The 57671-nt window shown below is 70.5% G+C and carries 46 protein-coding genes and 1 pseudogene (1 of these 47 running past the window's edge); 33 read left to right on the forward strand and 14 right to left on the reverse strand.

Translation table 11 applies throughout. The features are described from left to right. The 8 genes and pseudogenes from CKO33_RS06240 to CKO33_RS06275 form a co-directional block, all read left to right on the forward strand. Window positions 1-338: pseudogene (locus CKO33_RS06240) on the forward strand (hypothetical protein); the annotation flags it as partial. Continuing rightward, window positions 335-922: a DUF4390 domain-containing protein gene (locus CKO33_RS06245; RefSeq protein WP_242472506.1), complete on the forward strand. Its 588-nt coding sequence runs from the start codon at window positions 335-337 to the stop codon at window positions 920-922. The pseudogene CKO33_RS06240 and the gene CKO33_RS06245, both read left to right, overlap by 4 nt. Continuing rightward, window positions 907-3093 carry an ATP-binding protein gene (locus CKO33_RS06250; RefSeq protein ID WP_200180414.1) on the forward strand — a complete coding sequence of 729 codons (2187 nt, stop codon included), beginning with the start codon at window positions 907-909 and terminating at the stop codon, window positions 3091-3093. Before CKO33_RS06245 ends, CKO33_RS06250 begins: the two co-directional genes overlap by 16 nt. Continuing rightward, window positions 3090-4475: a sigma-54-dependent transcriptional regulator gene (locus CKO33_RS06255; RefSeq protein WP_200180415.1), complete on the forward strand. Its 1386-nt coding sequence runs from the start codon at window positions 3090-3092 to the stop codon at window positions 4473-4475. Before CKO33_RS06250 ends, CKO33_RS06255 begins: the two co-directional genes overlap by 4 nt. Continuing rightward, complete coding sequence (gene trkA / locus CKO33_RS06260) at window positions 4472-5845, forward strand: Trk system potassium transporter TrkA (protein WP_200180417.1); 1374 nt, start codon at window positions 4472-4474, stop codon at window positions 5843-5845. Before CKO33_RS06255 ends, trkA begins: the two co-directional genes overlap by 4 nt. Window positions 5846-5891: 46 nt before the next feature. Beyond that, window positions 5892-7304, forward strand: coding sequence for a TrkH family potassium uptake protein (locus tag CKO33_RS06265; protein ID WP_200180555.1), 1413 nt, complete (start codon window positions 5892-5894; stop codon window positions 7302-7304). An 89-nt stretch (window positions 7305-7393) separates the two neighbouring features. Next, entirely contained in the window at window positions 7394-7735 is a 342-nt protein-coding gene (locus CKO33_RS06270) for a tetratricopeptide repeat protein (RefSeq protein ID WP_090485472.1), read from the forward strand. Continuing rightward, entirely contained in the window at window positions 7728-8678 is a 951-nt protein-coding gene (locus tag CKO33_RS06275) for an LpxL/LpxP family acyltransferase (protein WP_200180419.1), read from the forward strand. Before CKO33_RS06270 ends, CKO33_RS06275 begins: the two co-directional genes overlap by 8 nt. An 18-nt stretch (window positions 8679-8696) precedes the next feature. Here CKO33_RS06275 and nadA read toward each other — a convergent pair whose 3' ends face one another. Further along, entirely contained in the window at window positions 8697-9776 is a 1080-nt protein-coding gene (gene nadA / locus CKO33_RS06280) for a quinolinate synthase NadA (protein WP_200180421.1), read from the reverse strand. Window positions 9777-10060: 284 nt separating this feature from the next. Here nadA and CKO33_RS06285 point away from each other — a divergent pair, with 284 nt between their 5' ends. The 3 genes from CKO33_RS06285 (at window position 10061) to CKO33_RS06295 (ending at window position 14361) form a co-directional block, all read left to right on the forward strand. Next, window positions 10061-11890: an AMP-dependent synthetase/ligase gene (locus tag CKO33_RS06285; protein ID WP_200180423.1), complete on the forward strand. Its 1830-nt coding sequence runs from the start codon at window positions 10061-10063 to the stop codon at window positions 11888-11890. A gap of 107 nt (window positions 11891-11997) precedes the next feature. After that, window positions 11998-13356: an OmpP1/FadL family transporter gene (locus CKO33_RS06290; RefSeq protein WP_200180431.1), complete on the forward strand. Its 1359-nt coding sequence runs from the start codon at window positions 11998-12000 to the stop codon at window positions 13354-13356. Between the two features lie 3 nt (window positions 13357-13359). Beyond that, window positions 13360-14361, forward strand: coding sequence for a YhdH/YhfP family quinone oxidoreductase (locus CKO33_RS06295; protein ID WP_200180433.1), 1002 nt, complete (start codon window positions 13360-13362; stop codon window positions 14359-14361). A gap of 21 nt (window positions 14362-14382) precedes the next feature. On the opposite strand, the gene CKO33_RS06300 is transcribed toward CKO33_RS06295, so the two are convergent. Next, complete coding sequence (locus CKO33_RS06300) at window positions 14383-14778, reverse strand: hypothetical protein (protein WP_200180435.1); 396 nt, start codon at window positions 14776-14778, stop codon at window positions 14383-14385. A 155-nt stretch (window positions 14779-14933) separates the two neighbouring features. Here CKO33_RS06300 and CKO33_RS06305 point away from each other — a divergent pair, with 155 nt between their 5' ends. Beyond that, window positions 14934-16133, forward strand: a complete 1200-nt coding sequence (locus CKO33_RS06305) for an efflux RND transporter periplasmic adaptor subunit (protein WP_200180437.1) — start codon at window positions 14934-14936, stop codon at window positions 16131-16133. Continuing rightward, a complete protein-coding gene (locus CKO33_RS06310) occupies window positions 16130-19168 on the forward strand; it encodes an efflux RND transporter permease subunit (protein ID WP_200180439.1) in 3039 nt (1012 codons plus the stop codon). Before CKO33_RS06305 ends, CKO33_RS06310 begins: the two co-directional genes overlap by 4 nt. A gap of 18 nt (window positions 19169-19186) precedes the next feature. On the opposite strand, the gene CKO33_RS06315 is transcribed toward CKO33_RS06310, so the two are convergent. After that, complete coding sequence (locus CKO33_RS06315) at window positions 19187-21868, reverse strand: bifunctional acetate--CoA ligase family protein/GNAT family N-acetyltransferase (RefSeq protein WP_200180441.1); 2682 nt, start codon at window positions 21866-21868, stop codon at window positions 19187-19189. A 203-nt stretch (window positions 21869-22071) separates the two neighbouring features. Between CKO33_RS06315 and CKO33_RS06320 the strand changes: the two genes are divergently transcribed. Continuing rightward, window positions 22072-23010 (forward strand): histone deacetylase family protein, encoded by a 939-nt coding sequence (locus CKO33_RS06320; RefSeq protein ID WP_200180443.1) that lies wholly within the window; start codon window positions 22072-22074, stop codon window positions 23008-23010. Window positions 23011-23019: 9 nt separating this feature from the next. On the opposite strand, the gene CKO33_RS06325 is transcribed toward CKO33_RS06320, so the two are convergent. Further along, entirely contained in the window at window positions 23020-24762 is a 1743-nt protein-coding gene (locus CKO33_RS06325; protein ID WP_200180445.1) for a sensor domain-containing diguanylate cyclase, read from the reverse strand. Beyond that, a complete protein-coding gene (locus tag CKO33_RS13825; RefSeq protein ID WP_200180452.1) occupies window positions 24656-26740 on the reverse strand; it encodes a PAS domain-containing hybrid sensor histidine kinase/response regulator in 2085 nt (694 codons plus the stop codon). Before CKO33_RS13825 ends, CKO33_RS06325 begins: the two co-directional genes overlap by 107 nt. Before the next feature lie 281 nt (window positions 26741-27021). On the opposite strand from CKO33_RS13825, the gene CKO33_RS06335 reads away from it, so the two are divergent. From CKO33_RS06335 to cobJ, 3 genes are read left to right on the forward strand one after another with little or no spacing between them, the layout of a single operon-like run. Beyond that, window positions 27022-27654: a precorrin-8X methylmutase gene (locus CKO33_RS06335; RefSeq protein ID WP_200180454.1), complete on the forward strand. Its 633-nt coding sequence runs from the start codon at window positions 27022-27024 to the stop codon at window positions 27652-27654. Then, window positions 27651-28385 carry a precorrin-2 C(20)-methyltransferase gene (locus CKO33_RS06340; RefSeq protein WP_200180455.1) on the forward strand — a complete coding sequence of 245 codons (735 nt, stop codon included), beginning with the start codon at window positions 27651-27653 and terminating at the stop codon, window positions 28383-28385. Before CKO33_RS06335 ends, CKO33_RS06340 begins: the two co-directional genes overlap by 4 nt. Beyond that, entirely contained in the window at window positions 28382-29143 is a 762-nt protein-coding gene (gene cobJ / locus CKO33_RS06345; RefSeq protein WP_200180457.1) for a precorrin-3B C(17)-methyltransferase, read from the forward strand. Before CKO33_RS06340 ends, cobJ begins: the two co-directional genes overlap by 4 nt. Here the strand turns inward: cobJ and CKO33_RS06350 are convergent. Next, window positions 29140-29910: a cobalt-precorrin-6A reductase gene (locus tag CKO33_RS06350; protein ID WP_200180458.1), complete on the reverse strand. Its 771-nt coding sequence runs from the start codon at window positions 29908-29910 to the stop codon at window positions 29140-29142. The genes cobJ and CKO33_RS06350 overlap by 4 nt on opposite strands. Before the next feature lie 78 nt (window positions 29911-29988). Here CKO33_RS06350 and cbiE point away from each other — a divergent pair, with 78 nt between their 5' ends. Next, window positions 29989-31224, forward strand: a complete 1236-nt coding sequence (cbiE, locus tag CKO33_RS06355; protein ID WP_338081742.1) for a precorrin-6y C5,15-methyltransferase (decarboxylating) subunit CbiE — start codon at window positions 29989-29991, stop codon at window positions 31222-31224. Between the two features lie 304 nt (window positions 31225-31528). After that, window positions 31529-32311 carry a precorrin-4 C(11)-methyltransferase gene (gene cobM, locus CKO33_RS06360; RefSeq protein WP_200180462.1) on the forward strand — a complete coding sequence of 261 codons (783 nt, stop codon included), beginning with the start codon at window positions 31529-31531 and terminating at the stop codon, window positions 32309-32311. Window positions 32312-32327: 16 nt separating this feature from the next. On the opposite strand, the gene CKO33_RS06365 is transcribed toward cobM, so the two are convergent. Continuing rightward, window positions 32328-33434, reverse strand: coding sequence for a cobalt-precorrin-5B (C(1))-methyltransferase (locus CKO33_RS06365; protein ID WP_200180464.1), 1107 nt, complete (start codon window positions 33432-33434; stop codon window positions 32328-32330). Window positions 33435-33455: 21 nt separating this feature from the next. Here CKO33_RS06365 and cobA point away from each other — a divergent pair, with 21 nt between their 5' ends. The 7 genes from cobA to nfi all read left to right on the forward strand — a co-directional run bounded on the left by cobA (window position 33456) and on the right by nfi (window position 39827). Continuing rightward, window positions 33456-34319 (forward strand): uroporphyrinogen-III C-methyltransferase, encoded by an 864-nt coding sequence (gene cobA, locus CKO33_RS06370; protein ID WP_200180466.1) that lies wholly within the window; start codon window positions 33456-33458, stop codon window positions 34317-34319. 45 nt (window positions 34320-34364) lie between these two features. Next, on the forward strand, window positions 34365-34871 hold the full coding sequence (gene greB / locus CKO33_RS06375) for a transcription elongation factor GreB (RefSeq protein WP_200180473.1): 507 nt from the start codon (window positions 34365-34367) through the stop codon (window positions 34869-34871). Window positions 34872-34965: 94 nt separating this feature from the next. Next, a complete protein-coding gene (gene lptM, locus CKO33_RS06380; protein WP_200180475.1) occupies window positions 34966-35103 on the forward strand; it encodes an LPS translocon maturation chaperone LptM in 138 nt (45 codons plus the stop codon). Window positions 35104-35141: 38 nt separating this feature from the next. Then, on the forward strand, window positions 35142-36392 hold the full coding sequence (gene lysA / locus CKO33_RS06385; protein ID WP_200180477.1) for a diaminopimelate decarboxylase: 1251 nt from the start codon (window positions 35142-35144) through the stop codon (window positions 36390-36392). A gap of 65 nt (window positions 36393-36457) precedes the next feature. Next, entirely contained in the window at window positions 36458-36841 is a 384-nt protein-coding gene (locus tag CKO33_RS06390) for a RidA family protein (protein WP_200180479.1), read from the forward strand. A gap of 234 nt (window positions 36842-37075) precedes the next feature. Then, the gene (gene recG / locus CKO33_RS06395; RefSeq protein WP_200180481.1) at window positions 37076-39136 is read left to right on the forward strand and encodes an ATP-dependent DNA helicase RecG; all 2061 of its coding nucleotides are present in this window, start codon (window positions 37076-37078) and stop codon (window positions 39134-39136) included. Next, complete coding sequence (nfi, locus tag CKO33_RS06400; RefSeq protein ID WP_200180483.1) at window positions 39120-39827, forward strand: deoxyribonuclease V; 708 nt, start codon at window positions 39120-39122, stop codon at window positions 39825-39827. Before recG ends, nfi begins: the two co-directional genes overlap by 17 nt. On the opposite strand, the gene CKO33_RS06405 is transcribed toward nfi, so the two are convergent. Further along, window positions 39815-40471 (reverse strand): hypothetical protein, encoded by a 657-nt coding sequence (locus CKO33_RS06405; RefSeq protein WP_200180485.1) that lies wholly within the window; start codon window positions 40469-40471, stop codon window positions 39815-39817. The two genes, nfi and CKO33_RS06405, sit on opposite strands and share 13 nt — an antisense overlap. A gap of 256 nt (window positions 40472-40727) precedes the next feature. Between CKO33_RS06405 and CKO33_RS06410 the strand changes: the two genes are divergently transcribed. From CKO33_RS06410 to msrA, 6 genes are all read left to right on the forward strand, one after another. Next, on the forward strand, window positions 40728-41174 hold the full coding sequence (locus tag CKO33_RS06410) for a DoxX family protein (RefSeq protein ID WP_200180487.1): 447 nt from the start codon (window positions 40728-40730) through the stop codon (window positions 41172-41174). Window positions 41175-41278: 104 nt separating this feature from the next. Next, complete coding sequence (locus CKO33_RS06415) at window positions 41279-42277, forward strand: CHAD domain-containing protein (protein WP_200180488.1); 999 nt, start codon at window positions 41279-41281, stop codon at window positions 42275-42277. A gap of 196 nt (window positions 42278-42473) precedes the next feature. Further along, window positions 42474-43469 carry a TAXI family TRAP transporter solute-binding subunit gene (locus tag CKO33_RS06420; RefSeq protein WP_200180490.1) on the forward strand — a complete coding sequence of 332 codons (996 nt, stop codon included), beginning with the start codon at window positions 42474-42476 and terminating at the stop codon, window positions 43467-43469. A 116-nt stretch (window positions 43470-43585) separates the two neighbouring features. After that, window positions 43586-45760, forward strand: a complete 2175-nt coding sequence (locus tag CKO33_RS06425) for a TRAP transporter permease (protein WP_200180492.1) — start codon at window positions 43586-43588, stop codon at window positions 45758-45760. 39 nt (window positions 45761-45799) lie between these two features. Beyond that, a complete protein-coding gene (locus CKO33_RS06430) occupies window positions 45800-46315 on the forward strand; it encodes a hypothetical protein (protein ID WP_200180494.1) in 516 nt (171 codons plus the stop codon). A gap of 97 nt (window positions 46316-46412) precedes the next feature. Next, window positions 46413-47045 carry a peptide-methionine (S)-S-oxide reductase MsrA gene (msrA, locus tag CKO33_RS06435; RefSeq protein ID WP_200180495.1) on the forward strand — a complete coding sequence of 211 codons (633 nt, stop codon included), beginning with the start codon at window positions 46413-46415 and terminating at the stop codon, window positions 47043-47045. A 245-nt stretch (window positions 47046-47290) separates the two neighbouring features. On the opposite strand, the gene CKO33_RS06440 is transcribed toward msrA, so the two are convergent. From CKO33_RS06440 to CKO33_RS06465, 6 genes are all read right to left on the reverse strand, one after another. After that, the gene (locus tag CKO33_RS06440) at window positions 47291-48526 is read right to left on the reverse strand and encodes a TIGR02679 family protein (protein WP_200180497.1); all 1236 of its coding nucleotides are present in this window, start codon (window positions 48524-48526) and stop codon (window positions 47291-47293) included. Further along, window positions 48523-52653, reverse strand: coding sequence for a TIGR02680 family protein (locus CKO33_RS06445; RefSeq protein ID WP_200180499.1), 4131 nt, complete (start codon window positions 52651-52653; stop codon window positions 48523-48525). Before CKO33_RS06445 ends, CKO33_RS06440 begins: the two co-directional genes overlap by 4 nt. Next, complete coding sequence (locus tag CKO33_RS06450) at window positions 52650-53906, reverse strand: TIGR02678 family protein (protein ID WP_200180501.1); 1257 nt, start codon at window positions 53904-53906, stop codon at window positions 52650-52652. Before CKO33_RS06450 ends, CKO33_RS06445 begins: the two co-directional genes overlap by 4 nt. Beyond that, a complete protein-coding gene (locus tag CKO33_RS06455) occupies window positions 53906-55450 on the reverse strand; it encodes a TIGR02677 family protein (protein ID WP_200180503.1) in 1545 nt (514 codons plus the stop codon). Before CKO33_RS06455 ends, CKO33_RS06450 begins: the two co-directional genes overlap by 1 nt. After that, window positions 55431-56249, reverse strand: a complete 819-nt coding sequence (locus CKO33_RS06460) for a gamma-glutamyl-gamma-aminobutyrate hydrolase family protein (protein WP_200180557.1) — start codon at window positions 56247-56249, stop codon at window positions 55431-55433. Before CKO33_RS06460 ends, CKO33_RS06455 begins: the two co-directional genes overlap by 20 nt. Before the next feature lie 73 nt (window positions 56250-56322). After that, window positions 56323-57318: an amidoligase family protein gene (locus CKO33_RS06465; RefSeq protein ID WP_200180505.1), complete on the reverse strand. Its 996-nt coding sequence runs from the start codon at window positions 57316-57318 to the stop codon at window positions 56323-56325. Window positions 57319-57425: 107 nt separating this feature from the next. On the opposite strand from CKO33_RS06465, the gene dapF reads away from it, so the two are divergent. Continuing rightward, window positions 57426-57671 carry the start of a diaminopimelate epimerase gene (dapF, locus tag CKO33_RS06470; protein ID WP_200180507.1) on the forward strand. It continues 591 nt past the right edge of the window, so 246 of the gene's 837 nt are visible here — the first part of the coding sequence; its start codon is at window positions 57426-57428; the stop codon falls past the right edge of the window.

Here is a 57671-nt window from a genome sequence, read left to right on the forward strand (position 1 = left end):
AGTCCTTGGGTCTTGAGCATGAGGATCATCCTCCGATGATCCCAAACCCCGACCGCCTTCAGGCTCACTTCACGCTGGAATCACGTCCCTCCTTCAGGCTCATGTGTCGTTGGACAAGGCTCCTGCTGGCGCCGGGGGGTATCCTGCTGTATGCCACCTGCTCCCTGCTGCCGGAAGAGAACGACGTGACCGTGCTGCGATTTCTGGAAGACGAGCCGTCGGCATCGGAGGACCCCATCCAGGCCCCCTGGGGCGTGCCCCGGCAGGCGGGGCGGCAGGTACCGGCGGGGTCTGGTGGCATGGACGGCTTCTACTACGCCCGGCTGATCAAGCGTTGAGGGGGAAGGTCTTCCAAGGGGGACTGCGCTGCGGGGCGCTGGTGCTGCTGGCCTGCCTGCTGCTTTTCCCCCCTATGGCCGCTGTGGCCGACGAGGTCCCGCCCTTTCGCGTTCTCTGGGCGGACACCCAGCGCGCCGAGGGGATCTACCTGCTGGATGCGCGTATCGATTACCGCCTGGCACCGAACCTGCGCGAGGCCCTGCACAACGGGGTGCGCCTGACCTTCGAGATGCGTGTGGAGATCACCCGCGGGCGGGACTGGCTGTGGGACGAGACCGTGGCCGGGCTCACCCAGGGCTACCGCCTGCGCTACCATGCCCTCAGCCGCCTCTACCTGCTCACCTCCCTCAACACGGGGGTGCAGCGCAGCTTCCACCGCCTGGAATCGGCCCTGGCCCGGATGGGACAGGTGGATGGGCTGCCGCTGCTGGATGCCGCCCTCCTGGAGGCGGACACGGACTACCGCGTGCGGTTGCGCACCGAGCTGCAGGTGGACGCCCTGCCGCTGCCGCTGCGTCTGCGGGGCTACCTGCTGCCCGACTGGAAACCCGAAAGCGACTGGTACACATGGCCGCTGGACTGAGACGCCTGCCCCTGGGGCTGCTGTCCATGGGGTTCATCTTCCTGGCGTTGCTGGCCTCCCTCTGGGTCATGAGCGACGCCGCCCAGAACTCGGAGCGCTTCGAGCGCCTCTACATCTGGCTGCTGCTGTTCAACTCCCTGGCCCTGGTGCTGCTGGCCGGGGTCATCGGCCACCACCTTCTGCGGGTGACCCGGCGCGCCCTGCGCATGGAACCCGGCTCGCGCCTCACCCTCAAGCTGGTGGTGCTGTTCGTGGGGCTCTCCCTGGTGCCGGTGATCGTCGTCTACTACTTCTCCATCACCTTCCTGGAGCAGGGGATCGACAGCTGGTTCGACGTGCGCGTGGAGAAGGCCCTGGAGGACGCCCTGGAGCTGTCGCGCATCTCCCTGGATCTGCGGGTGCGGCAGTACACCCGGGAGACCCGCTCCATGGCGCGGCAGCTGGAGGAAGTCTCCGAGACCCTGGCGGCGCTGCGGTTGCAGGACCTGCGCGAGGACAGCGACGCCATGGAACTGACCCTGTTCGGCGCCAACAACCGCATCATCGCCTTCTCCGGCGGGGAGGCGGTGCGGCAGTTGCCCCTGCTGCCGGAGGGGGAGGTGCTCATGACCCTGTCCCAGGGCAACGACTACGCCGCCCTGGAGCCGGTCCACGGCAGCGGCCTGCACATCCGCGTGGTGACCTCCGTGCCCAGCCGCACCCCAGCAGGGGACGGGCGCATCCTCCAGGCCCTGTATCCGGTGGCGCCGCGCATGGGCACCTTGGCCGACAGCGTCCAGGACGCCTTCTCCGAGTACAAGGCCTTCGCCTACCTGCGGGCGCCGCTGAAGCAGAGCTTCTCCATCACCCTCTCCCTGGCCCTGCTGGTGTCGGTGCTCACCGCCATCTGGGCCGCCATCCTCGCCGCCGGCCGCCTGGTGGCCCCCATCCAGGAGCTGGCCCAGGGCACCCGCGCCGTGGCGGCGGGGGAATACCACAAGAAGCTGCCGGTGAGCCGCAACGACGAACTGGGCTTCCTGGTGCGTTCCTTCAACGCCATGACCGCCACCCTGGCGGCCACCCGGGACGAGGTGGAGCGCAGCCGTCGCCTGGCGGAAAGTCAGCGCATGTATCTGGAGACGGTGCTGCAGAACCTCTCCTCCGGGGTCATCGCCCTGGATCGCCGCCTGGCCCTGCGCACCGTCAACGCCGCCGCCTCGCGCATCCTGGAGGTGGATCTGGAACGCCACCTGGGGCACGCCCTGGAACAGATCGCCGCCGAGTCCCCCGTGGCCGCCCGCTTCCGCGAGGCCCTGGCACCCCACTTCGAGGAGCGCCCGGAACCCTGGAGCGAGCAGGTGACCGCCTTTGGCGCCAACGGCCGCAAGGTGCTCATGTGCCGCGGGGTCTGGCTCACCCATGGCGGCGGCCTGCGCGGCGGCCCGGTGGTGGTCTTCGACGACATCACCGCCCTGCTGCAGGCGCAGCGGGACGCCGCCTGGGCGGAGGTGGCCCGGCGGCTGGCCCACGAGATCAAGAACCCCCTCACCCCCATCCAGCTCTCCGCCGAGCGCCTGGACCGCAAGCTGCGCCCCCACCTGGGCCCGGAGGAATGCCATGTGCTGGAACGGGCCACGCGCACCATCGTGCAGCAGGTGGAGGCCCTCAAGACCATGGTGAACGCCTTCAGCCACTACGCCCGCCCGCCGGCCCTGAACCCGGAGCGCCTGGACCTGAACCAGCTGGTGGAGGAGGTGGCCGGTCTCTATGACCAGCCCGGACAGGCGGCCGTCCTGGAGCTGGATCTGGGGGCGGACCTGCCGCCCCTGCGGGCCGATGCCGGGCGCCTGCGCCAGGTGCTGCACAACCTGATCAAGAACGCCCTGGAGGCCCTGGAGGGACGCGGGGACGCCCACCTCACCCTCGTCACCCGCCGCCTGGAGGAGGCCGCCCGGCAGATGCTGGAGATCCGGGTGATGGACAACGGCCGTGGCCTGGACGAGGAGATGATGGCGCGCATGTTCGAGCCCTATGTGACCGGCAAGCACAAGGGCACCGGCCTGGGTCTGGCCATCGTCAAGAAGATCATCGAGGAACACAATGGCAGGGTCTGGGCCGGCAACCGGCCGGAGGGCGGGGCCGTCATCGGCATCCATCTTCCGCTGTGCGGCGGTGACCGGGAGGCGACATGAAAGACAGTGACATCCTGGTGGTGGACGACGAGCCCGACATCCGCAGCCTGGTGCGGGACATCCTGGAGGATGAGGGCTACCGCGTCTCGGTGGCGGGCACCGTGGAGGAGGCCCGCATCCAGCGCCGGCGGCGGCGCTTCGATCTGGTGCTGCTGGACATCTGGATGCCCGACGGCGACGGCATCGGCCTGCTCAAGGAATGGCTCGAGGCCGGGGGGCAACCCAGCCCGGTGATCATGATGTCCGGCCACGGCACCGTGGAGAGCGCCGTGGAGGCCACCCGCCTGGGGGCCTACGACTTCCTGGAGAAGCCCCTGTCCCTGGCCAAACTCACCCTCACCGTGGAGCGGGCCCTGGAGGCGGACCGCCTGGCGCGGGAGAACCGGGGCCTGCGCCGGCGCCTGAACCCGGACGCCCCGCCGGTGGGGGACAGCGCCGCCATGGTGGACCTGCGCGCCCGGGTGGAGCGCATCGCCCGCCACGACACCGGCGTGCTCCTCAGCGGCGAACCGGGGGTGGGCAAGCGCACCCTGGCCCGCTACCTGCATGCCTGCAGCCCCCGGGCCGGCCGGCCCTTTGTGGAGGTCCCCCTGGGGGCCATGGATGCGGAGGAGGCGGCGCTGGAACTCTTCGGCCACGAACAGGGCCACCGCGTGCGCTACGGCCTGCTGGAACAGGCGGGCGGGGGCACGCTGTTCCTGGACGAGGTGGCGGAGATGGATCCCCACACCCAGGGGCGGCTGCTCACCGCCCTGGAGACGGGGCGCATGACCCGCGCCGGGGGCACCGATGCCATCGCCGTGGATGTGCGCGTGGTGGCGGCCACCCGGGAGGACCTGGCGCAGCGCGTGGCGGCGGGCCGCTTCCGCCAGGACCTGTACTACCGGCTCAACGGCGTGCCCCTGCACGTGCCCCCGCTGCGGGCGCGCATCGATGACCTGCCCGCGCTGCTGGCCCACCACGTGGAGGCCCTGCACCAACAGGAGGGACTGCCCCGGCGCCACTTCGGCCCCGGGGCCTGCGCGCGCCTGGCGCGCCACCCCTGGCCGGGGAACGTGCGCGAGCTGCGCAACCTGGTGCAGCGGCTGCTGATCCTGGGCAACGACGGGCAGGTGGAGGCCGCGGAGGTGGACGCCGCCCTGGCCAGCCACCCGGTGGTGCAGGGGGAGGCGGCCCCCCCTGCGCCGGCGGAGGCCACGGATCTGTCCCTGCCCCTGCGCGAGGCCCGGGAGCGTTTCGAACGGGACTACCTGCTGCGCCAGATGGCGGCGGTGGACGGCCACATGACGCAGCTGTCCGCCCGCGTGGGACTTGAACGCACCCATCTGTATCGTAAACTGCGCGCCCTGGGCATCGAGCCGAAAAGGTCCCGGGAACGATGAAGATCCTGATACTGGGGGCAGGGCAGGTGGGCAGCACCGTGGCCCACAACCTGGCCAACGAGGCCAACGACATCACGGTGGTGGACACCCGCAGCGAGATCCTGCGCGCCCTGCAGGATCGCCTGGACCTGCGCACCGTCTCCGGCTTCGCCTCCCACCCGGACGTGCTCATCGCCGCCGGGGCCCGGGACGCGGACATGATCATCGCCGTCACCAACTCCGACGAGACCAACATGGTGGCCTGCCAGGTGGCCTACACCCTGTTCCACACCCCCACCAAGATCGCCCGGGTGCGGGGCCTGGAGTACCTGGGCTATCCCGCCCTGTTCGCCCCCGAGTCCCTGCCCATCGATGTGCTCATCAGCCCCGAGGAGGTGGTCACCAACTACATCCAGCGGCTCATCGAGCACCCCGGGGCCCTGCAGGTGCTGGATTTCGCCGACGGCCGGGTCTCCCTGGTGGCGGTGCGCGCGTATCACGGCGGTCCCCTGGTGGGCAAGGCCCTGCGCCACCTGTCCACCCACATGCCCGGGGTGCCGACCCGGGTGGCGGCCATCTTCCGCCGCGACAAGCCCATCTTCCCCGAGGGGGACACGGTCATCGAGGTGGACGACGAGGTCTTCTTCATCGCCGCCCGCAAGAACATCCGCGCCGTCACCAGCGAGCTGCGCCGCCTGGACAAGCCCTACCGGCGGCTGATGATCGCCGGCGGCGGCAACATCGGCAAGCGCCTGGCCCAGTCCCTGGGACGGCATTTCTCCGTCAAGCTCATCGAGCAGAACCCGGTGCGTGCCCAGTCCCTGGCGGAGGACCTGGACAAGGTGGTGGTGCTGAGCGGGGACGCCGCCGACAAGGAACTGCTCATCGAGGAGAACATCGAGAACACGGATGTCTATGTGGCCGTCACCAACGACGACGAGGCCAACATCCTCTCCGCCATGCTGGCCAAGCGCCTGGGGGCGCGCACGGTGATGTCCCTCATCAACCGCCCCAGCTACGTGGAGCTGGTGCAGAGCGGTGTCATCGACATCGCCATCTCGCCGCAGCAGGTGACCATCGGGGCCCTGCTCACCCACGTGCGCCGGGGCGACGTGGTGGCGGTGCACAGCCTGCGCCGCGGTGCCGCCGAGGCCATCGAGGCCGTGGCCCACGGCGACCGCAAGACCTCCCGGGTGGTGGGGCGCAAGGTGCGGGAGATCCATCTGCCCAAGGGCTGCACCATCGGCGCCCTGGTGCGCGGCGAGGAGGTGGTCATCGCCCACGGCGAGACCCTCATCGAGCCGGAGGACCATGTCATCCTGTTCCTCACCGACAAGCGCCGCGTGCCCGAGGTGGAGCGCCTGTTCCAGGTGAGCGTCACCTTCCTCTGACCCCGTGCAATTCACCGCCGTCCAACACCTGCTGGGCCTGCTGGTGATGCTCTTCTCCGGGGCCATGCTGCCCCCCGTGGGCGTGGCCTGGATGTACGGCGAGGCGGGCAGCCTGTACGCCTTCCTGGAGGCCTTCGGCCTGCTCTGGCTCACCGGTTTCGCCATCTGGCTGCCGGTATGCCGTGTGCAGCGGGATCTGCGGCTGCGGGACGGATTCCTGGTGGTGCTCCTGTTCTGGCTGGTGCTGGGGGTCTTCGGGGCCACGCCCCTGTACCTGGATCCGGCCCTGGAGATCCCGGCCACCGATGCCGTGTTCGAGTCCATGTCGGCCCTGACCACCACCGGGGCCACGGTGCTCACGGGCCTGGATGACCTGCCCCGGGCGCTGCTGTTCTACCGCCAGCAGCTGCAGTGGCTGGGGGGCATGGGCATCATCGTCCTGGCCGTGGCCATCCTGCCCATGCTGGGGGTGGGGGGCATGCAGCTCTACCGCGCCGAGATGCCCGGTCCGGTGAAGGATAACAAGCTCACCCCGCGCCTCACCGAGACCGCCAAGGCCCTGTGGTACCTCTACCTGGGGTTCACCGTGGCCTGTGCCGGGGGTTACTGGCTGGCGGGCATGACCCCCTTCGACGCCGTGGCCCACAGCTTCTCCACCGTCTCCCTGGGGGGGTTCTCCACCCACGACGCCAGCCTGGGGCATTTCGACAGCCCCTGGGTGGAGGCGGTGGCGGTGGTCTTCATCCTCGCCGGCGGGGTCAACTTCGGCCTGCACTTCCTCGCCTGGCGCAGCCTGGGCCTGGCCCACTACTGGCGGGATGCGGAGTTGCGCACCTATGTGAAGATCCTGGCCATGCTCGCCACGGTGAGCGTGGCCTACCTGCTCACCCATCCCCACACCGGGGGCTGGATGGATGCCCTGCGCCAGGGGATCTTCCACGCCGTCTCCATCGCCACCACCACCGGCTTCACCACCGCCGATTTCCATCTGTGGACGGGATTTTTGCCGGTGATGCTGCTGCTGGCCAGCTTCGTCGGCGCCTGCGCCGCCTCCACCGGCGGCGGCATCAAGGTGATCCGCTTCCTGCTGCTGCTCAAACAGGGACAGCGGGAGGTGGTGCGCCTGGTGCACCCCAGCGCCCGCATCGCGGTGAAGGTGGACGGCAAGCCCGTGCCCGATCGTATCCTGGACGCGGTCTGGGGGTTTTTCGCCGCCTACGTGGCCGTGTTCACCGTCCTTCTCCTGGCCCTCATGGGCACGGGGCTGGATCAGGTGAGCGCCTTCTCCGCCGTGGCCGCCTGCATGAACAACCTGGGACCGGGCCTGGGCGAGGTGGGCGCCCATTACGGTGCACTCAGCGATCCCGCCAAGTGGCTGCTCAGCCTGGCCATGATCATGGGCCGGCTGGAGATCTTCACCGTCCTGGTCCTGCTCAGTCCGGCCTTCTGGCGGCAGTAGCCTCCCCGGGCCAAATCCAGCCGTCCCCCTCGGGTATTGGGTGCCATGGGGTATACTCGGGACACATTCTGGAAAGCGGACGAGTGATGATCACCAATATCGAACGCTTCGAGGCGATGCTGGCCGATGGCGAGGACAACCAGCTGCTTCGTTTCTCCCTGGGCAACGCCTATCTCAACGACGGGCGGCCCGGGGAGGCCTCCATCCACCTGCGCGCCGCCGTGGGACACGATCCCGGCTATTCCGCCGCCTGGAAGCTCCTGGGCCGTGCCCTGGCGGAGAGCGGGGCCCTGCACGAGGCCATGGAGGCCTACAACGAGGGCATCGCGGTGGCGGAGGAGCGGGGGGACATCCAGGCCGCCAAGGAGATGCGCGTCTTCCGCAAGCGGGTGCAGGCCGAGCTGGACCGGGCCGAGGACGGCCATGACTGAGGCGTTTGCCGGCGCCGCCGGCCACCGCCGGACCCCTCCCTTCGATCCCGCCCTGCTGCATCCCCGCCACTGGGGGACCTGGCTCGGTGTCGGTGGCCTGTGGCTGCTGGCGTGGTTGCCGCGCCCCGCCGCCCGCCTCCTGGGCCGCCTGGCCGGAAGGCTGGCCTGGCACACCTCGGCGCGGCGGCGGCATCTGGCCCGGGTGAACCTGCGCCTGTGCTTCCCGCAATGGGACGAGGCACGGCGGGAGGCGGTGCTGCGGGAGCATTTCCGCATCGCCGGTCAGTGCCTGGTGGACTATCCGCTGCTCTGGTTCGGCGGCCGCAGGCGTCACCGGCACCTGATCCGGCTGCGCGACCGGGGCGGGGTGCTGCAACGCCAGCGCCGGGGCGAGCCGGTCATCGTCTGCGCCGCCCATGCCCCGGCCCTGGATTTCGGCGGCCTGCGCCTGAGCCTGGAGGTGGGCGGGGTCTCCTTCGCCAAGCCCCTGAAGAACCCCGTGGTGGAATGGATCAACACCCGCAGCCGCTGTCAGCACGGGGCCATCGTGTTCGCCCGCCACGAGGGCCTGCGCCCCGCCATCCGCCACCTGCGCCGGGGGCGGCTGTTCTACTACCTGGGGGATGAGGACCTGGGCCCCGCGCACACGGTCTTCGCCCCCTTCTTCGGCGTGCCCAAGGCCACGGTGCCGGCCCTGGGACGCCTGGCCCGCCTGGGGGGCGCCCCCGTCATTCCGGCCATGGCCCTCTACCATCCCGGGGAGGACCGCTATGAACTGGTTCTGGAGACCCCGCTGCAGGGGTATCCCAGCGGCGATGCGGTGGCGGACGCGACGCGCATGAACGCCGCCCTGGAGGCGCTGATCCGGGCGCATCCGGCCCAGTATCTCTGGACCCTGCGCTTCTTCAAGACCCGCCCCCCGGGGGAGGCGAAGGTCTACTGACGGCCTCGCGTGGGGGCCTCAGGCGTCCCCGTGGCCCAGCACCGGGGTCTGCCGGCCCTGGGCGAAGTCCAGCATGCGCTGGGTGGAGCGCAGGGCCCCGAGGCGCACCGATTCCTCCACCTGGACCTCGTTACCCCCGTGCTCCAGCACTTCCAGCAGGTTACCCAGACCGTTCATGGCCATCCACGGGCAGTGGGCGCAGCTGTGGCAGGTGGCGCTGCGCCCGCCGGTGGGGGCCGCCAGCAGGGTCTTGTGGGGGACCTCCTGGTGCATCCTGTAGAAGATGCCGCTGTCGGTGGCCACGATCAGGGTCTCGTGGGGCAGCTCCCGCGCCGCCTGGATGAGCTGGGAGGTGGAGCCCACCGCATCCGCCTGGGCGATGACCCGGGCCGGGGATTCCGGGTGCACCAGCACCGCCGCCTCCGGGTGTTCCCGGCGCAGGTCCTCCAGGGCCCGGGCACGGAACTCGTCGTGCACCACGCAGGTGGTGTCCCAGAGCACCATGTCGGCCCCGGTGGTCTCGCGGATGTAGTGCCCCAGGTGCCGGTCCGGGGCCCAGAGGATCTTCTCCCCCCGGGCGGCCAGGTGGGCCACCAGCTTCTGGGCGATGCTGGAGGTGACCACATAGTCCGCCCGCGCCTTCACCTCGGCGGAGGTGTTGGAGTAGACCACCACGGTGCGCTCCGGATGGGCGTCGCAGAAGGCGGCGAAGGCCTCCGCCGGGCAGCCCAGATCCAGGGAGCATTCCGCCTCCAGGGTGGGCATGAGCACCCGTTTCTCGGGGCTGAGGATCTTCGCCGTCTCCCCCATGAAGCGCACCCCGGCCACCACCAGGGTGGAGGCGGGGTGCTCCTTGCCGAAGCGGGCCATCTCCAGGGAGTCGGACACGCAGCCGCCGGTCTCCTCGGCCAGCCGCTGCAGGTCCTCATGGACGTAGTAATGGGCCACCAGCACCGCGTCCCGCTCCCGGAGCAGGGCCTTGATGCGCTCAAGGATCGCCTCGCGTTCGGCCCCGGTGAACCGGGGCATCTGTCGTTCCACCCACGCCGTCTCCGGCACATGGAAACCGTGCATGGGCTTTGGGTTCGCTGTGGTCATGGATCTTGTCTTTCCCGTCGTCATTGCGGGCCGTCTTGGGCCTCCTGGTGCTTGGACCATGCCCCATGACGGCTGTTCATCGAGATCTCATTCCATGAGCATGGGAGGGGATCCCCCAGGCCGGTACCGGACCGGGCACCACCGGAGGGCGTCCCGGGTGGGAAAATATGTCATATTCAGGCAAAAATAGGGGGTTTCGCACCGCCAGGCAATAGCGGCGGCGCGGGGCAACAAACGCAAAAAACGGGCACAAGGGGCCGCAGAGCCCCAGTAGAGGAGACGACATGGGCGAGCCCAACGACGTCATCACGCCGGCGGAGGCGGGAACGCTGGCGGGGTTGTTGCGGGAGCGGATCGCACGCACGCCGGAACGGGTGGCATACCGGCAGTACGATCCCGAGGGGGAGGCCTGGGTGCCGCGCACCTGGGCGCAGGTGGGCCGGGAGGTGGCCCGCTGGCAGGCGGCCCTGCTGCGGGAGGGGCTGTCCCCGGGGGACCGGGTGGCGGTGATGCTGCGCAACTGCCAGGAGTGGGTGATCTTCGACCAGGCCTGCCTGGGGCTGGGCCTGATCACCGTGCCCCTGTACACCGACGACCGCCCCGACAACATCGCCTATGTCCTTGGCGATGCCGGCGCCCGGCTGCTGGTCCTGGGCGGGCGCATGCAGTGGCGGCGCCTGCAGGAGGTGCGCGAGCGCCTGGACACGGTGCAGCGGGTGGTCTCCGTGCAGCGCATCGAGCCCGGCGAGTTCCCTGAGGATCCCCGCCTGATGGCCCTGGAGGACTGGGCGCCGCCGGACGGGGGCGGCGAACTCACCATCCGGGATGTGGAACCGGATGCCCTGGCCACCATCGTCTACACCTCGGGCACCACCGGCCGTTCCAAGGGGGTGATGCTCACCCACCAGAACATCCTGCAGAACGCCTACGCCGCCCAGCAGTGTGCCCCCATGGGGCCGGAGGACCTGTTCCTCTCCTTCCTGCCCCTGTCCCACACCCTGGAGCGCACCGGCGGCTGCTACATGCCCATGATGGTGGGGGCGCAGGTGGCCTTCGCCCGTTCCGTGCAGGGGCTTTCCGAGGACCTGCAGAACCTGCGGCCCACGGTGCTCATCTCCGTGCCCCGCATCTACGAACTCATCTATGGCCGCGTCACCACCGGGCTGGAGTCCCGCTCCGCCCTGGAGCGCCTGTTGTTCCGTCTCACCGTGGACGTGGGCTGGCGCCGCTTCCAGCACCAGCAGGGGCGGGGGGGCTGGCATCCGGGCCTGCTGCTGTGGCCGCTGCTCAAGCGCCTGGTGGCGGACAAGGTCACCGCCCGCCTGGGAGGACGTCTGCGCTACGCCGTCTGCGGCGGGGCGCCGCTGCCGCCCCCCATCGCCCGCTTCTTCATCGGCCTGGGGCTGCCCGTCTACCACGGCTTTGGCATGACCGAGGCCAGTCCGGTGGTGAGCGTGAACCGCCCCGACGACAACCTGCCCGCCAGCGTGGGCCGGCCCCTGCCGGGGGTGGAGGTGCGCATCGGGCCCCATGAGGAGCTGCTGATCCGGGGGCCCTCGGTGATGCAGGGCTACTGGAACAATCCGGAGGCCACCGCCGAGACCCTGGACGCGGAGGGCTGGCTGCACAGCGGCGACAAGGCCCGCTTCGACGAGCAGGGCCATATCTTCATCATCGGCCGCATCAAGGACATCCTCGTGCTGGGCAACGGCGAGAAGGTGCCCCCGGCGGACATGGAGATGGCCATCACCCTGGACCCCCTGTTCGAGCAGGCCATGGTGCTGGGGGAGGGGCGCCCCTTCCTCAGCGCCCTGGTGGTGCTCAACCGCGAGGAATGGCGCCGCCTGGCCCAGGAACTGGAGCTGGACCCGGAGGATGCCGGGGCCCTGCAGGGGCGCAAGGTGGAGAAGGCCCTGCTGGCCCGGGTGGCCGAACAGCTCAAGGAATTCCACGCCTATGCCCAGATCCGCCGCCTGACTCCGGTGCTGGAGTCCTGGGAGGTGGATAACGGCCTGCTCACGCCCACCATGAAGCTCAAGCGTCGGCTCATCCTGGACCGCTACGCGCCGCAGATCGAGGCCATGTACGCGGCCCACAACAACCACCGCAGGTAATGGCGGGGGCGCCGCTCCCGGCGGCCGCGGGCGGGGGCCCGCGGCCGCCATGCAGCCTGCACACCCAGAAGACATCACAACAGCAACGCAGCACCAAGGGGGAATCCATGCCGAATATCCATGCGCGCAACACCCTGTCCGGGGCCGTGGCCTGCAGTATCCTGGCCGCCGGCGGGATGCTCGCCGCCGAACCGGTGCGGGCCGCCGGTTTCTATATCCAGGAGCAGAGCGTCAGCGGCCTGGGGCGGGCCTTCGCCGGGGAGGCGGCGGTGGCCCGGGACGCCAGTACCGTCTTCTTCAACCCGGCGGGCATGACCAGCCTTTCCGGACCGGAACTGCAGCTGGCCTCCCACCTGCTCATGCCCAAGGCGGAGGTGGAGAACGACGGCTCCACGGTCACCACGCCGGGCACCGGCGGTGCCCCCGTCCCGGTGTCCGGGGGGTCCGGCGGCAACCCCTACGACCCCACGCCGGTGCCCAACCTGTTCTACGCCCGGCCCCTCAGCGCCGACACCTGGATCGGCTTCGGCATCACCGCCCCCTTCGGCCTGGTGAACGACTACGACGAGGACTTCTTCGCCCGCTACGATTCCACCGAGACCGACCTCAAGGTGCTCAACCTGCAGCCCAGCCTGGCCTACCGGGTGAGTGACCGCCTCTCCATCGGCGGCGGCCTGGACATCCAGCGGGCCAAGGCCACCCTCAAGAGCGCCATCCCCGATCCCACCGTGCCCGGTGGCCCCACCGTGGCCACCGACGGCGAGCAGCGCCTGGACGCCGACAGCTGGGACTTCGGTTTCAACCTGGGCATGACCTGGCAGGCCACCCCGGCCACCCGCCTGGGGGCCCACTACCGCCAGGGCATCGAACACGAGCTGGACGGGGAGGCCAGTGTGCGTTATCCCACGGGACTGGCCGCCATGCAGGGCACCCCCGGGTACAGCAAGGACGGCAAGGCCACGCTGCACCTGCCGGACATGCTGGCCCTGGGGGCGAGTCATGAACTGAACGACCGCTGGACCCTCATGGCCCAGTACAAGTGGTTCAACTGGTCCAATTTCGACGAGATCCGCATCCGTTTCGACGACGGCAGCCCGGACAGCACCACGGTACAGAACTACGGCGACAGCTGGGCCCTGGCCCTGGGGGCCGAGTACATGCTCAACGGCCAGTGGACCCTGCGCGGCGGCCTGCAGTTCGACCGCACCCCCACCCGGGACGGCTACCGCACCACCCGCACCCCCGACGGCGACCGCCTGTGGTACTCCCTGGGGGCCAGCTACGCCACCGGGGACCGCTGGGCCCTGGACCTGGCCTACACCTACATCGACATCGCCAGCGAGCCCCTGGACCTGACCCGGGATTTCTTTGCAAGCAACCCGGCCTTGGCCAGCAGCGCCGGGATCGACGGGGAGATCCAGGGCCATGTGCACATCCTGGCGGCGGCGGTGCGCTATCATTTCTAGGTGATGGACGCCGCCTTCCCAGCCCTGATGATCCGCGACGAGGTGGCGGGCAGCCGCCGCGTCCAGCTCACCCGCCTGGCGGCGGACGAGCTGGGGGAGGGGGCCGTGGAGGTGGCGGTGCACTATTCCGCCCTCAACTACAAGGACGCCCTGGGCATCACCGGCAGCGGCCGGGTGCTGCAGGACTCCCCCCTGGTGGGGGGCATCGACGCCGCCGGGGAGGTGGTCACCGCCCCGGCGGCGTCGGGCCTGAAGCCGGGGGACGCCGTGCTGGTCACCGGCTGCGGCCTGGGGGAGCGGCATCATGGCGGCTTCGCCACGCGCATCCGCGTCCCCGCCGGCTGGGTGGTGCCCCTGCCCGCGGGCATGGACCCCCGCAGCGCCATGATCCTGGGCACGGCGGGGTTCACCGCCGCCCTGGCCCTGCAGCGGCTGCGGGACAATCACCAGACCCCGCAGATGGGCCCCGTGGTGGTCACCGGCGCCAGCGGCGGCGTGGGCAGCCTCACCGTCCGCCTGCTGTCGGCCCAGGGCTTCGAGGTGGTGGCGGTCTCCGGCAAGCCCGCCCTGCATGACTGGATCCGCTCCCTGGGGGCGGTGAAGGTGCTGGAGCGGCGGGGGCTGCCCCTGGGCTGGCGGCCCCTGGAGTCGGCCCGCTGGGCCGGGGCCGTGGACACCCTGGGGGGTGAGATCCTGGCCTGGTTGACCCGCACCGTGGCCGAGGGGGGCAACATCGTCGCCGTGGGGCTGGCCGGCGGGGCCGATCTGCGCACCACGGTGATGCCCTTCATCCTGCGGGGGGTGGCGCTCCTGGGCGTGAGCGCCGACCACCACCCGGAGGCGGATCGGGCCGCCGTCTGGACGCGTCTCGGAGGGGACTGGGCCGTCCCCGGGCTGGATCGTTTCGTCAGCGAGGAAATCGCCCTGGGGGAGGTCCCCGCCGCCAGCCGCCGCATGCTGGCGGGGCAGACCCACGGGCGCATCCTGGTGGATGTGAACCGCTAAGGGGTCGTGCCCCGGCTGGGGTCAGGGCTTGCCGGTGCCGGAGAGGATGGAGTCGGGGGTGATCACCTCGCGCATCACCCGGGTGTCCTTGGCGCGGCCGCCGCAGACCTCCAGGGTGCGCCCGTCGGGCATGGGCACCCGCACGGTATAGCCCAGTCCCGGTTCGTGGTTGAGGGTGACCGTGCGGGTCTCCCCAGGGCGCAGCTGCAGGATGTTGGTCTCCTGCTGGGTGTTCACGTTGGCGTAGTGCAGGTTCACCTTGGGCAGGGTCTCCGAGGTGCGGTTCTGCACGTGCACCACCAGGGCCCGGTCCGGCAGGGGCAGCTCCGGCTCCAGGGTCATGCGTGTGCCCACCACCCCGGCCACCAGGGCCAGGGGGACCAGAATCCAGGCCAGCATCGAGTTCGAGTCATTCATGGGGGCAGATTAGCGCCCGCTGCCGGGGCTGTCAGTGAGTAAAATCATTTTCCCCGGGGCGGGGGCAGGGTAAGTTCGGGACCGTTTCAGGGGCCCTGTGCCACCGGTGTCCGGGGCCCAGCCACCGGGCCGTGTCCGCCATCGCCCCCAGGATCATGGAGCCAAGACCCATCGACCGCCAATTCCCCCTGCCTTGGGTGCCCGGGGTGATCCCGCTCCGGGCCCACGACCGCCCCCATGGCGGGCGCGCCCGCCGGTGCGTCCCGGTGCTGTGCCTCCTGCTGCTGCTGGCCACGGGCTGCGGCCCCGCGCCGGATGCCCCTGCGCCGATGGAAGACATCCCCCCACGGCCGGTGCTCACCACCCCCCTGGTGCCTGTCTCCGAGCCGGTGGTGCGCCGTTTCAGCGCCCGTGCCCGGGCGGCGGAGCATACGGCCCTGGCCTTCCAGGTGGCCGGACGGGTGACCTCCATGTCCGCCCACGCGGGGGATGCGGTGACCCGGGGCCAGGTGCTGGCGCGTCTGGACGATGAGGACTACCGCCTGAAGGTGGCGGAACTGGAGGCGCGCCTGGAGGCCGCCGAGGCGCGTCTGCAGGAGGCCCGGCGCAATCACCGCCGCGGCCGCGCCCTGGTGGCGGACGGCACCATGAGCCAGGCGGAGTTCGACGCCCTGGACTCGGCCCTGCGCCAGGCCCGGGGACAGCGGGACGCCACCCGCGAGGCCCTGTCCCAGGCCCGCGCCGCCCTGGCCGACACCGTGCTCCGGGCCCCCTTCGATGCCCGCGTGGTGGCCCGCCGGGCGGAGCCCTTCGAGCAGGTGGGGCCGCAGCGTGCCGTCTTCCTCCTGGAGCGCCTGGACCCCATCGAGCTGGTGGTGGGGCTGCCGGAGGCCCTGGCCGCCCAGCGTCCCCTGCCGCGCAGCCTCCAGGTGCGCTTCCCGGCGGCGGGGGTGGAGACCGAGGCCCGGGTGCGGGCCCTGGTGATGGATGTCCGGGACACCCAGGTCTATCCCCTGCGGCTGCATGTGGATAACCCCGAGGGCCGCATCCTGCCGGGGATGACGGCGCAGGTGGCGTGGGCGGTCCCGCCGGCGCAGGGGGAGGACGGTTTCCGTGTCCCGGTCACGGCCCTGTTTGATCACCGGGGCCGGCCCCATGTCTGGGTGCTGGCCGCCGGGGAGGACCGGGTGCAGCGCCGGGCGGTGCAGACCGGGCCCGTGGAGCGGGACGGGGTGCGCATCCGCGGGGACCTGCGGGCCGGGGAGCGGGTGGTGACCGCCGGGGTGAGCCACCTGCAGGCGGGGCAGCGGGTGACGCCGGTGACCCGGGAGGCGCTCGTGGAGGGCCGCCCGTGAATCCGGCGGCCTGGGCCATCCGCAACGGCCGCCTGCTGGGGTTCGTGGTGCTGCTGCTGGTGGTGGTGGGCCTGGTGGCCTACACCCGTCTGGGGCAGCTGGAGGACCCGGATTTCACCGTGCGCACGGCCCTGGTGTACGCCCAATACCCCGGCGCCGATGCCCTGCGGGTGGAACAGGAGGTGATCGAACCGCTGGAGCTGCGCATCCAGCAGATGGGGTCGCTGCAGCAGGTGCAGTCGGTGAGCCGGGACGGCCGCGCCCTGATCTTTGTGGACATCCAGGAGGGCCGTCCGCCAGAGGCCATGGAGCAGATCTGGGACGAACTGCGCCAGAAGGTGGAAGCGGCCGTGCCGGACCTGCCGCCGCAGGTGCGCGGCCCGTTCGTGAACGACGAGTACGGGGATGTCTACGCCCTGCTGCTGGCCCTCACCGGCGAGGGCTACGACCACGCCGTGCTGGATGAGGTGGCCGACGACGTGCGCCGGGCCCTGTTGCGGGTGCCCGGCGTGGCCAAGGTGGAGCTTTTCGGTGCCCGCGGGGAGCGGATCTTCGTGGAGACCTCCCGGGACCGGATCGCCGAGCTGGGCCTGCACCCCGGCCAGGTGATCCAGGCCCTGCAGGAGCAGAACGGGGTGGAGCCCTCGGGGTTCGTGGAGATGGGGCCCCGGCGACTGCGTATCGACGCCACCGGGGCCTTCGATTCCCTGGAGGCCCTGCGCAATCTGGTCATCCGCAGCCCCGAAAGCGGGGCACTGGTGTACCTGCGGGATTTCGCCCAGGTGCGCCGCGGCTTCGCCGATCCCCCCGAGGCCCTGCTGCGCTTCCAGGGCCGGCCGGCCCTGGCCCTGGGCATCGTGCCCGTGGAAGGGGTCAACGTGGTGGACCTGGGGGCGCGGGTGAAGACCCGCCTGCAGGATCTGGAGGCCACCCTGCCGGCGGGCATGGCATTCGGTGTGATCGCCGACCAGCCGCAGCAGGTGCAGGCGGCGCTGGGGGACTTCATGGTGAACCTGGTCACCGCCGTGGTCATCGTCATCGCCGTGCTGCTGCTGTTCCTGGGACTGCGCACGGGGCTTGTCGTCGGCGTCGGGGTACCTCTCACCATCCTGGCCACCTTCATCGCCATGGGGATCACGGGCATCGACCTGCACCGGGTCTCCCTGGGGGCGCTGGTGATCGTCCTGGGCATGATGGTGGACAACGCCATCGTCGTGGCGGAGATGATCGTGGTGCGCATACAGCAGGGCATGGATCGCCTGCAGGCGGCGGCACAGACGGTGGCCGAAACCGCCTGGCCCCTGCTGGCGGCCACCCTCATCGCCGTGCTGGCGTTCTCGCCCATCGCCCTCACCCAGACCGCCACCGGGGAGTTCACCCGCTCCCTGTTCTGGGTGGTGGGATTCAGCCTGCTCATCAGCTGGGTGCTGGCCATCACCGTCACCCCCCTGATGTGCCACCACGGCATCAAGGCCCCGGCGCACGCAGGAGGGGACCCCTACGGCGGCCGCGGCTTCGCCCTCTTCCGCCGTCTGCTGGAGGCCGTGCTGCGCCACCGCCGCTGGGCCCTGGCGGGGATGTTGGGGCTCATGATCCTGGCCGTGGCCGGTATGGCGCTGGTGCCGCAGATCTTCTTCCCCCCGGCACAGCGGGCCCAGTTCCTGGTGGACTATTGGCTGCCGGAGGGCAGCCGCATCCAGCAGACGGCCGAGGACATGGCCGAGATCGAGGACTGGCTCGCCCGCCGCGACGGGGTGGAGTCGGTCACCGCCTTCATCGGCGAGGGGGCGCCCCGGTTCTACCTGCCCATGCTGCCGGAGAACCCCAATCCCGCCTTCGGCCAGATCCTGGTGAACCTGTCGGACGTAAAGGCCCTGGACCGGGTCATGGCCGAGACCGGCGCCTTCGTGCGCGGGCGGTTCCCGGATGCCGAGCCCCGCATCCGCCCCATGCAGCTGGGGGAACCGGTGCGTTATCCCATCCAATTGCGCCTCATCGGCCCGGACCGGGAGGTGCTGCGGGCCCAGGGGGAGCGGCTCATGGGGCGCATCGACGGCATGCCCGGCCTGCAGCACGTGCGCCTGGATTGGCGCAACCGCACCCCGCATCTGCGGGTGGAGGTGGATCAGGAGCGGGCGCGCCGGGCTGGGGTCACCAGCCGGGACATCGCCCGGGCCCTGGATACCGGCTTCTCTGGACGGGCCATTGGCGTCTACCGTGAGGGGGACGAGCGCATCCCCATCGTCTGGCGCTTCCCCCTGGCGGAGCGCACCGATCCGGCGCGGGTGGAGACGATGCCCGTGTGGCCCGCCTCCGGGGGGCCGGCGGTCCCCCTGATGCAGGTGGCGGAGGTCTCCCTGGCCATGGACGATGCCGTGATCTGGCGCATGGACCGGGAACGGGCCCTGAGCCTGCAGATGGACCTGGTCCCCGGGGCCACCGCCCACCGCGTCCTGCAGGATCTGAAGGCGCATCTGGCGGACGTGGAGCTGCCCGCCGGCTACCGCCTGCAATGGGACGGCGAGCCGGTGGAGGCCATGGAGGCCCAGGCCGGGGTGCTCCAGCCGGCGCCGGTGGTGCTCGGGCTCATGGCCTTGGTGCTCATGGCCCAGTTCAACAGCTACCGCCGCAGCCTCATCATCCTGCTCACCGTGCCCCTGGGGATCGTGGGCGTGGCCCTGGGGCTGCTGCTGTTCCGCCAGCCCTTCGGCTTCATGGCCCTGCTGGGGGTGATGAGCCTGTCGGGGATGATCATCAAGAACGCCATCGTCCTGGTGGAGCAGATCGACCTGGAGGCGGGGCGCAACGGCGATGCCTACAGCGCCCTGGTGGACGCCGCCGTGAGCCGCGTGCGCCCCGTGCTGCTGGCGGCCGCCACCACGGTGCTGGGCATGCTCCCCCTGGCCCTGTCCGGTCCCTTCTGGGCCCCCATGGCCATCGCCATCATGTTCGGCCTGGCCCTGGCCTCCCTGCTCACCCTGGTGGCCGTGCCGTTGTTCTACGCCGTGCTGTTCCGGGTGCGGCCGGTATCCTGAGCCGCTGGGACGCGGGGCCTAGAGGCGCTTGGTCACCAGTTTGATGCCCTCGTCCTCGGGGCTGTTGCGGGCGCTGAAGCCCAGGCGGTGCATGAGGGCCATCATGTTGGTGTTCTGTGCAAGCACCTCGCCCTCCATGGTGCGCAGGCCGCGGGAGCGGGCCACCTCCATGAGTTCGTTCATCAGGTGTGAGCCGATGCCCCGGCCCTGCCACTCGTCCGCCACGGTGAGGGCGAATTCGCAGCTCTGCTGGTCCGGATTGGCGGTGTAGCGGGCCACGGCCACCTGCACTTCCGAGCCGTCCGCCTGTTCGTGCACGGCGATCAGGGCCATCTCCCGGTCGTAGTCGATCTGGGTGAAGCGCACCAGCATCTGCGGGGTGAGCTCGTGCACCGCCTGCATGAAGCGGAAGTAACGGGATTCCGGCGAGAGGTGGCGCACGAATTCCTGCTCGATGCGGGCATCCTCCGGGCGGATGGGGCGTACGGTGAGGTTGATGCCGTCGGGCAGCTGCCACTGGCTCACCAGATGGGCCGGGTAGGGATGGATGGCCATATGGGCGTAGCGGTCCGGCATGGCTGGCAGATAGGCCACGCTGATGCGGGCGTCCACCGCCGCCAGGCCGCGTTCGTCCACGATGAGGGGGTTGATGTCCATCTCCTGGATCTCCGGCAGCTCGCACACCATCTCCGAGACCCGCAGCAGCACCTGTTCCAGCCCCTCCTCGTCCACGGCGGGCATGTTGCGGAACTGCTTGAGCAGCTTGGCCACCTTGGTGCGGGCGATCATGCCCTCGATGATCACCTCGTTCAGCGGCGGCAGGGCCACCGCCCGGTCCTTGATCACCTCCACGGAGGTGCCGCCGGAGCCGAAGCTGATCACCGGTCCGAACACCGGGTCCCGCAGCACCCCCACCATGAGCTCGCGGCCGTGGGTGCTCTTGTGCATGCGCTCCAGGGTGACGCCGTCGATGCGGGCGTCGGGCTGCAGGCGCCGGGCATCCTCCACCATGGTCAGGAAGGCGCTGCGCACCGACTCGGCGCTGCTGATGTTCAGGCGCACCCCCTGCACATCGGACTTGTGGGTGATGTCCGGGGAGTCGATCTTCATGGCCACCGGGTAGCCCACGGTGCCGGCGGCCACCAGGGCCTCGCTGGCGCTGGTGGCGCGCATGGTCTGGGTGACCGGGATGCGGAAGGCCGAGAGCACCGCCTTGGATTCCATGGTGCTGAGCACCTTGCGCCCCTCCGCCAGGGCCCCCTCGATGATGAGCCGCGCCCCCTGCACGTCGGTGCGGCCGCGGTCGGTGAGGGGACTGGGCACCTGCAGCAGCAGGCGCTGGTTGCGTTTGTAGGTCGCCAGGTAGGCGAATCCCTCCACCGAGGCCTCCGGGGTGGTGAAATGGGGCAGGCGCTCGTGGGTCAGGTGTTCGCGCGCCTCGCGCACCTGGTTGTCCCCCATCCAGCAGCCCAGCACCGGCTTTTTCACCTTCTTCGCCACCTGGCTGGTGACCCGGGCCACCTCCAGGGGCTCGGTCATGGCCTGGGGGGTGAGCATGACGATGGCGGCGTCCACGCCGGGGTCCTCCAGGCAGGCGGTGGTGGCATCCTGGAAACGCTGGGTGCCGGCATCCCCCAGGATGTCCACGGGATTGCCGTGGGACCACTGCTCCGGCAGGGCCTGGTTGAGCCGCTCCATGGTGGTGGTCTGGAACTGGGCCATGGTCACGTCCAGCTCCACGGCCCGGTCGGTGGCCATCACCCCGGGGCCGCCGGCGTTGGTGACGATGGCCAGGCGGTTGCCCTCCACGCGGTAGCCGCTGGAGAGGATGCGCGCGGCGGAGAAGAGCTGCTGGATGGTCATGGCCCGCACGGCCCCGGCCCGCTCCAGGGCGGCGTCGAAGACATCGTCCGCCCCCACCATGGAGCCGGTGTGGGACATGGCCGCCCGGGAGCCCTCGGCGTGGCGCCCGGCCTTGATGACGATCACCGGCTTCATGCGTGCCGCCGCCCGCAGCCCGCTCATGAAGTGGCGCGCGTTGTGTACCCCCTCCACGTAGAGCAGGATGCTGCGGGTCTCCCGGTCCAGGGCCAGGTAGTCCAGTACATCGCCGAAGTCCACATCCGAGGCATCCCCCATGGAGGCCACGGCGGAGAAGCCGATCTCCTGGCTGTGGGCCCAGTCCAGGATGGCGGTGCAGATGGCCCCGGACTGGGATACCAGGGCCAGATTGCCGGGCAGGGCCTGGTTCTGGCTGAAGGTGGCGTTGAGTCCGCGGCTGGGGCGCATCACCCCCAGGCAGTTGGGGCCGATGAGGCGCAGGTCATGTTCCCGCGCCGCCTCCATCATCGCCTCCTCCAGGCGCTTGCCGGCGCGTCCGGATTCGGCGAAGCCGGCGGAGAGGACCACCGCCGCGCGCACCCCGTGCTCACCGCAGTGGCGCAGGATGCCCGGCACGGTGCGCGCCGGGGTGGCCACCACCACCAGGTCCACCGGCTTGCCGATGGCCTCCACGTCCGCATAGGCCTTGTGGCCGCGGACCTGCTTGTGCTTGGGGTTCACCGGGTAGAGTTCCCCCTTGAACCCGGAGGCCATGAGGTTGGAGTACACCACGTTGCCCAGGGCGTTCCTGCGCTCGGTGGCCCCGATCACGGCGATGCTGCGGGGGGAGAAGACGCGGTTGAGGAAATGCGGTCCCATGGTCTGGCTGGAGGTCCACCTCGGTTGGGGGCGACAGGTGCAAGTATAGTATGGGCCATGCTGCAGTGCAGCGAAACCGGTGCCCCGGGGTACGGTTTTCCCCAAGCATAGCCGCCTGCGGGGCACCCGCGGGGGCGCGCCCGCGCCGATGGCCTAACGCGGCCCCCATGGGTACCATGGGATCGAGCCAGAGGAGTCCGCCCATGACCGCCATCGCCTTCATCACGCATCACGACTGCACCCTGCACCGGGTGGCCGCCCATCATCCCGAGGTGCCGGAGCGCCTGTCCGCCATCGATGACCGCCTGCTGGCCTCCGGCATCGGCATCCTGCTCAGCCATTACGATGCCCCGCTGGTGACCCGGGAACAACTCCTGCGGGTGCACGACGCCGGCTATGTGGACTGGGTGGAGTCCTCCGCGCCGCCGGAGGACAGCGACACCATGATCTGCCTGGATGAGGGGGATACGGTGATGACCGGGCACACCCTCACCGCCGCCCGCCGGGCCGCCGGGGCCGCCGTGCTGGGGGTGGATCTGGTGATGTCCGGCGAGGCCTCCAGCGCCTTCTGCAGCGTGCGCCCGCCGGGGCACCACGCGGAACGCGCCCGCGCCATGGGGTTCTGCATCTTCAACAACGTGGCCGTGGGCACGGCCCACGCCCTGGCCCATCACGGCCTGGAGCGGGTGGCGGTGGTGGACTTCGATGTGCACCACGGTAACGGCACCGAGGAGATCTTCCGCCAGGAGCCGCGGGTGCTGTTCTGCTCCACCTTCCAGCATCCCTTCTTCCCCTTCACCGGTACGGAGAAGGAGACCCCCAATTTGGTGGACTGCCCGTTGCCGCGGGGTGGCACCGGGGCGGATTTCCGCGAGGCGGTGCAGGCGCACTGGCTGCCGGCCCTGGAGGATTTCCGCCCGCAACTGGTGATGATCTCCGCCGGCTTCGATGCCCACCGGGAGGAGGACATGGCGGACCTGCGCCTGGTGGAGGACGACTATGCCTGGGTGACACGCCAGCTCAAGGATCTGGCCGACCGCCATGCCGGGGGCCGCCTGGTGTCCTGCCTGGAGGGGGGGTACGACCTGTCCAGCCTGGGCCGCTCCGTGGCGGTGCATCTGGATGCCCTGATCGGGTACTGAGCCCCCCCTTCAGGAACGCACCCCGGGTTCACGGGAGCCGCCGCGCACCCGGTTCTTGCCCGACTGCTTGGCCTCGTAGAGGGCCTTGTCCGCCCGCAGGAAGAGGCCGTTCGGGGTGTCATCCGGTTCCAGGGTGGCCAGGCCGATGCTCACCGTCTGGGGCGGTTCGTGGGGCTGCAGCGGCGTGGGGGTGCGGGATACGGCCCGGAGCATGCGCCGGGCCACCGCCCCGGCCGTGCGGGCGTCGGCCCCCGGCAGCAGGGCGACGAACTCCTCACCACCGTAGCGGCACAGGGTGTCGCCCCGGCGCACGCTGTCCGCCAGGGCCTGGCCCAGGCGGATGAGCACCTGATCCCCCACCGGGTGGCCATGGGTGTCGTTGATGCGCTTGAAGTCGTCGGCGTCGATGAGGAGCACCGACAGGGGATCGCCGCGGCGGCGGGCCCCGGCCACCATCTCCGGCAGGCGGCGCTCCAGATGGCGGCGGTTGAACAGGCCCGTGAGTTCATCCGTGAGGGTGATGCGCTCCAGCTGGTCGCCGCGGCGGGCCAGGGCCTCGCGCTCGGCCCGCAGGGCCCGGATGCGGTCCGCCAGGGCCAGGGAGAGCAGCACCGTCTCCAGGGCCGAACCCACCTGCGCGCCGTAGTAGGTGAGGCCGTTGTTGGGCAGCCATCCCAGGGCGGCAAGGATGAACACCACCATGCCCAGGATGAGCACGGACCAGGCCCCCAGGAGATAGGCCGCGGGGGTGAAACGGTGCAGCCACAGGGCCCGCGCCGCCGCGGTAAGGATGAGGACGATGGCCGCCAGCCCCGCCAGGGAGAAGAACAGCACGCCGGCGGCCGGGCCGGCCCACAGGCTCAGGGCCACCCCCAGCAGGGGGGCCGGCAGCAGCAGGCGCAGCAGGCGGTCCAGGGCCGGATCCCGGCGCCGGGTGATGAGAAACCGCCGGGTGAACTGGAGGCCGAACACCGACATCAGGGCCAGGGCGGTGAACATGAGTTCGTGGGTGACCGGGATGGGCACTTGGGGCAGGAATTCCAGATGCAGCCCCCGCTGGAAGAGGAAGTACGCCGCCGTGGAGAGCACGAAGGCGATGTACCAGGCGTAGCTGGTGTCCCGCAGGGTGAGAAACAGAAACAGGTTGTACAGCGCCAGGGCCAGGATCACCCCGTGGTAGAAGCCCTGGGCCAGCCAGAAATGATTGCTCTGGGCCCGATGCCCGGCGGGGGTCTGGATCTCGGCGTGGAAACGCAGGGCCTGGCCGCTGTCGATGCGCAGCAGGTGCCGGCTCACGCCTTCCATCGCCGCGATGCGGAAGCTGTGCCGCCAGGCGGGCCGAAGCTCCCCGGAAGGGCCCACGCTGGGGTTGCGACCGGCCTCGTGCCAGTGCCCCCCCGGGCCACGGGTGAACAGGGTGACGTGCTCGAAGAGGGGATTGTCCAGATTGAGGATGCGCGCCCCCGGGGCCCCGCCGGGGTCCAGCTGGAAGGCCACCCAGAGCACCCCCGGGGCCATGCCCAGGTTGAAGGCGTGTGTCCCCAGGGGGCGGAAGCGGGTGTCCGGGTCCGCCAGCAGGGCCTGTGGATCGCTGTGCCCCTGGGGGTCCAGGTAGACCGCGGCATGGGGGCCCAGGGGGATGCGTTCACCCGCTTCCAGGGGCAGGGGGGCGGGCCAGGCCGGGTCGGCAAAGGCCGGTACCGTCAGGGCCAGGAGCAGGCACAGCGTGGCGATGGGCGGCAGGCGTGGCATACGTTCGGACAGGGCGGCGTTCCTGGTTACGGGCGGTCTGCGCGGGCCGACTCCCGTCGTGCAGGTGCTGGTGCACCGTGTCCAGCACCTCCTGGAGGTTCAGCGGCAGGGTGAGGTAGCCGTCGAAGCCCGCCTCCTGACCCCGGTGGATCTGGTCCCGGGAGGCGCAGGCCGTCAGGGCCACCACGGGGGTGTCCTGCAGCGTGGGGATGTCCCTCAGGGTACGGAGGGCCTCAAAGCCGTTGATCCCGGGCATGTGGATGTCCATCAGGATCAGATCGGGATGATAGGCCACCGCCAGGTCGATGCCCAGGGAGGGGGTGGCCGCCACGATGAGTTCCACCTCCCCCAGGCGGGCCGCCAGGCGCTGCATGAGCCGCAGATTGCCCGGGTTGTCGTCGATATGCAGCACCCTGCCCCGGGCCCGGGGCGCCTCCCGGGTGGGCGCCGTGGCGATGCCCATGTCCTCCCTTGCCGCCTGTTCCGGCCGGGCCCGGGGCAGGCGCACACAAAAGCGGCTGCCCCGGCCGGGCTCGCTCTGGACCGAGATCGTACCCCCCATGGCCTCCACCAGGCGCTTGCAGATCACCAGCCCGATGCCCGTGCCCTCCACCTCGGTGCGGTCCAGGCGGTTGAAGGGCTGGAAGAGTTCCTCCAAGCGCCCCGGGGGGATGCCGTGGCCGGTGTCGGAGACCTCCATGTGCACCCACTCCCCCTGGGGGCGGACATGGAGATCGACCCGGCCTTCGGGGTGGTTGTACTTGATGCCGTTGGAGAGCAGGTTCACCAGTACCTGCTTGAGCCGCAGGCCGTCCCCCAGGGCATGGGGGGTCTCTTCCACGCGGCATTCCAGGCGGATGCCCCGGGGCTCGGCCAGGGGGCGGGCCAGGGTGATGCACTCCTGGGCCAGGATTTCGCAATCCACGGTGACGGCGGCCAGTTCCATCCTTCCCGATTCCACCCGGGACAGGTCCAGGATCTCGTTCATCAGTTCCAGCAGGTGGTCCCCGGCCTTGAGGATCTCCTGCACGTTCTCCCGCTGATCCGCATTCAGTTCCGGGTCGGCGTCCAGCAGCTGGGCAAACCCCAGGATGGCGTTCATGGGGGTGCGCAGTTCATGGCTCATCCCCAGGATGAAATCCGATTTCAATTGGTTGGCCCGGTCGGAGACGCTCTTGGAGGCCCGCAGATCCTCCTCCACGCGCTTGTGGGCGGTGATGTCCTGTATGGTGCCAAAGATGCGCTTGGTCCGCCCCCTGCCTTTGTGCCTTCGTTGGATGCGGGTCTCGGTATGCACCCAGGCCACCGTGCCGTCCGGTTTCACGATGCGGTGTTCGCTGGTCTGCACATCGTCGATGTCGCCGCGGATGGCCTGTTTGAGCACGGCCCTGATGCGGTCCCGGTCCTCGGGGTGCACCAACCTGGAGTAGCGCCGGAGGCTGGGACGGAAGGTGCCGGGGGTGTGGCCGTGGATGAGGAAGGCCAGATCCGACAGCCACACCTCGCCCCGGTCCAGATGGATCTCAAAGTGGCCGAGCCGGGCCAGGTGTCCCGCCTCCTGCAGCTTGGCGCGGCTTTCCGACAGCTCCGCCTGCAGGCGCTTGTGTTCGGTGATATCCAGCTTGTAGCCACTCCACAGGATGCTGCCGTCAGGCAGGCGTTCGGGCAGGGCATGGGCCTGCACCCAGATCTCCCCCTTATGGGGATGGAGGATGCGGTATTCGGCCTGCCAGGGGGTCATCTGCTCGGCGGAGCGGGTGATGCTGTCCTGGAAGCCCTGGCGGTCCTCCGGGTGGATGCGCTCGAACAGGCAGTTGATATCCCCGGTCGCCTCCTCCGGGGACAGGCCGTAGAGCGCATGGACCGCGTTGCTGGCATAGGGGAGGGCGGCGGTGCCGTCGGGATGCAGTCGGTACTGGTAGATGAGGGCGGGCAGGTGGGCGGCGATGCGTTCCAGTGGGTGGGGGCGCTCGGCCATGATGACATTCTCCTTAATGATCCGGGCGGTGCCGTTGTGGGGGAACACCGCCTTTCCCGGCATCGTGCGCGGCACGACTGCGGTTTCCCGCAGCCGGGTCCCGCCCGGTGGCTCGCCCCTGTGCCGCGTCACGAGAATATAGACCTTATGCGCGGGCATACAAGTCGCGCTCCGGGGCATCCATCGCCCCGGAGCCGCCGCCCATTGCCCCGCCCGCCGGGACTCGCTATGCTCTTGCCCCCTTCCGTGACGCCGCCGGCCGCGCCCCGAGTCCGTTCCCCATGGCCCAGAGCTACGACTACATCAAGGATGGCGCCGCCATCTATGCCCAGTCCTTCGCCACCATCCGCGCCGAGGCGGATCTGGCGCGCTTCAGCCCCGGGGAGGCCCGGGTGGCCGTGCGGGTGATCCATGCCTGCGGCATGGTAGGGGTGGTGGATGACATGGTCTTTACCCCCGGTGCCGCCCGGGCCGGGCAGGAGGCCCTGGAGGCGGGCCGGCCCATCCTCTGCGACAGCCAGATGGTGGCCCACGGCATCACCCGCGCCCGCCTGCCGGCGGACAATGACATCCTCTGCACCCTGGGGGATCCGCGGGTGCCGGATCTGGCCCGGCGCATCGGCAACACCCGTTCCGCCGCCGCCCTGGATCTGTGGGGCGAGCGCATGGACGGGGCCGTGGTGGCCATCGGCAACGCCCCCACGGCCCTGTTCCATCTGCTGGAGCTCATCGACGCCGGTGCCCCGCGCCCGGCCCTGGTCATCGGCATGGCCGTGGGCTTTGTCGGCGCCGCCGAGTCCAAGGAGGCCCTGGCGCAGCGCCCGGATCTGGAGTCGGTCATCGTGCGCGGCCGCCTGGGGGGCAGCGCCATGGCCGTGGCGGCTGTCAACGCCCTGGCCTGCGAGCGGGAATGATGGCCAGCGGCACCCTGTTCGGCATCGGTCTGGGTCCCGGGGATCCGGAGCTGATCACCCTCAAGGGGCTGCGGCGGCTGCAGGCCGCCCCGGTGGTGGCCGCCTTTGCCAAGGCCGGGCGCACCGGCAATGCCTGGACCATCGCCGAGCCCCATCTGCTGGCGCAGCAGACCCGGCTGCGCCTGGACTATCCCTTCACCCTGGAGGTGGCGGTGACCGATCCCCGCTATCACCAGGAGATGGGCGCCTTCTACGACGACTGCGCCCGGCAGCTGGCGGCGCACCTGGAGGCGGGCCGGGATGTGGCGGTGATCTGCGAGGGGGACCCCTTCTTCTACGGTTCCTACATGTATCTGCACGACCGCCTGGCGGGGCGCTTCCCCGCGGAGGTGGTGCCGGGCATCACCGGCATGAGCGCCTGCTGGACCCGGGCCGATGCCCCCATCACCCATGGCGATGATGTGCTCACCGTGCTCCCGGGCACCCTTTCGGAGGAGGCCCTGGTGCAGCGCCTCGGCGGGACGGATGCCGCCGTGTTCATGAAGGTGGGGCGCAACCTGCCGCGCATCCGCACCGCCCTAGAGCGGGCCGGGATGCTGCAGCGGGCCATCCTGGTGGAGCGGGGCAGCATGGAGGGGGAGCGGGTGACGCCCCTGGCGGATTGGCCCGCCGATGGGGCGGTGCCCTATTTCACCATCGTGCTGGTACCCGGAAGACAGGGGGTGAGATGAGCGGACGGGTGGACATCATTGGCCTGGGGCCCGGTGCCGAGGATCTGCGTTGCCCCCGGGCGGCCGGGGCCCTGGCCCAGGCCACGGACCTGGTGGGTTACGTGCCCTACCTGGAGCGGGTGGCGGAGGGCAGCGGGCAGCGCATCCACGGTTCGGACAACCGCGAGGAGATCCAGCGCGCCCGCCTGGCCCTGGAGCTGGCGCAACAGGGCCGGCGGGTGGCCGTGGTCTCCTCCGGGGACGGCGGGGTCTTTGGCATGGCGGCGGCGGTGTTCGAGGCCATGGAGCAGGGTGATCCCCGCTGGCGGGGGCTGGAGGTGGCGGTACACCCCGGGGTCTCCGCGGTCCTGGCCGCCGCCGCCCGCCTAGGGGCCCCCTTTGGCAACGATTTCTGCGTCCTTTCCCTGTCGGATAACCTCAAGCCCTGGGGGGTGATCCTCAACCGCCTGGAGGCGGCGGCCTGCGCCGGCTTTGCCATGGCCTTCTACAACCCCATCTCCAAGGCCCGGCCCTGGCAGTTGGGGGAGGCCCTGGCGCGCCTGCGCCGGCACCTTCCCGGCAGCGTGCCGGTGATCTTTGCCCGGGCGGTGAGCCGGCCCGAGGAGCATGTGGAGATCACCACCCTGGCCGGGGCGCGGCCGGAGCAGGCGGATATGCGCACCCTGGTGATGGTGGGCAATGCCGAGACCCGCCTGATCCCGCGGGAGGGGGCCGATCCGTGGGTCTACACCCCCCGCCGCGTGGGGGGTACGGTCTAGCCGCAGGGCGCACCGGCCCGCTGCCGCAGCCAGTCCAGGGCCGCCTCCGGACCGGGTACGGTCTGTGCGACGTCCGGTACCGGCGGACGCTGCACCATGACCACCGCCACGCCGCAGCGGCGCGCCGCCTCCAGTTTGGGCCGGGTGGCCTCGCCGCCGGAGTTCTTGGTCACCAGGGTGTCGATGCGCTGGGTGCGCATCAGCTCCAGTTCGTCCTCCAGCTGGAAGGGTCCGCGCAGGGTGAGGCATTCGCACCGGGGCGGGCGGATCTCGGGCAGTTCCACGCTGCGCACCAGGTAGTGGTGTTGCGGGGCCCGGCAGAAGGCCGCCAGTTCCAGCTGGCCGATGGTGAGCAGTACCCGCCTCGGGGCCTCCCCCAGGGCCCGGGCGGCGGCGTCCATGTCCGCCACCATGCGCCACTCCTCCCCGGGGCCCGGGGTCCACAGGGGGCGGCGCAGGGCCAGCAGGGACACGCCGGTGGCCCGTGCGGCGGCGGCGGCATTGGCGGAGATGCGGGCGGCGAAGGGATGGGTGGCGTCCAGCAGCACCTGCACGCCCTGTTCCCGCAGGTAGGCGGCCAGACCCTCCGGGCCGCCGAAACCGCCCACCCGGGAGGGCAGATCCGGTAGCCGGGGGTTGCGGGTGCGGCCCGCCACGGAGTACACGGGGGCGAAGCGCCCGTCGCCCTGCAGGGCCCGGGCCACCGCCATGGCCTCGCCGGTGCCGCCGAGGATCAGGAGCCGGAGGGGGGAGGTCGCTGCCGTCATGGAATGCCCTGTGGGAGGTGGAGCCTTGGGGGTCTGTCGAATCCATTGTCCGGTACATTGAGATCCATGCCGAATCCCGTGTCCCATCCCGAAAAGAAAGACCCGCACACACCCTGGCTGAGCATCATAGGCCTGGGGGAGGAGGGCGTCGAGGGGCTGCAGCCGGCGGCGCGGGCGCTGGTGGAGCAGGCGGAGCTGGTGGTGGGGGGGCGGCGTCATCTGGCCCTGGCCGATCCCCTGATCCGGGGTCGCCGTCTGGCCTGGGCCTCGCCCCTGGCGGACACCCTGCCGGAGCTCCTGGCCCATCGGGGGCGGCCGGTGGTGGTGCTGGCCTCCGGCGATCCCTTCTTCTTCGGGGTGGGCAGTACCCTGCGTGCGCATCTGGCCCCGGGGGAATGGCGTGGCCTGCCCCAGGCCTCCAGTGTCGCCCTGGCGGCGGCGCGGCTCGGCTGGGCGCAGCAGGACTGCCCCGTGGTCTCCCTCACGGGCCGTCCCCTGGCGGGGTTGCGGCCGTTCCTGCAGCCGGGGCGGGGTGTCTTCGTGCTCTGCGCCGATGGGCAGACCCCCGCGCGGGTGGCGCGGGCCCTGTCGGACTGGGGCCTGGGGGAGACGGCCATGACGGTGCTGGAGGCCCTGGGGGGTCCCCGGGAGCGGGTGCGCACCACCACCGCCGGGGGCTTCGATCTGGTGGATGTGGATCCGCTGAATCTCCTGGCCCTGGAGGTGGGGTCTGGGGCGGGTGCCCGCATCCTGCCCCGGGCCCCGGGGCTGCCGGATGACTGGTTCGAGCACGATGGGCAGATCACCAAGCGGGAGGTGCGGGCGGTGACCCTGTCCAGTCTGAGCCCCCGGGCCGGGGAGTTGCTCTGGGACGTGGGTTGCGGGTCCGGGTCGGTGTCCATCGAGTGGTTGCTGGCCCATCCGGCCAACCGGGCCATCGCCCTGGAGAGCCATCCGGAGCGGGCTGCCCGGGCGGTGCGCAATGCCGCCGATCTGGGGGTGCCCCGGCTGGAGGTGCGCACGGGCCGGGCCCCGGAGGGGCTGGAGGATCTGCCGGCGCCGGATGCGGTGTTCCTGGGGGGAGGGGCCCGGGATGCGGTGGTGATCGATCGCTGCTGGGCGGCCCTGCGGCCGGGGGGGCGGCTGGTGGCCAATGTGGTGGTGGTGGAGACGCAGCAGGTGGTGCAGGAGGCCTGGCAACGTTTGGGGGGGAGTCTGACGCGGCTGTCGGTGGAGCGGCTGGACCGGGTGGGGGGGCTGCATGCCTTCCGGCCCGCCATGCCGGTGCTGCAGTGGGTGGTGGAGAAGGGATGATGCCGTTTTCTGGAACGGTGGGCCGGGTTTCCGGTCCGGGCCCGGGGGGATCCCCTGCGGCGGGACGCCGTGCATACCTCCCTGTAGGTTTGCGCGCCGCCTCCCTGCGGCGCACACCCGCCTCCGGGGATCCCCTCGGGCCCGGACCTGCCTCTGGGGGGTGGTCCCCTGCGGCGGGCCGGCGTGGATCCCTGCCTGTAGGCTTGCGCGCCGCCTCCCTGGGGCGCATACCCGGCTCCGGGGATCCCCCCGGGCCCGGGTCTGCCTTCGGAAATGATTCATCTGGATTGCAACGGGTTCGATCATGACGGTTCATTTCATCGGTGCCGGTCCCGGCGCGGCGGATCTGATGACCCTGCGGGGGGTGCGCCTGCTGGCGGCCTGTCCCGTGTGTCTCTACGCCGGTTCCATCGTGCCCCGGGAGGTGCTGGACCACTGTCCCCCCGGGGCGCGCAAGGTGGATACCGCCCCCCTGGACCTGGACGCCATCGAGGCCGAATACCTGCGGGCCTTCGCGGCGGGGGAGGATGTGGCGCGGCTGCACTCGGGGGATCTGTCGGTGTACAGCGCCGTGGCGGAGCAGATCCGCCGCCTGGAGCGCCACGGCATCCCCTACACCCTCACGCCGGGGGTGCCGGCCTTCGGTGCCGCAGCGGCGGCGCTGGGGCGGGAGCTGACGGTGCCGGAGGTGAGCCAGAGCCTGGTCCTCACCCGGGTGTCGGGGCGGGCCTCGAAGATGCCCCCCGGGGAGGATCTGGAGCACTTCGCCCGCACCGGGGCGACCCTGGCCATCCATCTGGCCGTGCATCGTCTGGAGGATGTGGTGACGCGGCTGGTGCCGTTCTACGGGGAGGACTGCCCCGCCGCCGTGGTGGCCCGGGCCACCTGGCCGGATCAGGTGGTGGTGCGGGGCACCCTGGGGACCCTGGTGGAGCAGATGCGGGCCTCGCCGGTGGAGCGCACCGCCCTGATCCTGGTGGGGCCCGCCCTGGGCAGCCGGGATTTCCGCGAGAGCGCCCTGTACGATCCGGAGTACCGGCGGCGGTATCGGGGCGGTGGACCGGAGGGGCCCGCCGGGGCGGATTGAAGGAGGCCGGGGGCTTTCAGTCCCCGGCCCGGCCCACCAGTTGGCCGGCGCGGTCGAAGACCAGGATCTCCAGACGGCTGTGTTGCGGGTCGATGAGCCCCAGGGCAAACGCGTGGGCCGCCCGGGCCACGGCGTCCCCCAGGGGGACGCCGGCCTCCTGGGCATGGCCGAAGGCCTCGGCCACCGTGTTGGAGGCGGCGATGCGGGCCTGGCAGTCCGGGTCGGCGCCGGCGGTGGCCGCGAGCCGGGCCAGTTGGCCCAGGTCCGCCTGGCCGCGGCGGGAATGCACGTCCATGAAGCCCTGGGAGAGCTTGGTGATCTTGGCCATGCCCCCGGCCACGGTGATGCGCGGCACCGGGTGGGTGCGCAGGTACTTGAGCATGCCGCCGATGAAGTCCCCCATGTCGATGAGGGCCGCGTCGGGCAGGGGGTGATGGGCCTGCACCGCCTTCTCGGAGGTGCGCCCCGTGGAACCGGCCACGTGTTCCAGGCCGGCGGCCCGGGCCACGTCGATGCCCCGCTGGATGGCGTGGATCCAGGCGGAGCAGGAGAAGGGCACCACCACGCCGGTGGTGCCGAGGATGGACAGCCCCCCGAGGATGCCCAGGCGGGGGTTGAGGGTGTCCGCGGCGATCCCTTCCCCCCCGGGGATGGAAATTTCCACGAGAACATCGCCGGACACGTTACACTGTGCGGCTACCTCTTCCACGGCCTGGCGGATCATGGCCCGGGGCGAGGGGTTGATGGCGGGTTCGCCGATGGCCACGGGCAGGCCCGCCCGGGTCACCCGGCCCACCCCCTCGCCGGCGCAGAACCGTACCCCGCTGCCCGGCGGCCCCCGACGCACGGTGGCCCGCACCAGGGCGCCGTGGGTGACATCCGGGTCATCCCCGGCGTCCTTGACGACACCGGCCAGGGCCCAGTCCTCGCCCCGCTCCTGCACGGCCAGGGAAAAGGCGGGGGTGAGCCCCTTGGGCAGGGTGATGCGCACCGGATCGGGAAAGCCACCGCCCGCCAGGGCCGAGAAGGCGGCCTTGGTGGCGGCGGTGGCACAGGCCCCGGTGGTCCAGCCCCGCCGCAGGGCGGTCCCCCGGGGTTGATGCGAAGGGGTCTGATCAGACATGGCATGGAGTATACCGAAGCGATGAATCCACTGTCCCCATCATCGAATCCCGCCCCCGGGGCGACGCTGGAGGCCCTGGAGACCCTGATCCCGGGGATGCCGCGCATGCAGCCCGGCGAGGTGTGGATCGTGGGGGCCGGTCCCGGCGATCCGGGGCTGCTCACCCTGCACGCCCTGTCGGCCCTGCTGCAGGCGGATGTCCTGGTGCATGACGCCCTCATCGACGCCCGTACCCTGGCCCTGGCGCCGCCCCAGGCGGTGCGCATCTTCGCCGGCAAGCGCGGCGGCCGGCCCTCCACCCATCAGGACGAGATCACCGCCACCCTGGTGGATCAGGCCCGGCGCGGTTTCCGCGTGGTGCGCCTCAAGGGGGGCGACCCCTTCATCTTCGGCCGCGGCGGCGAGGAGGTGGCGGCGCTGGTGGAGGCGGGCATCCGCAACCGGGTGATCCCGGGGCTCACCTCGGGCCTGGCGGGCCTGAGCGCCGTGGGCATCCCCGCCACCTGCCGGGGGGTGAACCAGGCCCTGTTCCTGGCCACCGGCCACGGCGCCGGGCGCAGGCCCACCCCCGAGGGTATCGACTGGTCCCTGGTGGCCCGCCTGGGCCAGCCGGTGGTGCTCTACATGGCCCTGAAGAACCTGCCGTTCATCCTGGAGGGGCTGGGGCAGGGGGGGATGGCCCCCGAGACCCCGGCGGCGGTGGTGGCCTGGGCCACCACGGCCCAGGAGCGGGTGGTGGTGGCCACCCTGGAGACCCTGCTGGACACCCTGCGCCGGGAGGGTCTGGATGCCCCGGCCATCATCGTCCTGGGGGAGATCGTCAACTGCCGCAACACCCTGCAGCGGGTGGTGACCCAGGCCATGGGGGAGGTGTCCTCCCCCTAGGCCGGTGCTACGAAACCCGCCGGGGGATCTGATAAGCTGCCGGCCATGTCCCGCTGGCGTCCCCCGTCCCCCCGTTCCTCCCCCTATATCACCGCCGAGGGCCACGCCGCCCTGGAGGCGGAACTGGACGGACTGTGGACCCGCAGGGCGGACGTGACCCGCCACCTGGCGGCCGCCGCCGCCGAAGGCGATCGCTCGGAGAACGCCGAGTACATCTACCGCAAGAAGGAACTGCGGGAGATCGACCGGCGCATCCGTTATCTTCAGAAGCGCATCCCCGATCTCAAGGTGGTGCGCGATGCGCCGGCGGACCGGGACCGGGTCTTCTTCGGGGCCCGGGTCACCCTGGCGGACGCGGACGGCAGGGAGGTGACCTACCGCATCGTCGGCGCCGACGAGTTCGACCCGGAGCGGGGCTGGATCAGCGTGGATTCCCCCGTGGCCCGCGCCCTGCTGGGGCGCCACCTGGATGACGAGGTGGAGGTGGACACGCCGGGGGGGATGGCACGTTACGAGGTGGTGGAGATCGCCTATCCCGGGGCCGGGGACTGACGCCCGTCACGGCACGCTATCCGCCGGGACGAGGGCATGGTCCGCCGCCGGCTGCGGCGGCGGTGTATTGCATTGATTCAGCGAGGTGTGCGCCATGCGTCCATGGGTTTCCCGTCGGTTGTGCATCGCCCTGGTGATGCTCCTGGGCTGCGCCAGCCTGCTGGCCGGCTGCGGCCAGCGGGGGGATCTGTATCTCCCCGGGGAAACGCCTCCGGGGGAGGCGGACCGCTAGGCCGCCCGTTTCATTTCGACCTTCAAGCAGGACAACGGATGGATCATTTCAACCTGGAAGACGGTGTCCTTCACGCCGAGGGGGTGAGCCTGGAGGCCCTGGCGGCGGAGCATGGCACACCGCTGTACGTCTATTCCCGGGCCACCCTGGAGCGCCACTGGCGGGCCTTCGACGAGGCCCTGTCGGGGCATCCCCATCTCGTCTGCTATGCGGTGAAGGCCAATGCCAGCCTGGCGGTGCTCAATGTCCTGGCACGCCTGGGTTCGGGTTTCGACATCGTCTCCGTGGGGGAGCTGGAGCGGGTGCTGCGGGCGGGGGGCGATCCCGGCCGGGTGGTCTTCTCCGGCGTGGGCAAGCAGCCCCACGAGATGCGCCGCGCCCTGGAGGTGGGCATCCGCTGCTTCAACGTGGAATCCGCCCCGGAACTGCAGCGCCTCAACGCCGAGGCCGCGGCCCTGGGCCGGACCGCCCCGGTCTCGGTGCGGGTGAATCCGGACGTGGATGCCCGCACCCATCCCTATATCTCCACGGGGCTGAAGGAGAACAAGTTCGGCGTGGACGTGGACACGGCCCTGGCCCTGTACCGTCAGGCGGCGGGGCTGTCCCATGTGCACGTCGCCGGCCTGGACTGTCACATCGGCTCGCAGCTCACCCACCTGGAGCCCTTCACCGCCGCCCTGGAGCGGATCCTTGCCCTGGCCCGCACCCTGGAGGCGGAGGGGATCCCCCTGCAACACCTGGACCTGGGGGGCGGCCTTGGGATCCGCTACCGGGACGAGACCCCGCCCTCACCCCGGGACTATGCCCGGGCCCTGATGGAGGCCCTGGGGGACAGCCGCTACGAGATCCTCATCGAGCCCGGCCGCGCCATCGCCGGCAACGCCGGGGTGCTGCTCACCCGGGTGAACTACCTCAAGCACAGCGGGCACAAGGACTTCGCCATTGTGGACGGGGCCATGAACGACCTCCTGCGCCCCGCCCTGTACGAGGCCTGGATGGAGATCGTGCCGGTGCGTCCCCGCCCCGGGGCGGGGCGGGCCTATGACGTGGTGGGGCCCGTGTGCGAGACGGGGGACTTCCTGGGCAAGGACCGCACCCTGGCCCTGGAGCCGGGGGATCTGCTGGCGGTGCGTTCCGCCGGGGCCTACGGTTACGTCATGAGCTCCAATTACAATACCCGTCCCCGCGCCGCGGAGGTGATGGTGGACGGGCACCGGGCCCATGGGGTGACGCGCCGCGAGACCCTGGAGGAACTCATGGCCCGGGAATCGCTGCTGCCCGAGGACTAGGGCCGGGACTGGGGCCGCGCAGCAAGGACCGGAAGAAGATAAAACCCAACCGACGAGGCATTTCCATGGCACGTGAGATCATCGCCACCCCCGACGCCCCCCGGGCCATCGGTCCCTATTCCCAGGCCGTGAAGGCCGGGGATACGGTCTATCTCTCCGGCCAGATCCCCCTGGTGCCCGAGACCATGGAGATGGTGGAGGGCCCCTTGGAGGCGCAGGTGCGACGGGTCTTCGACAACCTCGCGGCCGTGGCCGCGGCCGCCGGCGGGGGGCTCACGGACATCGTCAAGCTGAATATCTACCTCACGGACCTGGGGCATTTTGCCCTGGTGAACGAGATCATGACCGAGTACTTCGCCGAGCCCTACCCGGCCCGGGCCGCCATCGGTGTGGCCAGCCTGCCCAAGGGGGCTCCGGTGGAGATGGATGCGGTCATGGTCCTGGGCTGAGCCCCGCCGAGTGGCGATGCGGGTGGGGTGGACGCCATCTGCGCGCACGGGGCGCCATCCGGGCCGCCGGTCACCCGGTGCGGGGGGTGTCCCGGAAGCGGGTGTGCGCCGCAGGGAGGCGGCGCGCAAGCCTACAGGGAGGTATTCACGGCGGCCCGCTGCAGGGACACCCCCCGCACCGGGTGACCTCCAAGGAGCCCCCCGCAGGCTCCCCCCGCGATCCCCGACCCCGCCATGAACGAGCCCGTCACCGCGCTGCGGGGGGTGGGGCCGCGCATGGCCCAGAGGCTGGAGCGGCTGGGTATCCGCAGCGTCCAGGACCTGCTCTTCCACCTGCCCCTGCGCTACCAGGACCGCACCCGCATCGTGCCCGTCGCCACCCTGCGCCCCGGGGACGAGGGGGTGGTGGAGGGGGTGGTGGACCACACCGAGGTGGTGACCCGTGGCCGCCGCATGTGGCTGGTGCACCTGAGCGACGGCTCCGGCGGTCTGATCCTGCGTTTCTTCCACTTCTCCCCCGCCCAGCAGAAGACCCTGGTGCGCGGCACCCGGCTGCGCTGTTTCGGCGAGGCCCGCATGGGCCGCGCCGGCATGGAGCTGGTGCATCCGGAGTACCGTGTCCTGCGGTCCGCCCATGAGCCGGTGGAGGACTGTCTGACCCCCGTCTATCCCACCACCGAGGGGCTGCACCAGGCCACCCTGCGACGGCTCACCGATGAGGCCCTGGCGCGGGTGGACCAGTTGACGGAATGCCTGCCCCCGGCGGTGCTGGACGGGACGGGCCTGCCGGATCTGGCCACGGCCCTGCGCACGGTGCACCGCCCGCCACCGGACGTGGCCGTCTCCCAGCTGCTGGAGGGGCGACACCCGGCGCAGCGCCGCCTGGCCTTCGAGGAGCTGGTGGCCCATCAGTTGAGCCTGGGCCGCCTGCGGGCCCGGGCCACGGCCCGGGCGGCCCCCGCCGTGGGCGTTCCCGGCCGTCTGCTGGAGCGGCTGCGCTGCGCATTGCCCTTCGCCCTCACCGGGGCCCAGGAGCGGGTCATCGCCGAGATCCTGGCGGACATGGCCCGGCCCCATCCCATGCTGCGCCTGGTGCAGGGGGACGTGGGATCGGGCAAGACCCTGGTGGCGGTGGCCGCCTGCCTGCAGGCGGTGGAGGCGGGGTATCAGGCGGCGGTGATGGCCCCCACGGAGATCCTGGCGGAGCAGCACCTGCGCAACTTCCGTGCCCTGCTGGCCCCCCTGGGGGTGGAGACGGTCTGGTTCTCCGGCAAGCAGGGGGCCCGGGCCCGGCGGGAGGCGGCCGCGGCCCTGGTAGAGGGCACGGCGGCGGTGGCGGTGGGCACCCATGCCCTGTTCCAGGGGGAGGTGACCTTCCGGGATCTGGCCCTGGTGGTGGTGGACGAGCAGCATCGCTTCGGGGTGCACCAGCGCATGGCCCTGCGGGAGAAGGGGGCGGGGGAGGGCCGTCTGCCCCACCAGCTCATCATGACCGCCACCCCCATCCCCCGCACCCTGGCCATGACCGCCTACGCCGACCTGGACGCCTCCGTCATTGACGAACTGCCGCCGGGGCGGACCCCGGTGACCACCGTGGCGGTGTGCGACAGCCGCCGCGACGAGGTGGTGCAGCGCATCCGCCACGCCCTGGCCGGGGGCCGCCAGGCCTACTGGGTCTGTACCCTGGTGGAGGAATCGGATGTGCTTCAGGCCCAGGCGGCGGAGCAGACCCGGGACCTGCTGGCGGAGGCCCTGCCGGGGGCCACCGTGGGCCTGGTGCACGGGCGCATGCGGCCCCGGGAGAAGGAGGCGGTGATGGCCCGCTTTCAGGCGGGGGAGGTGCAGTTGCTGGTGGCCACCACCGTCATCGAGGTGGGGGTGGACGTGCCCAATGCCTCGCTCATGATCATCGAGAACGCCGAGCGCCTGGGGCTGGCGCAGCTGCACCAGTTGCGGGGCCGGGTGGGGCGGGGGCGCGAGGCCAGTGCCTGCGTGCTGCTGTATCATCCCCCCCTGTCGGACACGGCCCGGCGGCGGCTGGAGGCTCTGCGCTCCAGCACCGACGGCTTCGAGATCGCGCGCATCGACCTGGAACTGCGGGGCCCCGGGGAGGTGCTGGGCACGCGGCAGACGGGGATGATGCAGTTGCGCATCGCCGACCTGGTGCGTGACCAGGACCTGCTGGAGGATGTGCAGACGGCGGCGGCCCGGCTCCTGGCGGATCACCCCCAGCGGGTGGATCCCCTGATCCAGCGCTGGCTCGGGGCGGTGGAGGAATATGGACGCATCGCATGAGGATCTGCGCCACCCCTGGGACCTGTCCCCGGAGGCGGCCCGGGCGCTGCAGACGCGGCTGGCGCCGCGGGTGGAACGGGCGGACCGCTTTGGTCCCCTGGAGCGGGTGGCCGGGGTGGACGTGGGCTTCGAGCAGGGGGGCGGGATCACCCGGGCGGTGGTGTCGGTCTTCTCCTGGCCGCATCTGGAGCCCCTGGAGGATGCCGTCGCCCGCCTGCCCACCGCCTTTCCCTATGTGCCCGGCCTGCTGTCCTTTCGCGAGATCCCGGCGGTGCTCCGGGCCCTGGAGGGGCTGCAGGCCCCGCCGGACCTGCTGCTGTGCGACGGGCAGGGCATCGCCCATCCCCGCCGCCTGGGCATCGCCGCCCACCTGGGTCTGATCACCGGTCTGCCGGCGGTGGGGGTGGGCAAGTCCCGCCTGGTGGGGCGTCATGGGGAGGTGGGGGTGCTGCGCGGCTCAGCCGTGCCCCTGGCGGACCGGGGGGAGGTGATCGGCCGCGTGCTGCGCACCCGCACCGGGGTGCGCCCCGTGTATGTCTCCACGGGCCATCGCGTGTCCCTGGATGCGGCCTGCGAGCTGGTGCTGCAGGCCGCCCCCCGCTACCGCCTGCCGGAGCCCATCCGGCGGGCGGACCGCATCGCCTCCCGCCGGGACGGGCCCCGGCGGGAGGGGGCGGCTCAGAAGCGGTAGGCCAGCCCCAGGCTGAGGACGGGGTAGTACTTGATGTCCTCCACGTCGTCCTCCAGCTGGGCCTCCTCCCGGCGCAGGTCGTCCTCGAACTGGGCCTGCAGGGCCGCATTGTTCACCTGGCCGTCCAGGTCCACGCTGGGCGAGCCGGTGAACATCACCCCCAGATCGAAGGCGAAGGACCAGCCGCCGCTGCCCACGGCGTTGCCGTAGCCCACCCCCAGATAGGGGGCGAAGCCGTCCCAGTCCACGGTGGCGTCCAGGCGGGCGTCATAGGTGTCGTTGCCGATGTCCAGGCTGCCCTCGGCGGAGCCGCCGAACTCGTTGCCGTTGTAGTAGCCGCCGGCGCTCACCCGAAATCCCCCGCCGAAGGGATGCCAGTCGGCCAGCAGGGCGGCGCTGCGCAGTTCCAGATCGCCGTCGTACTCGATGCCGTCCTCTTCCAGTTCCCGGCTGTAGTCCAGGCCGTAGAACCCGCCGCGCAGGTTCAGATTGTCCCGCAGCCCCAGGGTCCCCTCCAGGCCGAGACCGGTGGTGCCCAGCTTGGCCCCCAGGGCAAAGCCCTCCGCCTGGGTGGTGGAGGCGGCGGCATAAAGGCCAAGACCCAGCAGGGTGGCGGCGAAGAGGGGACGTGTCGTCCATTGCATGGCATGATCTCCTTGGGTTCTCAAGGGTGGAGGATACGGAACCCGGGCGCCTGTGTTGGGCCCAAACTCATGGATCGTCCGTGACGGTCCCGTGGGGTTCCGCAGGGTTCCGGTGCGTTCAGTGATCCGGTTCACATTTGCGGCAACAGTGTACGACCCCACGCCGATGCCTCCCCTGACGCCCGTCAGCGAATCGGGGCCGCTGGGTGGGGCGCAGGGTTCATCCCGCAACGAACACCGAGAAGGAGGCCGACCCATGCGTTTCGATCCCCATCACCTGCTCTTTGGCGGTGCCGCACCGGGGGCGCCCCTGGCCGACGCCGGTCTGGCGGTGGCGCGCGTCTCGGCGGGGCTGATGATGGCCCTGGGACACGGTCTGGGCAAACTGCCTCCCTCCCCCGGGTTCGTGGGGTTTGTGGAGGGGATGGGGTTCCCCTCGCCCCTGCTGTTCGCCTGGCTGGCGGCCCTGGCGGAGGCGGCGGGGGGCCTGCTCCTGGCGGCAGGGCTGTTCACCCGGCCGGCCGCCGCCGCCATCCTGGGGGCCATGGCCGTGGCGGCCTTCATCGCCCATGGCGGGGATCCGGTGTTCGCCACCAGCGGCCCCAGCAAGGAACTGCCGTTGCTCTATGGCGCGGTGATGCTGACCTTCCTCCTGGCGGGCTGCGGACGCTACGGTGTGGATGCCCTCTTCCGCCGGGATTGAGGTTCGCTCCGGCATCCCCCGTGGCCGGGGGCGCCGGCATTCATCATCCTGTCATCGGGCTGCGCGTTAATGGCGGCGCGAACGTTCATTGTCTTTGGTGATCCATGAAGGAAGCACTGGCTGCACAGCCCGCACCCCGCGTGGTGCGGGCCCTGTCCAAGACCTATCTGACCCGGGCCCGGGAGGCCTGCGCCCGCCTGGAGGATCCCTCCGACGAGGAGGCCCTGCACGATTTCCGTGTGGCCCTGCGGCGGCTGCGCAGTCTGCTGCGGGCCCACAAGGGCTATGCCCGGCGCTGGCTCTCCAAGAAGCTGATCCGCCGCATCAAGGACCTGGCCGCCATCACCGGCCCCGCCCGGGATGCGGAGGTGCAGCTGGCCTGGCTGCGTCAGCGCAGGGACCGCATCAAGCCCCACCAGCGTCCCGGTTATGTGTGGATGCTGCAGCGCCTGGAGCGGCGTCTGGAGGAGGAATACACCGATCTGCGCCAGGAGCTGCCACGGGGCTTCAAGCGCCTGGACAAGCGCCTGCAGGCCCGCATGGAGGTGGATACGGACGAGGACGAGGCCCCCACCTTCGGCGAGGTCACCGCCCTGCGCCTGGGGGAGGCGGCCGAAGAGTTCGGGGAACACCTGGCGCGGATCCACGGCGAGTCGGCCGAGGCGGAGATCCACCGCGCCCGCATCGCCGGCAAGCGTCTGCGCTACCTGCTGGAGCCGGTGGCGGATGAACTGGAGGGCGGCGGCGCGCTGGTGAAGGAGCTCAAGGAGATGCAGGATCTGATGGGGGAGATCCACGACCTGCAGGTCCTTTCCGAGGAACTGGGGCAGGCCTCGGAGGAGGCCGGCGCCGAGCGCATGCGCCGGCTCATCGACCTGACGCTGCAACTCGGTCCCGAGGATCCGGCGGTGGAGACGGCGCGGCGCCAGGATGAACGGGCGGGGCTGATGAGCCTGGCCCGGGAGGTGCGGGACCGCAACGAGCACCTCATGTCCCGCCTGGCGGCCAAGTGGGATGATGGCGATGTGCACCGCTTCCTGGAGCAGCTGGCGCAGGCCCGGGGGCAGCTTGCGGCTGCGGGGGGCGCTGCGGCCATGCCCTGAAGGAGGGTCGCCCTCTCCGATTCGATTGCAATCGAATCCCTCAATCCGTCCTATTCACGGTCCGGTCTGTGCTATCTTCCCGTTCGGGATCGATCGGCAGGGACAGGGCCGTCTGTCCGGACGATCCGCAGCATCCATCCATGAAGAACCCGGGCGTGCCCCATGGCAACGCCCAGGCTCCCGAAGGAGTTCCGTTATGTTGAAAACCTATATCCGTTGGGCTGGCGCGGCCGCCCTGGGCTGCGCCCTGGCCGTGGGCACCGCCACCGCGGCCGATCACAACGACTGGCCGGAGTCGGCCAAGGTGGGCACCGCCTCCCAGGGGGGGACGTATTTCATCTATGGCGCCGGCTGGGCCGGACTGGTGCAGGAGACCACGGGCGTGAATATGTCCGCCGAGGTGACCGGCGGCCCCGCCCAGAACATGGTGCTGGTGCACCGCGGCGACCTGGAGTTCGGCATGACCACCATGGGACCGGCCTACGAGGGCTGGCATGGTGAACTGCAGGTGGCCCCGGGTATGGAGACCCGCGACGTGCGTGCCATGTTCCCCATGTACCGCACCCCCATGCAGGTGGTGGCCCTGAAGCGTTCCGGCATCGACAGCGTCTCCGATCTGGACGGCAAGACCGTGGGCGTCGGCCCCCGGGGGGGTACGGCGAGCATGTTCTGGCCGCGGTTCTTCGATGACCTGGGCCTGGACGTGAACGTGCGCTACGGTGGTGCCGCCGACCTGGCCGGTCAGGTGCAGGACGGCCTCATCGACGCCTTCGCCTTCGCTGCCGGCGTGCCCATCTCCGCCTTCAGCCAGCTGGAGGCCCAGCAGCCGGTGAACATCTTCTCCCTCAATGAGGCGCAGATCGGGGAGATGGTGGAGCAGCACCCGGTGAGCCCCATCACCATCCCCGCGGACACCTACAGCACCGTGGATGAGGACCAGCCCGCCGTGGCCCTGTGGAACTTCGCCATCGCCAGCAAGGACATGCCGGCGGACTTCGTCTACGAGATCATGAAGACGGTGCTGGACCACAATGACCGCATGATGGAGGTCCACCGGGCGGCCAAGGAGACCCTGCCGGAGAACATGAAGTACAACGACTTCATGTGGTTCCATCCCGGCGCGGTGCGCTACTACCAGGAGAAGGGCATCGAGGTGCCCGAGGACCTGATCCCGCCCGAATACGAGGGCTGAGCCGGAACAGGGAAGATGTGTGACAGGGACCGGGCCGCAACTGCGGCCCGGTGTCGTTTCCGCCGCGCTCACCGCCCTGCATCCCATCCCAACCGTATCCCCAGAAGATCCTGTCCATGACGCGCTCCGAGAACACGGGCTCCATCGATGCCGCCGCGGCCGCGGCCGCTGAAGAGGGAACTTCGTCCCAACGCAAGCTGACCCGCTGGCAGTACGGGCTGCTGTTTGCCCTGGGTCTGACCTATACCGCTTTCCACCTCCTGGTCCTCAACGTCTTTCCCATCGAGACCTGGAGTTTCCGTATCCTGCACGTGGCCGGTGCCCTGGTCATCGGTTTTGCCATCGTCGCCGCCTGCGCGCCGCCCTCGGAACAGCGGCGCCGACGATGGGCCCTGGAACTGGTCCCCATGGTGCTCACGGGGGGGCTGGCCCTCTATGCCCTGGGGGCGGTGGCCGCCGCCCATGCCCTGCGCATCTTCCAGGGACTGGATGCCCAGTCCATGCCCCCGTGGCTCTTCCCCAGCCTGGCCTGGGCCCTGGTGGCCGCCACGGTCCTGGGTATCCTGTTCGCCTGGGTCTTCAAACCCCGCTCCGACCGCATCGGCTGGTATGACTGGTCCCTCATGGCGGCCAGCCTCTCCGTGGCGGGTTATCTGCTGTTCCACCTGGCGGCGCTGCAGTTCCGCGCCGGGGTGATCCCCACGCAGCCGGACTTCTGGGTCTCCGTGGCGGGCATCCTGCTGATCCTGGAGCTCACCCGCCGTGTCGCCGGCATGGCCCTGGTGGTGATCGCCGCCGTGTTCATCCTCTACGGCTTCATCGGCCCCTGGCTGCCCGGGGTGCTGGAGCACAGCGGCTATGCCGCCGACCGCTTCATCACCTATCTCTATACGGACAACGGCATCCTGGGGCCCACCACGGCGGTCTCCTCCACCTATATCGTATTGTTCATCGCCTTCGCCGCCTTCCTGCAGGCCTCCAAGGTGGGGGACTACTTCGTCAACTTCGCCTTCGCCGCCGCCGGCCGCGCCCGCGGCGGTCCCGCCAAGGTGGCCATCTTCGCCAGCGGTCTCATGGGCATGATCAACGGCACCTCCGCGGGCAACGTGGTGGCCACCGGGTCCCTCACCATCCCGTTGATGAAGCGGGTGGGCTACAAGCCCCAGAGCGCCGCGGCCATCGAGGCGGCCGCCTCCACCGGCGGGCAGATCATGCCCCCGGTGATGGGGGCGGGGGCCTTCATCATGGCCGAGGTCACCGGCATCCCCTACACCGAGCTGATCATTGCCGCCCTGATCCCGGCGGTGCTCTACTTCGCCTCGGTCTATTTCATGGTGGACATGGAGGCCTCGAAACTGGGCATGAAGGGCCTGCCCTCCAAGGACCTGCCCCGGCTGGGGGCCCTGCTGCGCCAGGTGTACCTGTTCGCCCCCATCCTGATCCTCATCGGGGCCCTGTTCCTGGGGTATTCGGTGATCCGCGCCGGTACCGTGGCCCTGATGAGCGCTGTGGTGGTGAGCTGGCTCACCCCCTTCCGCCTGGGCCCCCTGGGCGCGGCCCGGGCCCTGGAGCTGGCGGCGCGCATGTCCATCCAGCTCATCGCCGTGTGCGCCTGCGCGGGGATCATCGTCGGTGTCATCGGGCTCACCGGCGTGGGGCTGCGCTTCTCCTCCATGCTCCTGTCGGTGGCCGAGAACAGCCAGCTGCTGGCCCTGGTCTTCGCCATGGGCATCTCCGTGCTCCTGGGCATGGGCATGCCCACCACCGCCGCCTATGCCGTGGCCGCCTCCGTGGTGGCCCCGGGATTGGTGCAGATGGGGGTGCAGCCGCTGGTGGCCCATTTCTTTGTCTTCTACTTCTCGGTGATCTCCGCCATCACCCCGCCGGTGGCCCTGGCGGCCTATGCGGGGGCGGCCATCTCCGGCTCCGAGCCCATGCGCACCTCCGTCACCGCCTTCAAGGTGGGCCTGGCGGCCTTCATCGTGCCCTTCATCTTCTTCTATCACCCGACCCTGCTCATGGAAGGGGAGTGGTGGCAGATCGCCCAGAGTCTGGTGACCTCGCTGGTGGGGGTCTACCTGCTGGCGGCGGCGGCCCAGGGCTGGTTCTTCGGCCGTGCCCCCTGGCTCGCCCGGGGGCTGCTCTTCGCCGGGGCCCTGTCCCTCATCTCCGGCGGGCTGATCACCGATGCCCTGGGGCTGTCTATCGGGGGCGGGCTCCTGCTCTGGCAACTGCGCTTCGCCCGGGGGCGGGGGGAGGAGGCCCCGGCGGCCTCCTCCGAGGCCTCTTAAGGGTACGGGCATCCCCAGGACACACCCGGGAGGGAAGAGATGGAGACAGATCGCTATCAGGTGATCCTCACGGGGGATACGGTCGCCGGGGCGGACCCGTCCGGGGTCCGTACCCGCCTGGCGGCCCTCTTTCACATCCCGGAGGAGAAGGCCGGGGCCCTGCTGAGCGGCCGGCCGGTGGTGGTGAAGAAGGGCCTGGATGCGGCCACGGCCGAACGCTACCGCACCCGGCTGGAGCAGGCCGGGGCGGTGGCGCAGGTGCTGGATGCAGCCCCCCAGGAGACCGCTGCCACTTCGGGGGAGGCCCCCGGGCAGGGGGCGGACCGGGCCGCTTCGGGGGACACGGCGGGCGAGGGGCTGACCCTGGCCCCGCCGGGGGCCCATCTGAGCGACCCGGAGCCACCGCCGCCCTTGCAGGTGGATCTCTCCGGCCTGACCCTGGGGGAACCCGGTGCCCGCATCGGCGAGCCCCGGGAGGTGCCCCCGCTGCAGGTGGATACCGGCGGGCTGGGGCTGGAGCCCCCCGCATCCGCGCAAGAGGGAGACCGGGATTGAGCCCTGCCGGGATGCGCCGGAGCAGGGCCCCGCAGGGCAAACTTTCCCCCGCGCCTGGACTCCAAGGGGATGAGCCCCTCCATGGAACCCCCGCGCCATGTTCGCCTTCCGCCACAAGACCGCCATGCCCAGCCCCGATCAGGCCCCCGCCGGGCGGGATACCCCTCTGGCGATCCCCCGCCGCCACGCCGTCCTGGACACCCCCCTGGCGCCCCCCTATCCCCGGGGCATGGCCCAGGCCGTGTTCGGCATGGGTTGCTTCTGGGGGGCCGAGCGGGCCTTCTGGGAGATCCCCGGGGTGTATACCACCGCCGTGGGCTATGCCGGGGGGTATACCCCGAATCCCACCTATCCCGAGGTGTGCAGCGGGCTCACCGGACATGCCGAGGTGGTGCGGGTGGTCTTCGACCCCGGGGTGGTTGCCTATGAAGACCTGCTGAAGGTCTTCTGGACCCGCCACGACCCCACCCAGGGGATGCGCCAGGGCAATGACGTGGGCACCCAGTACCGTTCCTTGGTCCACACCCGGGATGCGGCCCAGGCCGAAGCGGCCGCCGCCAGCCGCGATGCCTATCAGCGGGCCCTGGAGGCCCACGGCCGGGGACGCATCACCACGCAGATCCGGCCCGATCCCGGCTTTTACTTCGCCGAGGCGGATCACCAGCAGTACCTGGCCAAGAACCCCGGTGGCTATTGCGGCCTGGGGGGCACGGGCGTGCCCTGGCCCTGAGGTCGCTGTAGGGGCCTGTCAATGAAAATGCCCCCGCCGCATCCCTGCGACGGGGGCCGTGTCGCGTCGGCCGCGTCCTTTCCCTGGCGATCCTCCACTGATCCCGGATTCGTCCATGATGGCCTTCAATGGCGACACCCTCAGATTGGTCTATGGATATGCAAATTGCAAATAAAAGGGCGCCGTGAACCTGATCCAGGTCATGAATTTTCCGGGTGGGATTCATGGTCGGATCCCACCCGGGATCATTTCAGTTCCAGGTCCTGCAGCAGGAGGGACAATAGCTGTTCCTCGTGCAGGGCATCGCCGCGGGCGGTCAGGATCGGACCCAGTTCCGGATCCCAGCGGGCCTGCGTGGGGCGTCCCTCCAGCGGGGGGCCCGGTAAGTGGGCATGGAACCGAAGGGTGGCGGTGTCCATGTGCCAGGAACGGGCCGGGAATCGTGCCATGAGACCGTTGACGATGGACAGCCCCGTCCAGTCGAAGTCCGCTCGGATCCGGAGCCGGGCACCGGCCTGGGCCAGTTGTTCCAGCACGGCCCAGACTGCAGCCCCGGGTCGGCCTCCGGTGCATACCAGGGGGGCACATTGGCTGCCTAGCTGTTCGGCGGCCTCGGCCACCACGGTGGGGTTTTCGCAGACGAAGAGGGTTTGATCCCGGACGGCCCACCGGGGCGGATGGCGTAGCAACTGGCGCAGGGTGAGGTGGAGGGGTTCACCGGTGGCCCGCTGGGTTCTCAGCAATGCGTCGGTGGGGCCGTCCCCTCGGGCCGGCAGGCCGAGGATCAGGACGGTGCTGGTGATGTCCCCCCCCACGAGGATCCCGGCGTGGGCCCACAGGGTGCGCTCATCCGGGCGGTCGTCGCCCGTGCCACCCCGCCAGTGTCGCGCCAGGGCCCGGCGCACCAGGGCGGCCTCGGGACGCCCGCTGTCCAGGCCGTGGGCATCCCCCAGAGACCGGGCCGCCAGGGTGCTGCGGTTCAGGCCGCCGCCAGGCAGCTGCTCCAGCACCCTGAGGCTCCTGTCCAGAAGTCCGGCGGCCTGTTGTGGGGTGTTGCGCGATAGGCGTCGGAGCAGTCCACGGTTCCCCAGTTCCTCCAGCCAGGCCTCCAGCCCCAGGGATCGGGCCCGGTCCCGGGCCGCGTCCACCACCTCGGCCCAGCGCGCCTGCTGTGCCTCCCGCCTTTCCCGGGGGTCGACGATGGGGCCATCCAGGGCCTCCAGGGCGCTTCGCAGATCCGGTGCGATACCGGCATGGCGCAGGACCCCTTCCAGTTCCACAAGGGAGATGCGCAGGGTCTCCCCTTTGCGCGGCGGGCGTCCCAGCAGCCGTTCAATCCGTTCACGTTCCTCCGGCGTGCTGCGAGTGAGGGTGATCCGATCCCCACCACCCCGGACCAGGCGTGTCCGCAGCCGGCTGCGCAGGCGTTCGCAGTCGGGACCGCCCAGAAGACGTTGCAGACGGGCAGCGTCCGTTCTCAAAACAACTGTCCGTTTTCCGTGGGCTCCGGGTCATCGGTCGTGGGGGCGGTCCCGGCCTCCAGGGGGGTATCCGGGGCGGCCTCGCGGATGCGATGGCGTCCGTCCCAGCGCCAGTGGATCACATACACCGCGTCCAGCCCCTCGCGACGGTTCAATTGGGCGATGGCCAGGCCGGGGACATCCGGGTAGCAGCCCCATTCCCGTTCCGAGGTCATCAGGGCATCCAGATCGAACTGGGCCAGCAGGCCCATGCTCTTGGCCCGGGCATCATCGTCCACCCCGGCGAAGACCTCGTCCAGCATGATCATCCTGGGGGCCGAGGAATGGGCGCTGCCGTAGTGACTGGCCGCGGCGGCGAACAGGGGCAGGGTGATCACCAGGGCCCTTTCCCCTCCGGAGGCGGGGCCGTAGGCGGGGCGCCAGCGGCCGTTCTGCCAGCGCTCCACGGTAAAGCGATGCCAGTAACGGTAATCCAGGGCGCGCTCCAAGATATCCTGCAGGGCGCCTCCTTCCTCGCTCTCACGGGCCTCGCGGATGCGGGCCTGGATGAACTCCCCCACCGCCCGGCGATCCTCCGCGGACCAGGCATCCATGTTCTGGCGCAGCAGCCGTTCCCGGGTGACCTCCAGGCCCGCCGGCGTGGCGAGACCGGCCTGGGTTTCCCCCTCGGCCAGGGGACGCCACCGCAGGCGCAGCCGCATGCCAGTGCTGGTGGGCCGCTGTGCCAGTTCCTCATTGATGTGCTGCACCTGTCGTTCCGTTTCCATGAGGCGTATCTGGATGTGACTGGCCACTTCATCGATCAGGTAGTTCTCCACCAGTTCCCGTTCCCGGGCGGTGAGCAGTTCCCTGCGTCGCCGGATCTCCTGCTCCAGGTCCCCGGCCAGGCGGTCTGGCCCCTGATGCCTGCCCTGGAAGACGATCCCCACCAGGAGCAGGTCCCCCTGCTGTTCGGCGTGGGCATCGTGGCCGTGACGGCCCAGGGCCGCCTGCAGGGTGACGAAGTGTTGGTGCAGACCCTTCTGGTGACGTTGCCAGGCGCCTTCTCCGTCATCCACATCGGACAGGATCTGTTCCAGCCGGCGGCTCAACTGGACCGCCGCTTCCGGGGCCCAGGAGGCCCCGTCTTCCACGGACACCCGATCCCCCGTGGCCAGGGGGATCATGCCGGTCCGGGCCAGGGTGCGGAGCGCACCGATGGCCTCTTCCCGTTGCGCTTTCCTCTCCTGGAGCCGCTGTTCGCCATGTTCAATGTCCTTTCCCAGTCCGCCGATCTGCCCGAGGATCCGATTGATCTCCTGCTGTAGCCGCTGTCGTTCGCTTTCGATCTTCCGGGCACGGGCATCCACCTCGGTCAGGCGCTGCTGTAACCCCTCCACATCGGCACCGACGGTTTCGCGCAGGGTGTCGCGGCGTGTCTCGGCGTCCCGGGCCTGTCGCAGTGCTTCGTGGGCCTGTTCCGTCGCCTGGAGGGTCTCCCGGCGGGCCTCCTCCCGTTCCTCCTGCAGTTCCTGGAGGTGTTCCCGCTCCCGTTGCCGGGTCTGCAGGGCGGAGGGCAGACGATCACACTGCCGGGTATAGTTCGCCAGGGCCTGCCGGATGGTGGACAGGGCCTCCTCGGAGGTGGGCAGGGACAGATCGGCCGCCACCTCGTCCCGTTGCTGACGACACTGCGCCTCCTCCTGACGTCGTTGCTCCAGGGCCTTTCGGGCGGTCTCGGTGCGTTCCTCCTGGTCCTCCAGGACCTTCAGGGCCGAGGCCTCCCGGGCATGGGCCTCCCGCAATGGGGTGTCATCGGGTCGGTCGCGCCATTCGGCGTGGATGCGGTGACGGCGGGCCTCCAGGGCTTCCAGGGACTGGGTGATGTCTTCCAGGGCGTCCCGGCAGGCCTGGAGTTCTGCGTCGATCTCCGTCAGGCGAGCGCGGCGTGCGGCCTCCCGGGTGGCGTGGCCGATGTAGCGCGAGGCGGGCTTGGTCCAGGCGCCCCGGGCCGGACCCAGCTGCCAGTGTCCGGTCTCGCTCACCCGGCAGGCCGTCTCCTCGGAGGCAGGCGGGCCCAGCCCGATACGCTCCAGGATGCCGCACACCACCTCTGGGGATACCGGAGGGTGGCCGTCCCAGGGGCCTTCCATCGCCGGCAGGAGTACGGAGCCCAGATGGCGATGCGGGATGGGGGCCTCTGGCGTGAGCAGGGTGTCGTGGGTGTCCGCGTCCAGGATCTCCCCCCCGGGCATCACCCAGCCGTCCAGCAGGCCCGCCGCCTCCAGGGCGGCCTCCAGCCCGGCGCGGTCGGGCTCCGGGACAGGGTCCCGGAAGTCCACCAGCTGCCAAAGGGGGGCCCCGGCACGGCCCTCGCGGGATGCGACATCCCGGGTATGGGGGGCCGGCGGCGCGATTTCCCGGCCGCTTTGCAAGGCCTCTCGTTCCTCCTGCAGCAGGCCAAGCTGTTCCTCCAGGATCTGTTGCCTGGAGTGCCGGTCGGCGACCTCTGCGGCGATGTGGTTCAGCTGCAGGCTGCGCCGTTCCTCCAGGGCGGCTTCCGCCGGATGGGGGCCCTGCATGTGTTCCATCCAGTCCTCCAGCCGGGCCAGGAGGGCTTCGGGATCATCCGGCTGCAGTTCGCCAAGCCCGTACAGGTGATCCCGCCAGCGGGCCAGCAGGTCCTTCGCCGACGTTTCGGTACGCTTCCGGGCCGCCTGCATCTCCCGGTCCAGGCGGTCTCGGTCTTCCTGCTGCTGCTGCCAGTACTGCCTGGCCCAGACCACCTGCCTTTCCGCCTCGTCCAGGGCCTGGTTGTGGGTCGTCAGCAGTTGCACCCCTTCCAGGCGCCGGTTCAAGTGGCTCCGGAGCCGGTCTGGGAGAGTGGCCGCAGCCCCGGTCTCTTCCAGGTGCTGCACCTCCTGGGTGTGCAGATCCTGGAAACCGGCCTGGGATGCGTTCTGGGCCATGTCGTCCAGGAGCTGGCGCAACTCCTTTTCAGCGGTTTCGGCTCTGCCGGCCTGCCTTTCCTGCCGTTGCTCCAGGTCTATCTGACGTTGCTCCGAACGCTTGCGGTATGCCTCCCGGGAGTCCGCGTGTTCGCGACGTTGCCTGGCGTCGTCCTCGGCCTGTTGCAGGTCCCGTGCGGAGCGCATGGCCGGGCTGTCCCGCAGGGTCTGGCGCTGTTGCTCCAGGGCCTGCAGTTCCTCTTCCAGTTGTTCCCGCCGCTGCTCCTGGGTTTCTTCCTGGGCCCGTACCTCGGTCAGTTCCTTGCGCTGGCGCCCCAGGGTTGCCCGGATTTCCTCATAACGGCTGTGGGCGGTGCGGACCCCGGCCGCGCGGCGCCGGGTGGCGATGGCCGCGTACTGGCGGTAATGACGCAGGAACTCGGTGACCGCCTGATGGGCCTCCTCCAGACCACGGGTCTCGTCGGCCTCGGCATCCAGGTTGCGGTAGGCCTCGGCCACATCGGCGACGATGTCCGCATCCAGGGGAGGGAGGGCCCGGGTCAGGGCCATGGAGAGCCGGGATTCGTCCGGACGCTTGGAGAGTTGGGGCTGGCGTAATTGCAGCAGCAGGTCCAGCAGGGCCTCGTAACGTCCGGTGCCCAAATGGAACAACTGTTCGTCCACCGCCCGCCGGTACTGTCCCGACTGATCGTGAAGCTGTCCCCGTTCGCCCAGGGCATGGAGGAGGCGGTCGCGGGTGAGGGTGCGGCCGTCCTCCACCAGGAACAGGTCCTCGCCCACCCGTTGCGGGGTGATGAAGAACCAGGATTGCAGGCGTTTCTGGGCAACGGCCTTGAGGCCGCAACCCAGGGTGCGGTATTCGGGGCTGCCCTCCCTCAGGCGACCGAATTCGATCCAGGTGTATCCCAGGCGTTCGCCGGCCTCTCCCATGAGCAGATTCCATTCCATGCGCTTGTTGGGATCCCCGTCCGGCTCCACCCGGCTGGGGGTGACATGGCCATCCAGGAGGAAGGGCAGGGTCAGGGCCATGACCTTGGATTTGCCCGTGCCGTTGTTGCCTCTCAGCAGGAGACGGCCGTCGTGGAAACGGAATTCCTCGTGATCGTAATGGAACAGGTCCACCAGCCCGATGCGCAGGGGTTGCCAGCGGTCCTTTGCGGGGATCGGGAGGGAGGTCATGGGGATTCGTGCTCCATATCCAGGCCGGCGGATCCCCCACCGGAGGGGGCGCCGTCCACGGCGAACCGGGCCAGGGCCGGCCGGGGTTCGATGCGGCCATCGGCATGCATGCGTACCAGGCGCAGGCCGCTCAACTGCTCCACGGCCTGTCGGGCCAGGGCATGTTCCGTCCCCGGCTCCGTGGCGGAGCGTCGCCAGTGGCGACCGTGGACCCGGCGCCACTGGACGATCCAGCCGGAGACCTGCTCCAGGGTCAAGCGCTGATCCCCGGGCGAGGTGGCCAGCCGCTCCGCCACCAGCAGGGTGACATGGCCCTCGGTGCCTTCGTGGGGCATGTGCCGGTCGCTGAGGCTGCGCTGAGGGTCCACCATGGCCACACCCTCGGCGCGGATCTCGGGGATCAGATCGGTGGCCTCGGCGATGCGTCGGGTGATGGCGACCCGCTGGTTGGCCAGGTACTGGCGGGCATCCTCGTCCAGGTCGTCCCAATAGACCACCGGATCATCCAGCAGGCGTGCGGTCAGTCCCTGGCGCAGGGCGCGGCGCCGTCCGTCCTCCGTATCGGGGATGAACCCCTCGCTGATGGCCTCAAGGCGTGTCCCGAGCCCTTCGCAATCCCCCTCCAGCGCCACCAGCGAGGGCCCCCGCACGGTGACCAGCAGGGCGGCCAGCATGCGGTGATCGATGTCATAGAGAACGTCGTTCTCCAGGCCGTGTTGCACGAAGGCCTCCTCGTCACCGGCTACCCGCTGGAGCACGCCCCGCTCCAGCAGCAGGCGGACGATGGCCACCAGATCCCGGCGTTGCTCCCGCCCCTCCAGGCTGAAACGCAGGCCGGCGGCCTCCAGGGACGGATCCGCCGCGGCCTGGATGAGTCGTTCGCCGAGGCGCCCCAGGGTGATTTGCTGTTCACTCTGTTCCAGGTCGGCCAGCAGCAGGCAGAGCAGGGCGTAGCGCGACCGGGAGAAAGGGGTGCCCTGGGCACCGCTACCGGAGACGGCGGGGCGCGTGGCATCGGATCGATCGGCGGGCCGTTTGTGCAGGCGCGCGAACCCGGATTCCACCTGCAGATACCACCCGGTTTCGTTACCCAGCCAGTCCCGAAGGGCCTTCTGATGCCGCCGCACCAGGGGAAACGCCGGATGCCGGGCGTTCATCAGCGGATCCATGAGCAGGGCGCGCAGGGCCCGCCGGCGTTCCTCGGCCCGGGTGCGCTCCAGGACGTCGGTGAGGGGGGCGTGGGGGGTGGTCATCAGGGTGCGGATTCCAGTTCGGTGACCCGCAGGCGGTAGTCGTGGCCGGTGAGGATGCCGTCGGGGGTGTGGATGGAGGCCTGTGTCCCGGGCCCCAGGGGCAGGAGTTCGATGCGCAGGCTGCCATCCCCCGTGGTGGTGGTGATGGGGGCATCGGGCTGTTCGGCACTGGACAGGGCGTCCGCCAGCAGGCGCAGCAGCAGGTGGAAGGCCTGTCGGTCCAGCTGACCCAGCGTGGAGAGTTGCAGGGTTTCGCCCGTGGCCAGGGTGGCCCGGGCCTGGCGGAGTTGTTCGGCCTCCTGAGCCACCTGGGCTGCCAGCAGATCCTTCTCCCGCCCGCGTCGGCGCAACCGTGGCAGGGCCCCTCGTTTGCCGTAGCGGCCCGTGGTCCTGAGGCGGGGGCTGATGCGAAGGGGGGGTGCCTCCCGCCAGGGCGTCTGCGGGGGGATCGGCGCCTCTTCCCAGCGGGCAAGGGTATCCGGGTCCACGCCCAGGTGTCGGGCGGAGTGCAGGCCGAAGGCGGCACGCCACAGGCGATGGGCCTGACCGTCGTCCCCGCATTCAAGGAACCATCGGGCGAGGGTGCGAAAGTCCGCGCTCCGGTCACTGCGCCCCAGGCGGCGGGCGTTGAGGCGCTGTATTGCTTCGAGCAGCTGCGAGATGGCGCGCCGTGCCTGGGCGCGGAGCAGGGCCGCCTGGGCCCGGCCATGGGGCTGATCCAGGAACCAGCGCTTGAGTCCCTCCCAGTGGCCTTCCCAATGGGCCCGGGCCTCCCGGTGGTGTTCGGCACGGATGGTTTGCGGATCACGGACATCGTCCACGTCCGGGGCCCGATCCTCCAGATCCCGTTCCGAGGCCAGGTCCAGCAGGGGATCGATGGGACGGCCGTGCTCCCCGGGGGTGTCCAGGGACCGGATGATGCCGGTGATCTCTGCGGTGGAGGTGGTCAGGTCCCCGATGAAGCGCTCGATATAGCCGATGAGTCGCTCCTTGTAGGCGATCAGGGCCTCTTCTTCCTGGCCGCGCAGTTCCAGGGTACGGGAGAGACCGCTCATGAAGGCGCGGGCGTTCTCCGCCAGGTCCGTGAACACATGGGCGAGGTCGCGGAGCAGGAGCTGGACCTGCATGGGATCGGGGCGTTCCTGGCGGGAGAGTTGCAGCAGGGAACGCAACCTCAGGCGGATGTCATCCAGGGCGACGGTCTGCAGGGCGCCGCGACGGCCCAGTTCGCGGTCGAACACCTGGAGGGCCTGTTCGGCGGCCTCTCCGGCCCGGGTTAACTGATAGAGGTGGCTTGCACGGTAGAACTCCTCCACGGTGCTGACCCGGGCGGTATCGGGGTCCGCCTCCAGGTTTCCCCAATGCACCAGCTGGTTCAGGGCCGCCTGGATCGTTTCCAGGGGCTCCGTCCCGAGCCGTTGCCCCACATCCTCGGGACGCAGATGCACGGTGAAATGGGCCTTGGCCTCGACGAAGATCCCCATGATGGACCGGTACAGGCCGGCCTTCTCGGCCACTACATGGTTAAAGACGGAATGGGTCAAGGCGGGAGGAGACCTTACGGGATCGGTGATCAGACCTCATGGTAGACGGATCCCGTGGGGAGGATCCATGCCTGTGAAGGTCCCATCCCGGGCCACCGGCGGCCCGCACCAGGCCGCGGAACAGCCGCTGGTGGCGCATCTTCTGGGGCAGGTATTCCGGGTGCCACTGCACCCCCAGCACGAAGCGGGGTCCGCTGGCCTCGATGGCCTGGACCAGGCCGCTGGGTTCCCGGGCCACGGCCCGCAGGCCCCGGCCCAGGCGGTCCACGGCCTGGTGGTGCAGGGCGTTCACCGCCAGGGGGGCGGGGCCGGTGAGGGCCTCCAGGCGGGAGCCGGGGGTCAGGGTCACGCTCTTGCGCGGCAGGACGCTGCGCACCCGGGGGACTTCCCGGTAGAAGCCCTCCAGGTCCTGATGCAGGGTGCCGCCGTGGACCACGTTGAGCAGTTGCATGCCCCGGCAGATGCCCAGCACGGGCAGTCCGTCCGCCAGGGCCCGGCGGATGAGGGTCTCCTCCAGGCGGTCCCGGGCCCGGTCGCCGCCGTGGTGCCTGGTGCGCAGCAGGCGGCGCAGCAGCCAGAGCAGGGGGTAGAGCAGGAAGGCCAGCAGGCGCTGCCCGGAGGCGGGTTCGCTGGCGTCGATCTCCCGCATCAGGTGCAGCGGGTCTTGGCCGTACAGTCCCGGGTCCACATCGGCACCGCCGCCGATCACCAGGCCGTCCAGGCGGCCACGGGGCGGATGCCGCGCCGGGGTGATGCGCAGCGGCCGGCCGCCGGCGCGGCGGATGGCCCGTGCGGTCATGACCCAGGCGGCCAGACCGCCCCGGTCGGGGCCGGTGACGCCGATGCGGGGACGGGGGTGCGCCCTCACGGGGTCATGTCCCCGGTCCGAAAAGGCCTGCCATCCAGTCCTTGAAGCGGGTGGCAAGGCCGTCCCGCTCCGCCCCCGGGTGATTCTCCGCCAGGCGCCGCAGCCGCTCCGGCCGGGCCGCCAGGCGTTCCACCGCCACCCAGCCGGCCCAGGGCAGGCTCAGGTCCCATTGGGGTTCGTCGATGCGACAGTCCGGCAGGCGGTAATGGAAGGTGGGCCGCGCATGGATCAGATGGTGTTCCACAGGCGCCGCCCCGATCTGCTCCGGGGCCAGGTGGGCGAACAGGGGCAGCAGGTCCAGGGGGCGGTTGCGGGTGGGGTTGTGGACCAGGTAGTCGGCGATCAGCCCCTCCAGGTCCGGGGCGTAGTCCGGCTGCAGCACGTGCCGGGCATAGGCCGACGGAAACGGGTCCACGAAGGGGGTCAACCGTCGCGAGAGATCCGTCTGCGAGTGCTCCAGCAGCCAGTCGTAGAGGACCAGGAAGGCCTGCAGGTGGCGCAGGATGGAGGCCGCGTCCAGATGCGCCAGTTCCAGATTGATCTGCAGGCCGAAGGCATAGAGCAGGGAGTCGTGGGTGCCCTTGGCCCCGGCCTCCTGCAGACCCCGGCGCAGCCGGTCCAGTTCCGGCAGGGCATCGTGGGGGATCGGCGGGGCCACCACCTCGTGGGGCACCACCAGGCCCGCCATCTGCGAGAGGGCCGTCTCCAGGGCGTGGGGTTCCCCGTCCCGGTCCACTTCCACCCCCATCTTCTCCAGGTAGTCCAGATATTCCCGGCGCTTGAGCAGGTCGCTGTCCAGCTCCAGGCCGAAGTCCCCGAAGCGGGTGCCGGTGACCCGCTGCTTGAACGGGGAGTCGGCGCGGTGTTCGCCACCGAACAGGCGCGTGATGGCCGCGGCGATGGCCTCCAGGGAGAGTCCCGCCATCTCCAGCTCGATGCCGACGCGGCGCGGCTCCCCCTCGGGGTTGAGGGGCTCGGGAAGGGGCTGGAATGCGGTCATGCAGGATCCTTGTGCGGCAGGTATCGCGCACCCCCACTATAGCAACGAAAGCGTGCACGGTGCCCCCGGGGTTTTCTCCCGCGCCGCAAAACCTTAGGCTCTCGTCCATGGAACTGCACTTCACCAAGATGCACGGGCTCGGCAACGATTTCGTGGTGATCGACGCCGTGCGCCAGCGCGTGTCCCTGACCCCGGAGCGGGTGCGTTTCCTCGCCCATCGGCGCACCGGTGTGGGCTGCGATCAGGTGCTGCTGGTGGAACCCCCGGCGGACCCCGGGCAGGCCGCCTTCCGCTACCGTATCTTCAACGCCGACGGCAACGAGGTGGAGCAATGCGGCAACGGCGCCCGCTGC

The sequence above is a fragment of the Ectothiorhodospira mobilis genome, assembly GCF_016584115.1.
Lineage (GTDB): Bacteria > Pseudomonadota > Gammaproteobacteria > Ectothiorhodospirales > Ectothiorhodospiraceae > Ectothiorhodospira > Ectothiorhodospira mobilis.

Excerpts from the sequence above, each read along its gene's own strand:
- CKO33_RS06445 (WP_200180499.1), bottom strand. The coding sequence starts at position 52,653 with ATGACCTCCCTCCCGATCCCCGCAAAGGACCGCTGGCAACCCCTGCGC.
- CKO33_RS06290 (WP_200180431.1), top strand. The coding sequence starts at position 11,998 with ATGCCGAATATCCATGCGCGCAACACCCTGTCCGGGGCCGTGGCCTGC.
- cobJ (WP_200180457.1), top strand. The coding sequence starts at position 28,382 with ATGAGCGGACGGGTGGACATCATTGGCCTGGGGCCCGGTGCCGAGGAT.
- CKO33_RS06320 (WP_200180443.1), top strand. The coding sequence starts at position 22,072 with ATGACCGCCATCGCCTTCATCACGCATCACGACTGCACCCTGCACCGG.
- CKO33_RS06325 (WP_200180445.1), bottom strand. The coding sequence starts at position 24,762 with ATGCCACGCCTGCCGCCCATCGCCACGCTGTGCCTGCTCCTGGCCCTG.
- nadA (WP_200180421.1), bottom strand. The coding sequence starts at position 9,776 with ATGACCACAGCGAACCCAAAGCCCATGCACGGTTTCCATGTGCCGGAG.
- CKO33_RS06275 (WP_200180419.1), top strand. The coding sequence starts at position 7,728 with ATGACTGAGGCGTTTGCCGGCGCCGCCGGCCACCGCCGGACCCCTCCC.
- CKO33_RS06300 (WP_200180435.1), bottom strand. The coding sequence starts at position 14,778 with ATGAATGACTCGAACTCGATGCTGGCCTGGATTCTGGTCCCCCTGGCC.
- recG (WP_200180481.1), top strand. The coding sequence starts at position 37,076 with ATGAACGAGCCCGTCACCGCGCTGCGGGGGGTGGGGCCGCGCATGGCC.
- CKO33_RS06410 (WP_200180487.1), top strand. The coding sequence starts at position 40,728 with ATGCGTTTCGATCCCCATCACCTGCTCTTTGGCGGTGCCGCACCGGGG.
- CKO33_RS06390 (WP_200180479.1), top strand. The coding sequence starts at position 36,458 with ATGGCACGTGAGATCATCGCCACCCCCGACGCCCCCCGGGCCATCGGT.
- greB (WP_200180473.1), top strand. The coding sequence starts at position 34,365 with ATGTCCCGCTGGCGTCCCCCGTCCCCCCGTTCCTCCCCCTATATCACC.
- nfi (WP_200180483.1), top strand. The coding sequence starts at position 39,120 with ATGGACGCATCGCATGAGGATCTGCGCCACCCCTGGGACCTGTCCCCG.
- CKO33_RS06295 (WP_200180433.1), top strand. The coding sequence starts at position 13,360 with ATGGACGCCGCCTTCCCAGCCCTGATGATCCGCGACGAGGTGGCGGGC.
- CKO33_RS06405 (WP_200180485.1), bottom strand. The coding sequence starts at position 40,471 with ATGCAATGGACGACACGTCCCCTCTTCGCCGCCACCCTGCTGGGTCTT.
- CKO33_RS06430 (WP_200180494.1), top strand. The coding sequence starts at position 45,800 with ATGGAGACAGATCGCTATCAGGTGATCCTCACGGGGGATACGGTCGCC.
- trkA (WP_200180417.1), top strand. The coding sequence starts at position 4,472 with ATGAAGATCCTGATACTGGGGGCAGGGCAGGTGGGCAGCACCGTGGCC.
- CKO33_RS06265 (WP_200180555.1), top strand. The coding sequence starts at position 5,892 with ATGCTCTTCTCCGGGGCCATGCTGCCCCCCGTGGGCGTGGCCTGGATG.
- CKO33_RS06285 (WP_200180423.1), top strand. The coding sequence starts at position 10,061 with ATGGGCGAGCCCAACGACGTCATCACGCCGGCGGAGGCGGGAACGCTG.
- lysA (WP_200180477.1), top strand. The coding sequence starts at position 35,142 with ATGGATCATTTCAACCTGGAAGACGGTGTCCTTCACGCCGAGGGGGTG.
- CKO33_RS06315 (WP_200180441.1), bottom strand. The coding sequence starts at position 21,868 with ATGGGACCGCATTTCCTCAACCGCGTCTTCTCCCCCCGCAGCATCGCC.
- CKO33_RS06305 (WP_200180437.1), top strand. The coding sequence starts at position 14,934 with ATGGAGCCAAGACCCATCGACCGCCAATTCCCCCTGCCTTGGGTGCCC.
- CKO33_RS06340 (WP_200180455.1), top strand. The coding sequence starts at position 27,651 with ATGATGGCCAGCGGCACCCTGTTCGGCATCGGTCTGGGTCCCGGGGAT.
- CKO33_RS06250 (WP_200180414.1), top strand. The coding sequence starts at position 907 with ATGGCCGCTGGACTGAGACGCCTGCCCCTGGGGCTGCTGTCCATGGGG.
- CKO33_RS06450 (WP_200180501.1), bottom strand. The coding sequence starts at position 53,906 with ATGACCACCCCCCACGCCCCCCTCACCGACGTCCTGGAGCGCACCCGG.
- CKO33_RS13825 (WP_200180452.1), bottom strand. The coding sequence starts at position 26,740 with ATGGCCGAGCGCCCCCACCCACTGGAACGCATCGCCGCCCACCTGCCC.
- CKO33_RS06365 (WP_200180464.1), bottom strand. The coding sequence starts at position 33,434 with ATGTCTGATCAGACCCCTTCGCATCAACCCCGGGGGACCGCCCTGCGG.
- msrA (WP_200180495.1), top strand. The coding sequence starts at position 46,413 with ATGTTCGCCTTCCGCCACAAGACCGCCATGCCCAGCCCCGATCAGGCC.
- cobA (WP_200180466.1), top strand. The coding sequence starts at position 33,456 with ATGAATCCACTGTCCCCATCATCGAATCCCGCCCCCGGGGCGACGCTG.
- CKO33_RS06255 (WP_200180415.1), top strand. The coding sequence starts at position 3,090 with ATGAAAGACAGTGACATCCTGGTGGTGGACGACGAGCCCGACATCCGC.
- CKO33_RS06465 (WP_200180505.1), bottom strand. The coding sequence starts at position 57,318 with ATGACCGCATTCCAGCCCCTTCCCGAGCCCCTCAACCCCGAGGGGGAG.
- CKO33_RS06415 (WP_200180488.1), top strand. The coding sequence starts at position 41,279 with ATGAAGGAAGCACTGGCTGCACAGCCCGCACCCCGCGTGGTGCGGGCC.
- CKO33_RS06460 (WP_200180557.1), bottom strand. The coding sequence starts at position 56,249 with ATGACCGCACGGGCCATCCGCCGCGCCGGCGGCCGGCCGCTGCGCATC.
- lptM (WP_200180475.1), top strand. The coding sequence starts at position 34,966 with ATGCGTCCATGGGTTTCCCGTCGGTTGTGCATCGCCCTGGTGATGCTC.
- CKO33_RS06420 (WP_200180490.1), top strand. The coding sequence starts at position 42,474 with ATGTTGAAAACCTATATCCGTTGGGCTGGCGCGGCCGCCCTGGGCTGC.
- cobM (WP_200180462.1), top strand. The coding sequence starts at position 31,529 with ATGACGGTTCATTTCATCGGTGCCGGTCCCGGCGCGGCGGATCTGATG.
- CKO33_RS06425 (WP_200180492.1), top strand. The coding sequence starts at position 43,586 with ATGACGCGCTCCGAGAACACGGGCTCCATCGATGCCGCCGCGGCCGCG.
- CKO33_RS06350 (WP_200180458.1), bottom strand. The coding sequence starts at position 29,910 with ATGACGGCAGCGACCTCCCCCCTCCGGCTCCTGATCCTCGGCGGCACC.
- CKO33_RS06335 (WP_200180454.1), top strand. The coding sequence starts at position 27,022 with ATGGCCCAGAGCTACGACTACATCAAGGATGGCGCCGCCATCTATGCC.